At 67.3% G+C, this 57,671-nt stretch carries 51 protein-coding genes (2 of these 51 only partly in view); 32 read left to right on the top strand and 19 right to left on the bottom strand.

Features of this window, described 5'->3' with window-relative positions; genetic code table 11:
• The 3 genes from hrcA to ACZYZ3_RS01005 all read left to right on the top strand — a co-directional run.
• Positions 1-632: the 3' portion of a heat-inducible transcriptional repressor HrcA gene (gene hrcA, locus ACZYZ3_RS01015; protein ID WP_463962005.1), read on the top strand. It extends 382 nt beyond the left edge of the window; the window shows 632 of its 1,014 coding nt (coding positions 383-1,014); the start codon falls outside the window, past its left edge; the stop codon is at positions 630-632.
• A 102-nt stretch (positions 633-734) separates the two neighbouring features.
• The gene (dnaJ, locus tag ACZYZ3_RS01010; protein WP_463962004.1) at positions 735-1,862 is read left to right on the top strand and encodes a molecular chaperone DnaJ; all 1,128 of its coding nucleotides are present in this window, start codon (positions 735-737) and stop codon (positions 1,860-1,862) included.
• A gap of 2 nt (positions 1,863-1,864) precedes the next feature.
• Positions 1,865-2,800, top strand: coding sequence for a 16S rRNA (uracil(1498)-N(3))-methyltransferase (locus ACZYZ3_RS01005; RefSeq protein WP_463962003.1), 936 nt, complete (start codon positions 1,865-1,867; stop codon positions 2,798-2,800).
• 94 nt (positions 2,801-2,894) lie between these two features.
• Here ACZYZ3_RS01005 and ACZYZ3_RS01000 read toward each other — a convergent pair whose 3' ends face one another.
• Positions 2,895-3,794, bottom strand: coding sequence for a GerMN domain-containing protein (locus ACZYZ3_RS01000; RefSeq protein ID WP_463962002.1), 900 nt, complete (start codon positions 3,792-3,794; stop codon positions 2,895-2,897).
• Between the two features lie 431 nt (positions 3,795-4,225).
• On the opposite strand from ACZYZ3_RS01000, the gene ACZYZ3_RS00995 reads away from it, so the two are divergent.
• The 5 genes from ACZYZ3_RS00995 to ACZYZ3_RS00975 all read left to right on the top strand — a co-directional run bounded on the left by ACZYZ3_RS00995 (position 4,226) and on the right by ACZYZ3_RS00975 (position 9,744).
• A complete protein-coding gene (locus ACZYZ3_RS00995; protein WP_463962001.1) occupies positions 4,226-5,314 on the top strand; it encodes a PhoH family protein in 1,089 nt (362 codons plus the stop codon).
• The gene (gene ybeY, locus ACZYZ3_RS00990) at positions 5,311-5,784 is read left to right on the top strand and encodes an rRNA maturation RNase YbeY (protein ID WP_463962000.1); all 474 of its coding nucleotides are present in this window, start codon (positions 5,311-5,313) and stop codon (positions 5,782-5,784) included. Before ACZYZ3_RS00995 ends, ybeY begins: the two co-directional genes overlap by 4 nt.
• Positions 5,781-7,112, top strand: coding sequence for a hemolysin family protein (locus ACZYZ3_RS00985; protein WP_463961999.1), 1,332 nt, complete (start codon positions 5,781-5,783; stop codon positions 7,110-7,112). The genes ybeY and ACZYZ3_RS00985 overlap by 4 nt, the downstream gene beginning before the upstream one ends.
• Positions 7,096-8,055, top strand: a complete 960-nt coding sequence (gene era / locus ACZYZ3_RS00980) for a GTPase Era (RefSeq protein WP_463961998.1) — start codon at positions 7,096-7,098, stop codon at positions 8,053-8,055. The genes ACZYZ3_RS00985 and era overlap by 17 nt, the downstream gene beginning before the upstream one ends.
• A 114-nt stretch (positions 8,056-8,169) precedes the next feature.
• The gene (locus ACZYZ3_RS00975; protein WP_463961997.1) at positions 8,170-9,744 is read left to right on the top strand and encodes an LCP family protein; all 1,575 of its coding nucleotides are present in this window, start codon (positions 8,170-8,172) and stop codon (positions 9,742-9,744) included.
• Between the two features lie 93 nt (positions 9,745-9,837).
• Here the strand turns inward: ACZYZ3_RS00975 and ACZYZ3_RS00970 are convergent, their stop codons facing one another.
• On the bottom strand, positions 9,838-11,790 hold the full coding sequence (locus ACZYZ3_RS00970; RefSeq protein WP_463961996.1) for a M13 family metallopeptidase: 1,953 nt from the start codon (positions 11,788-11,790) through the stop codon (positions 9,838-9,840).
• 252 nt (positions 11,791-12,042) lie between these two features.
• Between ACZYZ3_RS00970 and leuA the strand changes: the two genes are divergently transcribed.
• The 3 genes from leuA (at position 12,043) to ACZYZ3_RS00955 (ending at position 15,473) form a co-directional block, all read left to right on the top strand.
• On the top strand, positions 12,043-13,782 hold the full coding sequence (gene leuA, locus ACZYZ3_RS00965; RefSeq protein WP_463961995.1) for a 2-isopropylmalate synthase: 1,740 nt from the start codon (positions 12,043-12,045) through the stop codon (positions 13,780-13,782).
• A 105-nt stretch (positions 13,783-13,887) separates the two neighbouring features.
• On the top strand, positions 13,888-14,643 hold the full coding sequence (gene recO / locus ACZYZ3_RS00960; protein ID WP_463961994.1) for a DNA repair protein RecO: 756 nt from the start codon (positions 13,888-13,890) through the stop codon (positions 14,641-14,643).
• A gap of 2 nt (positions 14,644-14,645) precedes the next feature.
• The gene (locus tag ACZYZ3_RS00955; protein WP_463961993.1) at positions 14,646-15,473 is read left to right on the top strand and encodes an isoprenyl transferase; all 828 of its coding nucleotides are present in this window, start codon (positions 14,646-14,648) and stop codon (positions 15,471-15,473) included.
• A gap of 29 nt (positions 15,474-15,502) precedes the next feature.
• Here the strand turns inward: ACZYZ3_RS00955 and ACZYZ3_RS00950 are convergent, their stop codons facing one another.
• Positions 15,503-16,552: an alpha/beta hydrolase gene (locus ACZYZ3_RS00950; RefSeq protein WP_463961992.1), complete on the bottom strand. Its 1,050-nt coding sequence runs from the start codon at positions 16,550-16,552 to the stop codon at positions 15,503-15,505.
• The gene (locus ACZYZ3_RS00945) at positions 16,549-17,571 is read right to left on the bottom strand and encodes an alpha/beta fold hydrolase (RefSeq protein WP_463961991.1); all 1,023 of its coding nucleotides are present in this window, start codon (positions 17,569-17,571) and stop codon (positions 16,549-16,551) included. The genes ACZYZ3_RS00950 and ACZYZ3_RS00945 overlap by 4 nt, the downstream gene beginning before the upstream one ends.
• A 67-nt stretch (positions 17,572-17,638) precedes the next feature.
• On the opposite strand from ACZYZ3_RS00945, the gene ACZYZ3_RS00940 reads away from it, so the two are divergent.
• Positions 17,639-18,712 (top strand): quinone-dependent dihydroorotate dehydrogenase, encoded by a 1,074-nt coding sequence (locus ACZYZ3_RS00940; protein WP_463961990.1) that lies wholly within the window; start codon positions 17,639-17,641, stop codon positions 18,710-18,712.
• Positions 18,713-18,808: 96 nt separating this feature from the next.
• Here ACZYZ3_RS00940 and ACZYZ3_RS00935 read toward each other — a convergent pair whose 3' ends face one another.
• Entirely contained in the window at positions 18,809-19,408 is a 600-nt protein-coding gene (locus ACZYZ3_RS00935; protein ID WP_463961989.1) for a DUF3043 domain-containing protein, read from the bottom strand.
• A gap of 113 nt (positions 19,409-19,521) precedes the next feature.
• Between ACZYZ3_RS00935 and ACZYZ3_RS00930 the strand changes: the two genes are divergently transcribed.
• From ACZYZ3_RS00930 to ACZYZ3_RS00910, 5 genes are all read left to right on the top strand, one after another.
• Positions 19,522-20,952, top strand: a complete 1,431-nt coding sequence (locus ACZYZ3_RS00930; RefSeq protein WP_463961988.1) for a dipeptidase — start codon at positions 19,522-19,524, stop codon at positions 20,950-20,952.
• Positions 20,953-21,124: 172 nt separating this feature from the next.
• Complete coding sequence (locus ACZYZ3_RS00925) at positions 21,125-21,514, top strand: HesB/IscA family protein (RefSeq protein ID WP_463961987.1); 390 nt, start codon at positions 21,125-21,127, stop codon at positions 21,512-21,514.
• A gap of 199 nt (positions 21,515-21,713) precedes the next feature.
• Positions 21,714-22,586: an aa3-type cytochrome oxidase subunit II gene (ctaC, locus tag ACZYZ3_RS00920; protein ID WP_307464788.1), complete on the top strand. Its 873-nt coding sequence runs from the start codon at positions 21,714-21,716 to the stop codon at positions 22,584-22,586.
• Between the two features lie 10 nt (positions 22,587-22,596).
• Positions 22,597-24,321 carry an aa3-type cytochrome oxidase subunit I gene (ctaD, locus tag ACZYZ3_RS00915; RefSeq protein WP_463961986.1) on the top strand — a complete coding sequence of 575 codons (1,725 nt, stop codon included), beginning with the start codon at positions 22,597-22,599 and terminating at the stop codon, positions 24,319-24,321.
• Positions 24,318-24,719, top strand: a complete 402-nt coding sequence (locus ACZYZ3_RS00910) for a cytochrome c oxidase subunit 4 (RefSeq protein ID WP_463961985.1) — start codon at positions 24,318-24,320, stop codon at positions 24,717-24,719. The genes ctaD and ACZYZ3_RS00910 overlap by 4 nt, the downstream gene beginning before the upstream one ends.
• Before the next feature lie 690 nt (positions 24,720-25,409).
• Here ACZYZ3_RS00910 and ACZYZ3_RS00905 read toward each other — a convergent pair.
• Positions 25,410-25,703 (bottom strand): HPr family phosphocarrier protein, encoded by a 294-nt coding sequence (locus tag ACZYZ3_RS00905; RefSeq protein ID WP_463961984.1) that lies wholly within the window; start codon positions 25,701-25,703, stop codon positions 25,410-25,412.
• A 189-nt stretch (positions 25,704-25,892) separates the two neighbouring features.
• Between ACZYZ3_RS00905 and ACZYZ3_RS00900 the strand changes: the two genes are divergently transcribed.
• Positions 25,893-26,660, top strand: coding sequence for a GntR family transcriptional regulator (locus tag ACZYZ3_RS00900; protein ID WP_463962172.1), 768 nt, complete (start codon positions 25,893-25,895; stop codon positions 26,658-26,660).
• Between the two features lie 153 nt (positions 26,661-26,813).
• On the opposite strand, the gene qcrB is transcribed toward ACZYZ3_RS00900, so the two are convergent.
• The 4 genes from qcrB to ctaE all read right to left on the bottom strand — a co-directional run bounded on the left by qcrB (position 26,814) and on the right by ctaE (position 31,191).
• Positions 26,814-28,493: a cytochrome bc1 complex cytochrome b subunit gene (qcrB, locus tag ACZYZ3_RS00895; protein ID WP_463961983.1), complete on the bottom strand. Its 1,680-nt coding sequence runs from the start codon at positions 28,491-28,493 to the stop codon at positions 26,814-26,816.
• Positions 28,471-29,541, bottom strand: coding sequence for a cytochrome bc1 complex Rieske iron-sulfur subunit (gene qcrA / locus ACZYZ3_RS00890; RefSeq protein WP_463961982.1), 1,071 nt, complete (start codon positions 29,539-29,541; stop codon positions 28,471-28,473). Before qcrA ends, qcrB begins: the two co-directional genes overlap by 23 nt.
• Positions 29,542-29,644: 103 nt before the next feature.
• On the bottom strand, positions 29,645-30,430 hold the full coding sequence (gene qcrC / locus ACZYZ3_RS00885; RefSeq protein WP_463961981.1) for a cytochrome bc1 complex diheme cytochrome c subunit: 786 nt from the start codon (positions 30,428-30,430) through the stop codon (positions 29,645-29,647).
• An 86-nt stretch (positions 30,431-30,516) separates the two neighbouring features.
• Positions 30,517-31,191, bottom strand: a complete 675-nt coding sequence (gene ctaE, locus ACZYZ3_RS00880; RefSeq protein ID WP_463961980.1) for an aa3-type cytochrome oxidase subunit III — start codon at positions 31,189-31,191, stop codon at positions 30,517-30,519.
• A gap of 112 nt (positions 31,192-31,303) precedes the next feature.
• On the opposite strand from ctaE, the gene trpD reads away from it, so the two are divergent.
• A complete protein-coding gene (gene trpD / locus ACZYZ3_RS00875; RefSeq protein ID WP_463961979.1) occupies positions 31,304-32,362 on the top strand; it encodes an anthranilate phosphoribosyltransferase in 1,059 nt (352 codons plus the stop codon).
• Between the two features lie 61 nt (positions 32,363-32,423).
• Here trpD and ACZYZ3_RS00870 read toward each other — a convergent pair whose 3' ends face one another.
• Together ACZYZ3_RS00870 and ACZYZ3_RS00865 are read right to left on the bottom strand one after the other, a co-directional pair.
• Positions 32,424-32,705: an Lrp/AsnC family transcriptional regulator gene (locus tag ACZYZ3_RS00870; protein WP_282379365.1), complete on the bottom strand. Its 282-nt coding sequence runs from the start codon at positions 32,703-32,705 to the stop codon at positions 32,424-32,426.
• A gap of 100 nt (positions 32,706-32,805) precedes the next feature.
• Positions 32,806-33,246: a DUF3054 domain-containing protein gene (locus tag ACZYZ3_RS00865; protein ID WP_463961978.1), complete on the bottom strand. Its 441-nt coding sequence runs from the start codon at positions 33,244-33,246 to the stop codon at positions 32,806-32,808.
• 190 nt (positions 33,247-33,436) lie between these two features.
• Between ACZYZ3_RS00865 and ACZYZ3_RS00860 the strand changes: the two genes are divergently transcribed.
• From ACZYZ3_RS00860 to arfB, 3 genes are all read left to right on the top strand, one after another.
• On the top strand, positions 33,437-33,913 hold the full coding sequence (locus ACZYZ3_RS00860) for a VOC family protein (protein WP_463961977.1): 477 nt from the start codon (positions 33,437-33,439) through the stop codon (positions 33,911-33,913).
• Between the two features lie 158 nt (positions 33,914-34,071).
• A complete protein-coding gene (locus ACZYZ3_RS00855; RefSeq protein ID WP_463961976.1) occupies positions 34,072-36,228 on the top strand; it encodes an elongation factor G-like protein EF-G2 in 2,157 nt (718 codons plus the stop codon).
• Between the two features lie 419 nt (positions 36,229-36,647).
• Positions 36,648-37,070 carry an alternative ribosome rescue aminoacyl-tRNA hydrolase ArfB gene (gene arfB / locus ACZYZ3_RS00850; protein ID WP_463961975.1) on the top strand — a complete coding sequence of 141 codons (423 nt, stop codon included), beginning with the start codon at positions 36,648-36,650 and terminating at the stop codon, positions 37,068-37,070.
• A gap of 526 nt (positions 37,071-37,596) precedes the next feature.
• Here the strand turns inward: arfB and ACZYZ3_RS00845 are convergent.
• Entirely contained in the window at positions 37,597-39,018 is a 1,422-nt protein-coding gene (locus tag ACZYZ3_RS00845; protein WP_463961974.1) for an FAD-binding oxidoreductase, read from the bottom strand.
• 308 nt (positions 39,019-39,326) lie between these two features.
• On the opposite strand from ACZYZ3_RS00845, the gene ACZYZ3_RS00840 reads away from it, so the two are divergent.
• Positions 39,327-40,163: an alpha/beta fold hydrolase gene (locus ACZYZ3_RS00840; protein WP_463961973.1), complete on the top strand. Its 837-nt coding sequence runs from the start codon at positions 39,327-39,329 to the stop codon at positions 40,161-40,163.
• On the opposite strand, the gene ACZYZ3_RS00835 is transcribed toward ACZYZ3_RS00840, so the two are convergent.
• A complete protein-coding gene (locus ACZYZ3_RS00835) occupies positions 40,148-42,538 on the bottom strand; it encodes an ATP-binding cassette domain-containing protein (protein WP_463961972.1) in 2,391 nt (796 codons plus the stop codon). The genes ACZYZ3_RS00840 and ACZYZ3_RS00835 overlap by 16 nt on opposite strands.
• Before the next feature lie 134 nt (positions 42,539-42,672).
• On the opposite strand from ACZYZ3_RS00835, the gene ACZYZ3_RS00830 reads away from it, so the two are divergent.
• The 3 genes from ACZYZ3_RS00830 to ACZYZ3_RS00820 are packed head-to-tail and all read left to right on the top strand — an operon-like array spanning position 42,673 to position 45,760.
• The gene (locus tag ACZYZ3_RS00830) at positions 42,673-43,893 is read left to right on the top strand and encodes a type III polyketide synthase (RefSeq protein WP_463961971.1); all 1,221 of its coding nucleotides are present in this window, start codon (positions 42,673-42,675) and stop codon (positions 43,891-43,893) included.
• A gap of 48 nt (positions 43,894-43,941) precedes the next feature.
• Entirely contained in the window at positions 43,942-44,598 is a 657-nt protein-coding gene (locus ACZYZ3_RS00825; protein WP_463962171.1) for a class I SAM-dependent methyltransferase, read from the top strand.
• Positions 44,591-45,760: an FAD-dependent oxidoreductase gene (locus ACZYZ3_RS00820; RefSeq protein WP_463961970.1), complete on the top strand. Its 1,170-nt coding sequence runs from the start codon at positions 44,591-44,593 to the stop codon at positions 45,758-45,760. Before ACZYZ3_RS00825 ends, ACZYZ3_RS00820 begins: the two co-directional genes overlap by 8 nt.
• Before the next feature lie 46 nt (positions 45,761-45,806).
• Here ACZYZ3_RS00820 and ACZYZ3_RS00815 read toward each other — a convergent pair whose 3' ends face one another.
• A complete protein-coding gene (locus ACZYZ3_RS00815) occupies positions 45,807-46,217 on the bottom strand; it encodes a nuclear transport factor 2 family protein (RefSeq protein WP_463961969.1) in 411 nt (136 codons plus the stop codon).
• 72 nt (positions 46,218-46,289) lie between these two features.
• Here ACZYZ3_RS00815 and ACZYZ3_RS00810 point away from each other — a divergent pair, with 72 nt between their 5' ends.
• Both ACZYZ3_RS00810 and ACZYZ3_RS00805 read left to right on the top strand, forming a co-directional pair.
• A complete protein-coding gene (locus tag ACZYZ3_RS00810) occupies positions 46,290-47,321 on the top strand; it encodes a hypothetical protein (protein WP_463961968.1) in 1,032 nt (343 codons plus the stop codon).
• A gap of 9 nt (positions 47,322-47,330) precedes the next feature.
• Positions 47,331-47,993 (top strand): peptide deformylase, encoded by a 663-nt coding sequence (locus tag ACZYZ3_RS00805; protein ID WP_463961967.1) that lies wholly within the window; start codon positions 47,331-47,333, stop codon positions 47,991-47,993.
• An 18-nt stretch (positions 47,994-48,011) separates the two neighbouring features.
• On the opposite strand, the gene ACZYZ3_RS00800 is transcribed toward ACZYZ3_RS00805, so the two are convergent.
• On the bottom strand, positions 48,012-50,099 hold the full coding sequence (locus ACZYZ3_RS00800; protein ID WP_463961966.1) for a S9 family peptidase: 2,088 nt from the start codon (positions 50,097-50,099) through the stop codon (positions 48,012-48,014).
• 119 nt (positions 50,100-50,218) lie between these two features.
• Between ACZYZ3_RS00800 and ACZYZ3_RS00795 the strand changes: the two genes are divergently transcribed.
• The 4 genes from ACZYZ3_RS00795 to ACZYZ3_RS00780 all read left to right on the top strand — a co-directional run bounded on the left by ACZYZ3_RS00795 (position 50,219) and on the right by ACZYZ3_RS00780 (position 53,465).
• Positions 50,219-51,094: a methyltransferase domain-containing protein gene (locus ACZYZ3_RS00795; RefSeq protein WP_463961965.1), complete on the top strand. Its 876-nt coding sequence runs from the start codon at positions 50,219-50,221 to the stop codon at positions 51,092-51,094.
• Between the two features lie 158 nt (positions 51,095-51,252).
• A complete protein-coding gene (locus tag ACZYZ3_RS00790; protein ID WP_463961964.1) occupies positions 51,253-51,714 on the top strand; it encodes an NfeD family protein in 462 nt (153 codons plus the stop codon).
• A gap of 96 nt (positions 51,715-51,810) precedes the next feature.
• The gene (locus tag ACZYZ3_RS00785; RefSeq protein ID WP_463961963.1) at positions 51,811-52,821 is read left to right on the top strand and encodes an SPFH domain-containing protein; all 1,011 of its coding nucleotides are present in this window, start codon (positions 51,811-51,813) and stop codon (positions 52,819-52,821) included.
• A 296-nt stretch (positions 52,822-53,117) separates the two neighbouring features.
• Positions 53,118-53,465: an RNA polymerase-binding protein RbpA gene (locus ACZYZ3_RS00780; protein ID WP_463875253.1), complete on the top strand. Its 348-nt coding sequence runs from the start codon at positions 53,118-53,120 to the stop codon at positions 53,463-53,465.
• A gap of 179 nt (positions 53,466-53,644) precedes the next feature.
• Here ACZYZ3_RS00780 and ACZYZ3_RS00775 read toward each other — a convergent pair whose 3' ends face one another.
• The 3 genes from ACZYZ3_RS00775 to ACZYZ3_RS00765 form a co-directional block, all read right to left on the bottom strand.
• Complete coding sequence (locus ACZYZ3_RS00775) at positions 53,645-54,394, bottom strand: polyprenol monophosphomannose synthase (RefSeq protein ID WP_463961962.1); 750 nt, start codon at positions 54,392-54,394, stop codon at positions 53,645-53,647.
• Between the two features lie 451 nt (positions 54,395-54,845).
• Positions 54,846-56,519 (bottom strand): amidohydrolase, encoded by a 1,674-nt coding sequence (locus ACZYZ3_RS00770; RefSeq protein ID WP_463961961.1) that lies wholly within the window; start codon positions 56,517-56,519, stop codon positions 54,846-54,848.
• 88 nt (positions 56,520-56,607) lie between these two features.
• Positions 56,608-57,671 carry the end of a DEAD/DEAH box helicase gene (locus ACZYZ3_RS00765; RefSeq protein WP_463961960.1) on the bottom strand. Its footprint extends 1,825 nt past the window's final position, so only the last 1,064 of its 2,889 coding nucleotides appear in the window; the start codon falls outside the window, past its right edge; its stop codon occupies positions 56,608-56,610.

The raw sequence follows: 57,671 nt of genomic DNA, 5'->3' as shown, positions 1-57,671 counted from the left end.
TCAGCCGCGCCAAGGTGCGGCACATCGAATTCGTCCTGCTGGCGCCCCGCAAGGTGCTCGCAGTGCTGATCGCAGACACCGGCAAGGTGGAACAGCGGGTTATCGACACGGGGCAGGAGCTGTCCGATGAGGTCCTGTCCGAACTGCGCACACGGTTCCTCGGGAGCCTCTCGGGCACCCCGCTGAACCTGCTGCCGCAGACGCTGCAGTCGATCATTGCCGGCTGCCCGCCGCCACGTCGCAGCGCCGCGCAGGCACTGGCGCGCGGCCTGGAGGCGCTGGCCACCAGCAGCCGCGAGGAGCGGATGGTCATGGCCGGGACCGCCAACCTGGCCCGCTCCAACGTCGACTTCCCGCTCAGCATCGGCCCGGTGCTGGAAGCCCTCGAGGAGCAGGTGGTCATGCTCCGCCTGCTGAGCGACATGGCAGAGGACCCGCGGGGCGTGACAGTCAGCATCGGCCGGGAAAACCCGTATGACGGACTCGCCGAGGCCTCGGTAGTGGCTACCGGCTACGGCCCGGACGCGACGGCGAAGGTCGGCGTGCTGGGCCCCACCCGGATGGACTATCCGACCACCATGGCCGCCGTCCGGGCCGTGGCCCGCTACCTTTCGCGGATTCTCGGCCCCTGACGAACCGCGTCCACCCGGCCGGCCAGACGGGCCGAGACCAGACTTCTTGCCCCTAACAGGCAGTGCCCCACCGGCAGTACAAAAAAGGAAGAGATACACATTTTGAGCAGCCATTACGACGTTCTGGGAGTCTCCCGCGAAGCTACCGGAGAAGAAATCAAGAAGGCCTACCGCAAACTCGCGCGGACCCTCCACCCGGACGTGAACCCGGGGGACGACGCCTCGGACCGCTTCAAGGCCGTCACCCACGCCTATGAGGTGCTGTCCGATCCGCAGAAACGCCGGATCTACGACACCACGGGCAACGAGAACGGCACCGACAACGGTTTCGGCGGCGGCAGCTACGCCGGCCAGGGCTTCGCGTTCCAGGACATTTTTGAGACCTTCTTTGGCGCCGGCGGCCAGGCCGGACCGGCCTCCAGGGTACGCCGCGGCCAGGACGCCCTGATCAGCGTCCGGATCGACCTCCGCGACGCCGTCTTCGGCGTCAATAAAAAAATCGAAGTGGACACGGCCGTCACCTGCCCCACCTGCGATGGCTCGTGCTGCCGTGCAGGCAGCCACCCGGAACGCTGCGACATCTGCGGCGGCAGCGGCCAGGTCCAGCGCGCCGTGCGTTCCATCCTCGGCCAGGTCATGACCACGGCCCCCTGCGGGTCCTGTGAGGGCTTCGGCACCGTTATCAAGGACCCCTGCAACGAGTGCGCCGGCCAGGGCCGCATCCGCAGCCGGCGATCCCTGACGGTCAAGGTTCCTGCCGGTGTCGCCACCGGCACCCGCATCCAGCTCTCCGGGCAGGGCGAGGCCGGACCTGCCGGCGGCCCCGCGGGCGACCTGTACGTCGAGATCCGGGTCAACAACGACGCCACGTACGTGCGCGACGGCGACGACCTGCACGCGAGCCTCAACATCCCCATGACCGCCGCCGCGCTGGGCACCGAGCTGACCCTCGACACCTTCGACGGCCGGCAGGAGATCGATGTCAAGGCCGGCACCCAGTCCGGTGAGGTCATTACGCTCCGCGGGCTCGGCGTCACCCACCTGCGCGGCTACGGCCGCGGCGACCTCAAGGTCCATCTCCAGGTGGACACCCCCACCAAGCTCGACGCCGCCCAGGAGGATCTGCTCCGCCAGCTCGCCAAGCTGCGCGGGGAACAGTTCAGCGAAGGAAAGCTCGCCGCGGGCGGCGGGGTCTTCGCGAAGCTTCGGGACCGGCTCGGTAACCTGTAGCGGTGAGCAACCCGGTCTTCTTCACTGCCCCCGGCAGCCTGGACGGGCTGGCCCCCGGTTCCGTCTTCGTCCTTGACGGTCCCGAGGCCCGCCATGCGGTCACGGTGAAGCGGCTTGGTGTGGGGGAGACCGTGGACATCGCCGACGGCGCCGGAAAACGCCTCACCGGCACCGTGGCCGCCGTCGCTCCCGGCGAACTGTCCGTGGAGTGCTCCGGACTCGCCGAGGAGCCCCGGCCAGCGGTGCGGCTCGTCCTGGTCCAGGCCCTCGCCAAGGGGGACCGGGACGAACTCGCCGCCGAAACCGCCACCGAGCTCGGGATCGACGCCGTCGTCCCCTGGCAGGCGGAACGTTCGATTGTCCGCTGGAAGGCCGAACGCGCGGCGAAAGCCCACGCCAAGTGGCAGTCCGTCGTAACGGCGGCGGCCAAGCAGGCACGCCGCGCCTGGATTCCCCAGGTCCGCCCCGCCGTCGACGGCGCCGGGCTGCAGGCCGCGGTGGCGGCTGCCGACCTGGCCATCATTTTGCACGAGGACGCCGTGCGTCCGCTGCGACAGGTGCTGGAGGCCTGGCAGAACGCCGGCTCAGGCGCCGCCGGTTCAGCGGCCGACGGCGCTGCGGGCGCTGCGGTCGGCGGCACTGTGGTTGGCGGCCCTGCGGACGCCGGCTCAGGCGCCGCCGGCACTGCGGACGACGGCACTGCGGACGACGGCACTGCGGACGGCCGGGCAGACGGCGGCCGCGAGGTGCTGCTGATCGTCGGACCCGAGGGCGGCATCAGCCCGCGGGAAGTGACCCGGCTCTGCGATGCCGGCGCGGTGACGGCCCTGCTGGGGCACCATGTGCTGCGCTCGTCCACGGCCGGTCCCGCCGCCACGGTCCTGGCCAGCGACATCCTCGGCCGCTGGGAGCGTCCGGCGGTCCGTCCGCGTATGTAATTTGCGCATAGCGGTCGACTGCTCCGTAAGGGCCGTTTTGAGGGATCAAAAGGGCCGTTACGGAGCAGTCGACGCTGAAATCCGGCGGGGTCCGCTATTTGACCGTGAACCCTCGGGTGTCGACGTTCAGATCCTCGGCCGGGTTGCCCTCTTCGAGCTGCGACACCCGGACCTCGTAGTTGCCCGGCCCCAGGCTGACTGACAGGCCGAAAGCTCCCGACTGGCCGGCCTCAGCCGAGGCCGTGACCGTCCCGTCCAGGTACCTGGTCTCGACGCTGCCCTCGATGCGCAGGATCTCCCACTTAAGTTTGCCGCCCGGTGCGGTGCTGCGGCCGGAGATCTTGACGGCACCGTCCTCCACGGAGGTCCGTTCCTGGGGATCAATGATCCACACCGGGGCGACCATGCCGGCGCTGCGGGCCGTCGGGGACCCAAGCCGGACGTGGTTGAAGGCCACGTAGTCGGTATGCCCGTCCACGAGCACCACCACCTGGATCTGCTGGCCGGCGTCGATCAGCCCCGCGCTGGCCGCGGCTGCCGTCGCGGTATAAACGAGCTGCTGGACCGCACGCCCGGCCATGGCCGGGTCCACATTGGAGTTGAAGGCATCCGCGGACATGTCCACCGTGATGACGTTCTTGCCCGAAATGGAGCTTGCCAGTTTCTTGGGGTTCTGCCACGGGGTGAAGAAGTCCGGATCGAGCGGCTTCTCGGACATCATGACCCGGAGCGCGCGTGTGACCGGGTTGTCCTGTTCCGGAACCTCACGGAACTCCCGGTAGAGGAACATGCTGTCGTTGCTCCGGCCGATCCAGTACACCGGCGCCTTGTTGGACGCCTGCGTGGTTTCCAGCGGCGCGCTCGTGGCCGGTGCCGACGCCTGGGCAGACAGCACCGGCGACGGGGCACCGGAATCCGTGATGCCGGTCTGGGGGGTGGCCACGCAGCCGGTGAGGGCCAGGGCCAGCGCCGCGGGCAGCGCCAGCAGCGGCATGCCCGGACGTCTCCGCCTGCCTGCCGCTGTCTGCCCAGTCCCGCGATCCCTGATGGCCGCTGCCTTCCGCTGCTCGGATTCCTAGAGTTCAACCACCCCCAGCCCGGCTCAAAAGCCGTGCCGGGGGACGGTTTCCAGCATGGCATACGGGTCCGGCGCGAACGCCAGGATCCGGCCGGCCGGCGGGAACTGCAACGGGAACGATATGAGGCCGATACGAAGTTGATACCTAAAACCGGGAACGGCGGCGGATGACGCCGGGCGGCGGACCGACAGGCCGTCGCGCCCAGCGCGGTGCGACGCGCCGCGCTGGCGTAAGATAGAAGGACCCGCTGACCCCGGAACCAGAAGGCGAGCACCGTCGTGGGGCCGGATCAGTGGACAGACTATTTCCTTTACTGGAGGGGACCAGAGGCCCGCGGGCCAACACCATGACTGAAGCAGCGAACGGCAAGGCCCGGATCAGCGCCGGAGAGCGCGCCGCAGGTGAATTTCCCCACTCCCTACCAGGGTTGCGGACGGAGGTGGTCCTGTTCGACGACTCCGATCAGATGGTCCAGTCCCTTGGCAGTCATGACGAGGCCCTGCGCTTCATTGAGGCCCAGTTCCCGGCCGTCGACTTCCATGTTCGCGGCAACGAACTCGCCATCAGCGGGCCGGCCGCCGACGTGCCGCGGATCATGCGCCTGCTCAACGAGGTCCGGGGACTCGTCGCCCGGGGCACGGTCGTCACCCCCTCGGTACTGCAGCAGCTCGTGTCGATGCTCCGGAGCCAGTCACTGCAGAACCCGGTCGAGGTGCTCACCCACAACATCCTCTCGAGCCGCGGCAAGACGATCCGGCCGAAAACGCTGAACCAGAAGAACTACGTGGACGCGATTGACGACAACACGGTGATCTTCGGAATCGGCCCGGCCGGTACCGGCAAGACGTACCTGGCGATGGCCAAGGCCGTGCAGGCACTGCAGCAAAAGGAAGTCACCCGGATCATCCTGACCCGTCCCGCCGTCGAGGCAGGGGAGCGGCTGGGATTCCTTCCCGGCACGCTCAGCGACAAGATCGACCCCTACCTGCGCCCGCTGTACGACGCCCTGCACGAAATGATGGACCCCGAATCCATCCCGCGGCTGATCGCAGCCGGGACCATCGAGGTCGCTCCGCTGGCCTACATGCGCGGGCGCACGCTCAACGACGCCTTCATCATCCTGGACGAGGCACAGAACACCACCCCGGAGCAGATGAAGATGTTCCTCACCCGGCTGGGCTTCGGCTCAAAAATGGTCATCACCGGCGACGTCACGCAGGTTGACCTTCCCTTCGGGACCCGCTCCGGGCTCCGCATCGTGGAGGACATCCTGCAGGGCATCGACGACGTCAATTTCACCGTTCTCGACGCCTCCGACGTCGTCCGGCACCGCCTGGTGGGCGACATCGTCAACGCCTACAGCGTCTGGGACGAGATCCAGCGGAACCGGGTCAAGCACTCCGTGGCCCGCGACAAGCGGGGGGAACACGCGTGAGCATCGAGATCAACAACGAATCCGGTGTCACCGTCGATGAGGCCGAACTGGTCCAGCTGTCCCGGTTTATTTTCGAACGACTCTTCATCCACCCGCAGGCCGAATTGTCGATCCTCCTCGTGGATGAGCCGGCTATGGAGAAGCTCCATATCGAGCTGATGGACGAGCCGGGCTCCACCGATGTGCTCTCGGTGCCCATGGACGAGCTGACGCCCGGCACCCCGGACAAGCCCACGCCCCAGGGCATGCTCGGCGACATCGCCATCTGCCCGCAGGTCGCGGAGGTCCAGGCGACGAACGCCGGCCACTCCACCCAGGACGAGATGCTGCTCCTCACCACCCACGGCATCCTGCACCTGCTCGGCTTCGACCACGCGGAGCCCGAGGAGAAGGAGGAGATGTTCGGCCTCCAGCGCGAACTGCTCGCTGCCTTCACAGGTAAAGACGCCCCCTCCGAGACGATTCAGTGACGCCACTGATCGTTGCCGGCATGGCGCTGGTGTTCCTCAGTTTTGCCGCGTTCCTGACCGCGGCCGAATCTGCCTTCAATTACCTTTCCCGGCACGACGCCGAGGCCGCGATCCTGCACAGCCGCGGTACCGCCCTCAAACGCATCATGGCGCAGCCCGTGGCGCACATGCGGGCCCTGCGGTTCTGGCGCATCTGGTTCGATATGGCCTCCGCCGTCGCCGTGACGGTGCTGCTGAACAGCCTGCTCGGCAACGTCTGGCTCTCCGGGCTGATCGCCACCGGCGTGATGGCCCTGCTGGGCTTCGTGATCGTCGGGGTGTCCCCGCGGCAGCTCGGCCGGGTGCATTCGGCCGGCCTGGTCCGCTTCAGCGCCCCGCTGATCCGCTGGCTCTGCTGGGTCCTGGGCCCGATTCCGGGCTGGCTCGTCACCCTGGGCAGCGCGGTGGCCCCCGGGGCGCCCGCGGACAACGAGGCGTTCTTCAGCGAAGAGGAATTCCGCGAGCTTGTGGACCGGGCCACGGAGTCCGACGTGATCGAGGACAACGAGGCGGAGATGATCCAGTCGGTGTTCGATTTCGGGGACACTCTGGTCCGCTCCGTCATGGTGCCCCGCACCGACATCCTCTGCATCGACTCCGGGTCCAGCCTGCACCGGGCCATGTCGCTGTTCCTGCGCTCGGGCTATTCCCGGATCCCCGTCATCGGCGAGAACACCGACCATGTCCTGGGCATCGTGTACCTCAAGGATGTGGCCGCCGTCATCCATAACCTCGGCCCCGGTGAGGAGCCGCCGGTTGTTGATGAGCTCGCCCGCGAGGTGCGCTACGTGCCGGACTCCAAGCCGGTGAGTGAGCTGCTGCGCGAACTGCAGAAGGAATCGACCCACGTCGCGATCGTGATCGACGAGTACGGCGGCACGGCCGGGCTGGTCACCCTCGAGGACCTCATCGAGGAAATTGTCGGCGAGATTGTCGACGAATACGACACCGAGAGCGCGGAGGCGGTGGAACTCGGCGACGGAAGCTACCGGGTCAGCGCCCGGATGAGCATCGAAGACCTGGGTGAGCTTTTCGACCTCGAGCTCGACGACGACGAAGTGGACACCGTGGGCGGCCTGCTCGCCAAGGCCCTCGGCCGGGTGCCGATTGTCGGCAGCACCGTCGAGGTCCACGGCCTGTCCCTCCGAGCCGATCGGCTCGAGGGCAGGCGGAACCGCGTCAGCCACATCATTGCGGCGGCCGTACCAACAGTAGAAACTGACCTTGAAGACCTTCTCGACGAGGCCGCACCAATCCAACAGGGAGTCTCACGTGAGCAAGCAGAATAAGTCCGACGGCGAGGCTGCCCACGGCGGCTACCGCGCCGGTTTCGCGGTGCTGGTCGGGCGGCCCAACGCGGGCAAGTCGACCCTCACCAATGCCTTGGTCGGCCAGAAGGTCGCGATCACGTCGGCCAAGCCGCAGACCACGCGCCACACCATCCGGGGCATCGTGCACCGGGACGACGCGCAGCTGATCCTGGTCGACACCCCGGGCCTGCACCGCCCGCGCACGCTGCTGGGAAAGCGGCTCAACCAACTCGTCGCCGACACCCTCGCCGAGGTTGACGCCATTGGGTTCTGTCTTCCGGCCAACGAGAAGATCGGCCCGGGCGACAAGTTCATCGCCGCCCAGCTCGCCGCCATCGGCAACAAACCGGTCATCGCCATCGTGACGAAGGCCGATACGGTGGACCGCCAGGCCCTCACCGAGCAACTGCTCGCCGTGGCAGCCCTGGGCCGCGACGTCATCGGCGAGGGCGGCTGGAAGGACATCGTCCCGGTCTCCGCCACCGACGGCTTCCAGGTCGAAACCCTCGCCGATGTGCTGATCACCCACATGCCGCCGTCGCCGCCGCTCTACCCGGACGGCCACCTGACGGACGAGCCGGAAGCGGTGATGATCGCCGAACTCATCCGGGAAGCCGCCCTCGAGGGCGTCCGCGACGAACTGCCGCACTCCCTTGCCGTCGTCGTCGACGAGATCGTACCGCGGGAGGGCAGGCCCGAAGATAAGCCCTTCCTCGACGTTCGGGTCAACCTCTACGTGGAACGACCCTCGCAGAAGGCCATCATCATCGGCAAGGGCGGCGCCCGGCTCCGTGAGGTCGGCACCAACGCCCGCAAGGCGATCGAGGCGCTGCTCGGCGCGCGCATCTACCTGGACCTGCACGTGAAGGTCGCCAAGGACTGGCAGCGGGATCCGAAGCAGCTCGTCAAGCTCGGCTTCTAGGCGCCACCCCGGCGCCGGCGAGGCCTGCGCCGCTCCCATGGAGCCCGGCATCGGGGAATTCCCAGATTCGGACTCTAAAATGGGCTGACTCCTTTCGTGAAAGAAGGCTCAACTGTGTCTCGACCCCGTGAAGACCGCGCAGACGGAACCGGATCCCCGGTTCGGTCAGTGTCTGCTGCCCGGCACACGGATGACCCCGCCGTCGGCCCGGCACGGCACCTGGGACGCATCCACCGCACGCCCGGCTGGCTGAAGCTCGGCAGCGCCGTTGTCTCCATCCTGCTGGTTGGTCTCCTCGTGTTCGGCGCCTACTGGGTCCTCCGGCTGCAGGGCAACATCAGCAAGGCATCACTCGGGGCCGGCAGCGACAAGACCGAGGGCGCCCTGGACAACTCGCGGGACCGGATGCAGATCCTCATTCTGGGCTCGGACACCCGTGACGGGAAGAACTCGAGCTACGGCACGTCCGACGACGCCACCGGATTCGGGCACTCCGACGTCATGATGCTGATGGACATCTCGGCGGACAACAAGCGTGTCAGCGTGGTCAGTTTCCCCCGCGACCTGCTGGTGGACACGCCCAAATGCACCGACCAGGAATCCAAGCAGGAATTTCCGGCGCGGGCGAACGTGATGATCAACCAGGCCATGTCGGAGGCCGGCATCGGCTGCGCCGTGGACACGGTCAACAAACTGACCGGCCTGGAGATCGACCACTTTATGATGGCGGACTTCAACGCCGTCAAGGAGCTCTCGAACACGGTGGGCGGTGTGGAGGTCTGCATCAGCGACGCCGTGTACGACCCGGATTCGAAGCTGCGGCTCCCCAAGGGAACCTCCACGGTCCAGGGCGAACAGGCGCTGGCGTTCCTGCGCACCCGGCACGCCTTCGCCGACGGCGGCGACCTCGGCAGGATCAGGGCGCAGCAGGGCTTCCTGTCCTCCCTGACGCGGAAGATGAAGGATGACGGCACGTTGTCCAACCCCGCCAAGATGCTGGAGATCGCCGACGTCGTCACCAGGAACCTGACCATCGACGAGGGGCTCGCCTCCATCCCGACGCTGCTGACGGTCGGGAACCGGCTGAAGAACATCGACGTCGGAAAGGTTGCCTTCGTGGCCGTCCCGACGGTCCCCGCGGTGAGCGACCCGAACCGCCTGCAGGTCGCGGAGCCCGCTGCTTCCCAGCTCTTCGCGGCGATGCGCAAGGACATCGACCTCACGGACCCGACGGCGCCGCCGAGCCCGTCCGCGTCCCCGGATCCCAATGCCAGCGCCGAGCCGACACCCAGCGGGACGGCCACCGCCTACGACAAGGCGGCGCAGCCCGTCACGGTCGCGAACGGGTCCGGCGTTCCGGCGCGGACCCAGGAAATCATCCAGGCCCTCACCGCCGGCGGCTTCACCCAGCTCGGCGAGCTGGCCGCCCGGCCGGTCGCTGCGACCGCCGTCTACTACGGTGCCGGCTCCGAGGTTGTGGCCGCCGATGTTGCCACCCTGCTGGGCATTCCGGTGACGCAGGTGCTTCCGGCCGCCGGTGTCGCCGGCGTCCAGGTCTACCTGGGCAGCGATCTGGTGGGCGGCACCCCCGGGGCGGACGCCGCGGTGCAGCTGCCCTCGGACATCGTCAACCAGACCGCCGGTGATGTCGTCTGCCAGCAGGCCAACCCGGCGCTGATCACCCGGTAGCGGCGCCAATAAGCCAGCGAGGGCCGGCCGCGGGAACTGAACTGTTCCCGCTGCCGGCCCTCAGTGCGTGCCCGGCCAGCCCGCGCCGGCGGCCTACCAGATGCTGACGCGCTCGTCCGAAGGCATCCACATGCCGTCCTGCTCCGCCGTGCCGAAGGCCTCGTGGAAGGCGTTGAGGTTCCTGGCGATCTGGTTGGTGCGGAACTCGTTGGGGGAGTGCGGGTCCGTAGCGATCCTGCGGATCGCTTCCTCGGTCCGGATGACCTGCCGCCAGCTGGCAGCCCAGGACGCAAAGAAGCGCTGCACTCCGGTCAGCCCGTCCAGCACCGGCGGCTCCTGGCCACCGAGGCTGATCAGGTAGGCCTTGTACGCAATCGTCAGGCCGCCGAGGTCGCCGATGTTCTCGCCCAGGGTCAGTTTGCCGTTGACGGTGTGCCCGGGTGCTGCGGCGGGGGAGAGGGCATCGAACTGGGCCACCAGCCTGGCGGCCAGCGATTCGAAGGCGGTGCGGTCGTCCTCCGTCCACCAGTTGCGGAGCAGCCCGCTGCCATCGTACTGGGAGCCCTGGTCGTCAAAACCGTGGCCGATTTCGTGGCCGATGACGGCGCCGATGCCACCGTAGTTGACGGCATCGTCGGCGTCGGCGGTGAAGAAGGGCGGCTGCAGGATCGCCGCGGGGAAAACGATCTCGTTGAGCAGCGGGTGGTAGTAGGCATTCACCGTCTGCGGCGTCATCAGCCACTTCTCCCGGTCCACGGGCTTGCCCACCTCATCAAGGTGCCGGTCGACGTCGGCGTTATGCGCGCGTTCGACGTTGCCGAGCAGATCGGACGCGTCGATCTCCACCGCGGAGTAGTCGATCCACTTGTCCGGGTAGCCGATCTTGGCCCGGAAGGAATCGAGCTTCTTCAGCGCCTCATGTTTCGTGTCCTCGCCCATCCACGCCAGGCCGGTGATGGATGCGCGGTACGCCTCGATCAGATTCGAGACCAGCGACTCCATCCGGGCCTTGTGCGTCTCCGGGAAGTGCCGGGCCACGTAGATCTGGCCCACGGCCTCGCCAAGGGCAGCCTCGACGACGGCGACCCCGCGCTTCCACCGGTCCTTGTTCCGCGGTGTCCCGCTGAGCGTGGTGCCGTAAAAAGCGAAGTTAGCGTCCACCAACGCGGCCGAGAGGTATGGTGCGGCCGCGCTGACAACGCGCAGGGCAAGCCATTCCTGCCAGACGGACAGGGGCTCGGAGTCCAGCAGGGCGGCCGCTCCGGCGAAGAAGTCCGGAGTGCTGACGACCAGTTCGGCGCGCTTCTCGGGTGTGATGGCGGCGGCGTCGAACCAGGTCGTAAGGAGCGGAAAGAGTTCCGTGGCCTCATCGGCGGATTTCAGGTTGTACGTCTTCTGCGGATCCCGCAGGGTGACCTTGTCCCAGTGGTGCGCGGACAGCGCCGTCTCCAGCGCCACGACCCGGCCGGCCGCTGCCTCCGCGTCGGAGATGCCGGCCAGGATAAAAACGGTAGCCACATGGTCCTGGTAGGCCTGGACCACCGCGGCGAACTTCGCGTCCCGGTAATAGGATTCATCCGGCAGGCCCAGTCCGCCCTGGCCGGTGTACAGCAGGATCCGGTCCGGGTTGCCGGCGTCTGGGGCGGGATAGATGTAGAAGAGCCCGCCCACGTCCGCGCGGAACAGGCGCCCGGAGAGCGCCACGAGGTCGGCGACCGTCTGCGTGGCGAACACCTCGGCGAGCCGCTCCCGGATCGGGTCCAGTGCCTTGGACTCCACCGCGGCCTCGTCCATGAAGCTGTTGTAGAGGTCCCCGATCTTCTGCTCGATCCCGGTGGACTCCGCGCCGCGGGCGGCCGCGTCTTCGATGATTTCCCTCACCGCAAGTTCCGAGCCGTCCCGCAGCGCCGTGAACGTCCCCTCCAGGGCCCGGTCGTCCGGGATCCCGGTGCTCTTGAGCCAGGTGCCGTTGACATGCTGATACAGATCATCCTGCGGCCGGACACTGGCGTCGATGTTGGACAGGGCAATCCCCGAAAGTGGCACGGATGCTCCTTTGAGAGGCAGCCCGGGACCGCCTTGATTCGGGTCGCCGGTCTGCATGGTGGACGTTACGGAGGTGTGGCTCCTTCATCTTACGCACCCGTGTTACTGTGAAAAGGTGCGCGCAGAACTGCTTCTTCTTAGCTGCCGCGGCGAGGCCTCAGACGCGATCTAGCGCAAGGCCCACCCTCGCTGCGGAGTTTGTGTTGCCCGGCCACCCTTTCATCAGGAATTACAGAAAAGGCCCCGATTGTAATGCGAAACGCACAGATGCCCTCAGGAATGCCCGTCCACCGCTACGTCCCCTTCCAGGACCTGATCACGGTTGAACTGCCGGACCGCACCTGGCCGGACAAGGTCATCACCCAGGCCCCGCGCTGGTGCGCCGTGGACCTGCGCGACGGCAACCAGGCCCTGATCGACCCGATGAGCCCCGCCCGCAAACTGAAGATGTTCCAGCTGCTGGTCCGGATGGGCTACAAGGAAATCGAAGTCGGGTTCCCCTCCGCCTCGCAGACGGACTTCGACTTCGTCCGCCAGCTGATCGAGGGCAACCACATCCCGGACGACGTCACCATCCAGGTCCTGACCCAGGCCCGCGAGCACCTGATCGAGCGGACCTACGAGTCCCTGGTCGGCGCCCGGCAGGCCATCGTGCACCTGTACAACTCGACATCGGTCCTGCAGCGCCGGGTCGTCTTCAACCAGGACGAGGACGGCATCCTGGACATCGCCCTGCAGGGCGCACGGCTGTGCAAGAAGTACGAAGAGACCCTGCAGGACACCCACATCACCTACGAGTACTCGCCCGAATCCTTCACCGGGACCGAGCTGGAGTACGCCGTGCGGGTCTGCAACGCCATCGCCGACGTCTTCGAGGCCTCTGCCGACAGCCAGGTCATCATCAACCTGCCGGCCACGGTGGAAATGGCCACCCCCAACGTCTACGCCGACTCCATTGAGTGGATGAGCCGGAACCTGCACCCGCGGGAGGGCATCATCCTGTCCCTGCACCCGCACAATGACCGCGGCACCGGCGTCGCGGCCGCCGAGCTGGGCTACCTGGCCGGCGCGGACCGGATCGAAGGCTGCCTGTTCGGCAACGGCGAGCGGACCGGCAACGTGGACCTGGTGACGCTGGGCCTGAACATGTTCGTCCAGGGCATTGATCCGATGATCGACTTCTCCGACATCGACGAAGTCCGCCGCACCGTGGAGTACTGCAACCAGCTGCCCGTGGCCGAGCGCAGTCCGTATGGCGGGGACCTCGTCTTCACCGCGTTCTCCGGTTCGCACCAGGACGCCATCAAGAAGGGCCTGGAAGCCCTGGAGAAGGACGCCGCCGCCGCCGGCAAGGACGTGGCGGACTACCCCTGGCAGGTCCCGTACCTGCCGGTCGACCCGAAGGACCTCGGCCGCAGCTACGAGGCCGTCATCCGCGTCAACTCCCAGTCGGGCAAGGGCGGCGTCGCCTACCTGCTGAAGAACGAGCACAACCTGGACCTGCCGCGGCGCGCCCAGATCGAATTCTCCGGTGTCATCCAGAAGCAGACCGACACCGTGGGCGGCGAAGTCAGCGGCGCCCAGCTCTGGCAGGTGTTCCAGGATGAATACCTGCCCGCCGGCTCGGCCGACGCGCAGTGGGGCCGTTACGCCCTCGGCTCGTTCAGCACCGAGACGGACGAGGACGGTTTCATGACGCTGCACGCCGCGCTCAAGGTCGACGGCACCCCGGTCCACCGCACCGGGACCGGCAACGGACCGATCGCCGCGCTGCTGAGCATCCTTCGCGAAGACGGTGTCGACGTCCGGGTGCTCGACTACAGCGAACATGCCCTGTCCGAAGGTGGCAGTGCCCTCGCCGCGGCCTATGTCGAATGCGCCGTGGGGGAGCGTGTGCTGTGGGGCGTCGGGATCGACGCCAATACGTCCACGTCCTCGCTCAAGGCCGTCATCTCGGCCGTGAACCGCGCCATCCGGGACGCCCGCGCCTGAGCCGGCCGTCACTGCGCCGCCGGGTCCTCCGGCGGCGCAGTCTGCCTGAACTGCGGCGTTTCCCGATAGGCAGCGTTTCCTTCAAAGACAGTGCGAAGATTAACCGTGGCCCATACCTCCTCCTTTGCCTCCCGCGCCTACCGTGATGACGGGGTCATCCTGCGCACCCACAAGCTGGGTGAAGCGGACCGCATCATCACCATCCTCACCAAGCACCACGGCCAGGTCCGCGCGGTGGCCAAGGGCGTCCGGCGCACCAGCAGCCGCTTCGGCGCCCGGCTGGAACCCTTTATGGTCGCGGACCTGCAACTGATCTCCGGCCGCACCCTGGACATTGTCACGCAGGCCGTCGCCAAAGGGGCCTACGGCAGCAACATCGCCGCGGACTACGGCCGCTACACCGTCGCTGCGGCCATGACGGAGACGGCCGAGAAGCTTACCGACGTCGACGGTGAAGCGGGCACGGCCCAGTACAACCTCCTCGTCGGGGCCCTGGCATCGCTGAGCCGCGGGGACCACAGCCCGGAACTCATCCTCGATTCGTACCTGCTGCGCGCCCTCGCCACCGGCGGCTGGGCACCGAGCTTCACCAACTGTGCACGCTGCGGGGCCCGCGGGCCGCACACTGCGTTCTCGGCTCCGCTCGGCGGCATGGTGTGCGCCGACTGCCGGCCGCCGGGATCGCCCGCGCCGGCCAAGGAAACCGTCGTGCTGCTCGGCGCGCTGCTCACTGGTGACTGGACGACGGCGGACGCGTCCGTCCGCATGCACCGCCGGGAGGCCGCAGGCCTCGTGGCCAGCTACCTGCAGTGGCATCTGGAACGTGTCCTCAAATCCCTCAAACATGTGGAGCGAACGTAACTGTGGCGTTGGGTAAAAAGAAGAATCCGGTCCGGCAGCGGAGCACCCCCGTGGTGCGCCCGTACCCGCATCCCTCCGGAGCCGTGCCCCCGGCGATCCCGGCGGAGTTCATTCCCCGCCACGTCGCGATCGTGATGGACGGCAACGGACGCTGGGCCAACCAGCGCGGCCTGCCCCGGATCGAAGGCCACAAGGCGGGGGAGCCGGCCCTGCTGGACGTGGTGGCCGGGGCGATTGAGCTCGGCATCGAGTACGTGAGCGTCTACGCCTTCTCCACCGAAAACTGGCGCCGCTCGCCCGAGGAAGTGCGCTTCCTGATGGGATTTAACAAGGATGTGCTACGTCGCCAGCGCAACCAGCTTGATGAGTGGGGCGTCCGGATCCGCTGGTCCGGCCGGCGCCCCCGGCTCTGGGGCTCGGTGATCCGGGAACTGGAGGAGGCCGAGGATTTCACCCGCGGCAACAGCACGTGCACGTTGAACATGTGTGTTAACTACGGGGGGCGCGCCGAAATCGCGGACGCGGTGTCCGCGATTGCGGAGGAAGTCGCCGCCGGCCGGCTCAAGCCGGGTGCCATCACCGAAAAGACGATCCAGAAATACCTGGATGAGCCGGACCTGCCGGACGTCGACCTGTTCCTGCGCAGCTCCGGGGAGCAGCGGCTCTCGAACTTCATGCTGTGGCAGTCGGCGTATGCGGAGTTCGTCTTTATGGACACGCTCTGGCCCGACGTGGACCGCCGCACGCTGTGGGACGCCGTCGAGGTCTACGCCCAGCGGGACCGCCGCTACGGCGGTGCGGTGGACGCGGCCCCCGCCGGCCCGGCCTGACGCCAAGGGCGCCCGGTCAGTCAGCACAGTCAGCCCGGGTACAGGCTGAGCCAGAGGACGAGGTCGTCGTAGGCTTCCTGCCGCACTGCGCGGCGGGACAGGAAGATGTCGTGGATCGCCCCCGGGTACCGGAAGACGGCCGTCCGGCGGCCCAGCCTGAGCGCACTGCGTGCCGTTTCCTCGACATCGATCACGGCGTCGAGTCCCATGAGTTCCTCGGACCATTCGGCCTGGATCCGGGTGCGTCCGGACAGCATCACCAGCACCGGAGAGCTGATGTCGAGCCGCTGCGCCACGGCCGCGTGGCCGGCCAGGACGGCCTTCATCCAGCCGGGCCGGACGGGGAACGATTCCCGCGGACGCCACGCGGGATCCAGGGCCCATTCGCCGTGGGCTGTGTCGCCCACGCTGTCCCAGTAGCCGGGCATGCTGGGCAGCAGGAGGGCCCGGCGCGGGTCGGCGCGCGCCAGTGGTTCCACCAGATGCACCGCGATGTTCCGGATCAGGCTGCTGCCCTGGAGTTCCAGCCAGGGGGCATTGAGGACCAGGGTGCCGACCTTCCTCGGATTCCGGTCTGCCCACAGCGCTGCCACGAGGCCGCCGAGGGAATGCGCGAGCACGTGCACCGTCGGCGCCGCGGAGCTGCCGGTGCGGCCGGCGATGTCGGAGCCGATCGCTGCCAGCGCTGCAGCGATGTCCTCGTCATAAACGGCCAGGTCCGTGGTGTAGCCGGGGGTCTGCCAGTCCCGGAGGCTGCGCCCGAACTTCCGCAGGTCCAGGGCATAGAAGTGGAAGCCGCTGGCGACGAGGTGGTCGGCGAGTTCGGCCTGCAGGAAATAGTCCGCCCAGCCGTGCAGGTAGAGGACCACCTTCGCCGGTGCCCGCGGGTCCGGAGCTGCCGGGTCCGGAGCGGCCCGGCCCGGGGCCCGGACCGCCGCAACTCCGTCCGGGCCTGCGTGCCGCACCAGGGTCGCGACAACGGGCCCCTCGTCGTCCGGCGCCAGGGGCAGTTCCAGGCGCGCGAAGCGGCTGCCGAGCACGTCTTGACGCCACAGCGGCCGCACCCCGGCGAGCGTCACGCCGCACCGCCGTCGTCGAGCACGTACGCACGGAGCCAGCGGGCCAGCCGGGCGTAGGCGTCGGCGCGGACGCGCGGGGCGGACAGGAACACATCATGCAGTGCACCGTCGATCCGTTCGAGCGTAACGGTCCGTCCCAGGCTGAGGGCCCGCAGGGCAATGGTGTTGACGTCCAGGACCGCGTCGGTGCGCCGCATGGACTCCTTCCAGAACATCCCGGTGGCGCTGGCTCCGGAGATCAGCACCAAAATCGGCACGTCGATGTTCAGCCCGCGCGCCACCCTCGACTGCCCGCTGAGGACCGCGCTTAGCCACCCGGCCCGGACGGGGAACGCCCGGGGCGGGCGGTAGTTGTCATCCAGGGTCCATTCGCCCTCTGCGGCGCTGCTGATGCTGCGCCAGTAAAAGCCGCGTTCGGGGAGCCGAATGACGGCTTCGGGCCGGAACCGCGCGAGCGGTTCCACCATGGTCCGGGCCGCGCGGCGGACGGCCGGGCTGCCGTGCATTTCCAGCCACGGGCTGTCGAGGATCAACTGCGAGACCATCCCCGGATGCCGGCTGGCCCACAGCGCGGCGATCAGCCCGCCGGTGGAATGCCCCATCAGTGCCACCGTCGGCCGCGCTTCAGCGTCGGGGTGCAGGGAGGCGATGATGCCGACCGCCGCGGTGATCTCGGCGTCGTAGTCGTCCAGGTCGGCCACATAGCCGCCGTGCGCGCCGGCGTGGAGGCTCCTGCCGTGGTTGTGCATGTCAAGGGCGAAGAACGCGAAGCCCTGGCCGGTCCAGAATTCGGCGAGTTCCTCGTTGAAGAAGTAGTCACTCCAGCCGTGCAGGAACAGCACCGCGCGGGCCCGGCCCCCGGCGGCTGCAGCGATCCCGGGGGCAGCTCCGCCGGAGGCACTTCCTGCGCCGGGGACGTGCCGCACCAGCGTGGCGGTCCGCTCGACGCCATCTGGTCCGGCCGCCGCGACGGTGCAGGCTTCGAAGTCGTCGCCGAGGATGTCGGGTACCCAGTTCATTGCTTCATGCTAGCGCCCGGTGGCCTGCGGGTTTGGTCTGGGCCGCCGGAACCGCAAAACTAGAGCCATGCGCGTATATCCGACTTTCTTCCGGCTGGCCTTCTCATGGATGGACGCCGAACGCGCCCACAAGATCGGCTTCAAGGCCATCCGGCTCGTCCACTCCTGCGGCGCCGGCCGGGTGCTGCAGAAGTTCACCGCACCGGCAGTTTCACTCCAGACCCAGGCGTTCGGCCTGACGTTCCCCTCCCCGTTTGGTCTGGCGGCCGGATTCGACAAGGAGGGCCACGGCATTGAGGCCCTCACCGAGCTGGGTTTCGGCCATGTCGAGGTCGGCACCATCACCGGGCAGGCCCAGCCGGGGAACCCCGCGCCGCGGCTCTTCCGCCTCGTTGAGGACCGGGCCGTGATCAACCGAATGGGTTTCAACAATGACGGGGCCGCCGCCGTGGCCCCCCGCCTGAAGTCCGCCCGCGCCGCCCTGCAGCGACGCCGCCCCGGTGTCCGCCCGGTGATCGGCGTCAACATCGGCAAGAGCAAGGTCGTGGAACTTGAGGACGCGGTGGCGGACTACCTGGTCAGCGCCCGCAGCCTGGCGCCCGCCGCCGACTACCTCGTGGTCAACGTCAGCTCCCCGAACACACCGGGACTGCGGCTGCTGCAGGATGTCGAAACTCTGCGCCCGCTGCTGACGGCCGTGGGGGAGGCAGCGGACCAGGCGTCCGGACGCCACGTTCCGCTGCTGGTCAAGATCGCCCCGGACCTCAGCGATGAAGACATCGACGACGTCGCGCGGCTGGCACTGGACCTGAATCTGGACGGAATCATCGCCACCAACACCACCATCGCCCGCACCGGGCTCTCCTCCAGCGTCGAAAAGGTGGCGGCGTGCGGCGCCGGAGGACTGTCCGGCGCACCGCTGAAGCAGCGGTCGCTGGAGGTGCTCGCACGGCTGAAGGCGGCCACCGGCGGCAGGCTGACCCTGGTCTCCGTGGGCGGCGTCGAAACCGTGCAGGACGTCCAGCAACGGCTCGACGCCGGCGCCACCCTCGTGCAGGGATACACGGCATTCCTCTATGAAGGACCGTTCTGGGCCGCCCGCATCAACCGGCTGCTCGCGAAGCACCCGTCCCGGCGCTGAGCCACCCGGCACCGGACGGACCGTCGCCCGAATGCCTGGGGACGACAGAGCCCCCGGCAGTCAGACTGCCGGGGGCTCGGGGTTGATGGCATGGAATCAGGCGGGGTATTCGCCGCGCTTGACGAGGGGCTTGGGAAGGCGCAGGCGGCGGAACTGCAGCGAACGCATGGAGCCGTACCAGACGGTGCCGCGCTCCACGTCCCCGAACTTCGCCTCCAGACGCTTCTTGAGCTTTCGGGACAGGATAAAGACGTCAACGAAGACCGCGAGGAACATCACCCAGAACCCGCCCAGGACGTAGATCATCTGTTCGCTGGAGGACGGGACGAGGAGTGAGACAATCACGAAGATGAGCGCGCCGAACATCAAATATTCGCCGAGGCTGAAGCGGGCATCCACATAGTCCCGGGCGAAGCGCTTCTGCGGGCCCTTGTCGCGCAGCGGCAGGAACCTCTCGTCGCCGGTGTCCATGGCCTTCCGCATCTTGATCCGCTGCTCCTGGACCGCTGCACGCTCGGCGGCTTTGGAGGCCTTGCGGTCCTCGGGCACGAGCGGCCGCTTGCGGGCCGCCACCTGCGCGCTGCGCTTGGGCGTGGGCGCGCCCTTGCCGAGGGCGATGTCCCGGGCTGCTGCCCCGGCCGCCTGCTGGTCAACTATGTCCTGCGCCGATGGCGCTTCTTTTTTACGTCCAAACACCCCTACAGAATACCCCGGTGCGGCACGCACGAGACCCGGCCCACACGGCCAAGGACGCGCTGCGTCCATATTGAAGGTTTGGAGTGATCCATCGCACCGGTAGTGTTCTGGCCATGACTTCATCACCCGCGGGGAACCCGCAAACCGTCACCGCCCGGGCCGGAAACGTTGACACCGAGGCCCTCCGCCAGGCCGTTACCGAATCGTTCGACACCACGATCGCCCAGCTGGCCGAGCTCGTCGCCATCCCGGGCATCGCGTGGCCCAGCTTCGACCCCGCCCCGCTGAACGCCAGTGCCGACGCCGTCGCCGAACTGGTCCGGGCCAGCGGCTTCGACGAGGTGCTGATCCTGCGCTGCGACAAGGAAGACGGGGCGCCCGGCGGCCCCGCCGTCGTCGCCCGCCGTCCGGCCGCCCCGGGCAAACCGACGATCCTGCTGTACGCGCACCACGATGTGCAGCCCACCGGTGACCTGGCGCTGTGGGAGACGGAGCCGTTCACCGCCGTCGAGCGCGACGGGCGGCTGTACGGGCGCGGCGCGGCCGATGACAAAGCCGGGATCCTCGCGCACATCGCGGCCTACTCGGCGGTGACCCGCGTGCTGGGCGACGACCTGGGCCTCGGCGTGACCTTCTTCTTCGAGGGGGAGGAGGAAGCCGGCTCGCCGACCTTCCGGACCTTCCTCGAAACCCACCGGGAACTGCTGCGCGCCGATGTGATCGTCGTGGCGGACTCCAGCAACTGGAAAGTCGGCATCCCCGCGCTGACCACGAGCCTCCGCGGCCTGGTCGACGGCACCATCGAGGTCAAGGTCCTGGATCACGCCGTCCACTCCGGCATGTTTGGCGGTCCCGTGCTGGACGCCCTGACCCTGCTCTCCCGTCTGATCGCCACCCTGCACGACGATGCGGGCAACGTGGCGATCGCCGGCCTGGCCAGCCGGGACGACGCCACCGTTGACCTCTCCGAAGAGCAATACCGCGCCGATGCCTCGGTGCTCGACGGCGTCCGGCTCGCCGGCACCGGGACGATCGCCTCGCGGCTGTGGACCAAACCGGCACTGTCGATCATCGGCTTCGACGCCCCCGCCGTGGACGTCGCCTCCAACACCCTCCTGCCCCGGGCGCGCGCGAAGTTCAGCCTGCGGCTCGCGCCCGGACAGGATCCGGCCGAGGCAATGGACGCCGTCCGCCGGCATGTGGAAGCCAACGCGCCCTTCGGCGCCCACGTCGTCTTCACGCCGGGGGAGAGCGGCAACGCCTTCCTCACGGACACCTCCTCCCAGGCTGCCAGCATCGCGATGTGGGCGCTCGGGGAGGCGTGGGGCGTCCCGGCCGTGGAGACCGGCATCGGCGGCTCGATTCCGTTCATCGCCGACCTCACCGAGCTGTACCCTGATGTGCAAATCCTGGTCACCGGCGTCGAGGATCCCGATTCCCGGGCGCACAGCGCGAACGAATCCCTCCACCTCGCGGACTTCCGGAACGCCATCGTGGCCGAAGCCCTGATGCTGGCCCGACTGAATGAGGAAGGACTGGCCTGAGCGGACCCGCCGGCAGTGGTTCCCACGGAACATCCGGCCGGCTGGGACGGTTACGTCAGGAGTTAGAGCTACAGGGCTGATCGACGTAGCATGTAGCTATAGCCCGTACCGTTGAAGTAGGGGCGGGTGCCGCGGGAGCGGCGCCGCCACCACCGTCGTTAGAAGGTAGGCCATGAGCACTACAACGAATGAAAACAGCGCCGACACCACCGCCACGGCGGACGGGGAACTGGCAACGCACGAGGTCAAACTGACCGACGTCGCGGCCGGCAAGGTCCGCAGCCTGCTTGAACAGGAAGGCCGCACCGATCTGCGCCTCCGCGTGGCCGTGCAGCCCGGCGGCTGCTCTGGCCTCATTTACCAGCTCTACTTCGACGAACGGCTCCTCGACGGCGACGCCGTCCGCGACTATGACGGCGTCGAAGTTGTTGTCGACAAGATGAGCGTCCCGTACCTCAGCGGTGCCAGCATCGATTTCGAGGACACCATCTCCAAGCAGGGCTTCACCATCGACAATCCCAATGCCGGCGGCTCCTGCGCCTGCGGTGATTCCTTCCACTAAGGCCGGGCAATCTGCCCGGCCTTAGTGCCGCAGGATTCACAACGAGCGGACCCGGCATAAAGGTCCCGACGCACGGCGCGGACATGTGGGCGAAAACTCGCGGGGAGCGGTAAGCTCTACACCGAGTAGTAAAACTTTTCGTGTGCCCTGACCGCCATTTTGCGGCCCGGGCGACAGCAACAAGTAGGAAGGGCCGTCTGTGAGTTCGCAGAACCGAACCGGCAGCCGACGCAAACAGATCACTACGATCACTGGCTTGGCACTCGCCGGCGCGTTGGCTTTGACTGGATGTTCACCAGAGGTACAGAAAGGGTGGCTGCCCACTGAGCGTGGCACCACCAACCACACTGACCGCATCATGGACCTCTGGGTCAACTCATGGATTGCCGCCCTGATCGTGGGCGTCATTACCTGGGGCCTGATGATCTGGTGCATCGTCGCCTACCGGCGCCGCAAGGGCACCGTCGGGTTCCCGCGGCAGAACAGCTTTAACCTGCCCCTGGAGGTCTTCTACCTCACGATCCCGCTGTTCATGGTGCTGGTGTTCTTCTACTTCACCGACCGCGACCAGCAGGCGATCGACAACCGCGCCGAGCCGGCCGACGTCGTCGTAGACGTCCGCGGCAAGCAGTGGGCGTGGGACTTCAACTACAAAAAGGGCGACGTCATCCGCGAGGATGTCCACGAAGCCGGCGTCCAGGCGCACCTCACCGGCGAGGAAGTGGACAAGGAAAAGCTGCCCACCCTGTACCTCCCGGTCGACAAGTCGGTTGACCTCGAGCTGAACGCCCGCGACGTCATCCACTCCTTCTGGGTCCCCGCCTTCCTGCAGAAGCGCGACATGATCCCCGGAAAGACGAACTACATCAGGTTCACCCCCACCAAGGAGGGAACCTACGACGGCAAGTGCGCCGAACTCTGTGGCGAATACCACTCCGAAATGCTGTTCCGCGTAAAGGTCGTTTCCGACGCCGAGTTCCAGGCACACCTGGAGAAGCTGCGCCAGGACGGCAACACGGGCCTCCTCGGCGAAGAGTACGACCGCAACCCGGCCCCGACCGAAACCAAGTAAGGGGAGCGACGTGGCAACTACCTATTCACAGCCCACCGGGATCCTTGAGGCTCCCGTAGTACCGAAGTCCAAGGGACGCATCGTCGTCAACTGGGTCACCACGACCGACCACAAGACCATCGGGTACATGTACCTGATCGCGTCCTTCATTTTCTTCTGCTTCGGCGGAGTCATGGCGCTGCTGATCCGCGCTGAACTGTTCGAGCCCGGCATGCAGATCCTGCAGACCAAAGAGCAGTACAACCAGCTGTTCACCATGCACGGCACCGTGATGCTGCTGATGTTCGCGACGCCGCTGTTCGCCGGCTTCGCCAACGTCATGATGCCGCTGCAGATCGGTGCCCCCGACGTCGCCTTCCCGCGGCTGAACGCACTGGCCTTCTGGTTCTTCCTCTTCGGTTCCACCATTGCCGTGTCCGGCTTCATCACCCCGCAGGGTGCGGCATCGTTTGGCTGGTTCGCGTACGCGCCGCTGTCCAACACGACGTTCAGCCCGGGCGTGGGCGGTGACCTCTGGGTCTTCGGCCTGGCGCTGACCGGCTTCGGTACCATCCTCGGCGCGGTCAACTTCATCACCACGATCATCTGCATGCGCGCCCCGGGCATGACGATGTGGCGGATGCCGATCTTCACCTGGAACATCCTCGTCACGTCGATCCTGGTCCTGATGGCCTTCCCGCCGCTGGCCGCAGCCCTCTTCGCCCTCGGCGCGGACCGCCGCTTTGGAGCCCATATCTTCGACCCGGAGAACGGCGGCGCCGTCCTCTGGCAGCACCTGTTCTGGTTCTTCGGACACCCGGAGGTCTACATCATCGCCCTGCCGTTCTTCGGCATCGTCTCGGAGATCTTCCCGGTCTTCAGCCGCAAGCCGATCTTCGGCTACAAGGGCCTGGTCTACGCGACCATCTCCATCGCCGCGCTGTCCGTGACCGTGTGGGCGCACCACATGTACGTCACCGGCTCGGTCCTGCTGCCGTTCTTCTCCTTCATGACGATGCTGATCGCGGTGCCAACCGGTGTGAAGTTCTTCAACTGGATCGGCACCATGTGGCGGGGATCGATCACCTTCGAAACCCCCATGCTGTGGAGCATCGGCTTCCTGGCGACGTTCCTCTTCGGCGGATTGACCGGTATCATCCTGGCCTCCCCGCCGCTGGACTTCCACGTCTCCGACTCCTACTTCGTGGTGGCCCACTTCCACTACGTCGTCTTCGGAACCGTTGTCTTCGCAATGTTCGCAGGCTTCTACTTCTGGTGGCCGAAATGGACCGGCAAGATGCTCAACGAGCGCCTTGGCAAGATCCACTTCTGGATGCTGTTCCTCGGTTTCCACGGCACCTTCCTCATCCAGCACTGGCTGGGCGTCGAGGGCATGCCCCGCCGCTACGCGGACTACATGCCGCAGGACAACTTCACCTGGATGAACCAGTTCTCCACCTACGCATCCTTCCTGCTGGGCGCCTCGCTGATCCCGTTCTTCTGGAACGTCTACATCACCTGGCGCAGCAACGAACGGGTCGAAGTGGATGACCCGTGGGGCTTCGGCGCCTCGCTCGAGTGGGCGACATCGTGCCCGCCGCCGCGACACAACTTCACCTCGCTGCCGCGGATCCGTTCGGAGCGTCCCGCCCTGGACCTGCACCACCCCGAACTCTCCCAGTCATACACCGTCGAATCTCCTGCCCCGGCAGCGGCAGCGCTCGGTAACGCCGACCAGAAGGATCAAGCCCAGTGAAAATCGAATCAAGGCTTTTTGGATTCGGAGTCTTCTTCTTCGTCCCGGTCTCGATCGTCTACGGATTCCTGACCGAGTGGACAGAATGGGTCGGCATCCTCGGTGTCCTCCTGCTCGGCGGACTCTCGCTCATGGTCGGCGCCTACCTCGCCTTCACCGCAAAGCGGGTCGGGATGCGTCCCGAGGACCGCAGCGATGCGGAGATCCACGAGGGCGCCGGTGAACAGGGTCACTTCAGCCCCTGGAGCTGGTGGCCGCTGGTGCTCGGCCTGGCCTCGGCCGGAGGGTTCCTTGGCCTGGCCGTTGGATTCTGGATCGTCTACATCGCGGCCGGTCTGGCTCTGGTCGGTCTGGTCGGCTGGGTCTACGAATACAGCCGCGGAGACCACGCGCACTAACGTCCGCGAGGACAGATAACTGATCAACTACGACGGCGGGCCCCATCAATTGGTGGGGCCCGCCGTCGTTGTCGTCCGGCGCGGTGCCGCCACCCCCCCGGTTGCTGCGGTGTCGGTCGTCGCGCCGAAGGCCTATGACGCGCACAGGGCACGCCAGAAGTACCGAGCAAGCAGCCATTGGCGCGACTGCTAATAGTGTCGCTGAAGTGGCACGGATGTGAATCCGCAGCGCATGGGCCGCTACTGCCTGGCTCCACGGAGGACTCTGGTCTTGGCGCCGAGGAGGACTCTGCCCTGGCGCCGCGCAGGACTCTGCCCTGGCTCCGAAGAGGACCCTTCGCGAGCAGAAACCGACGCCATAGCTGGTGCCGGCGTTGCTTCCCTGCCAGTTGCACGCGGTCCTGACCGGTTCGGCCCCAACAACAGGCCGTCCGGCTTGAGGCGCGGAAGCCATTTTGAGCGCCACTGGCCCCGCGGAATCCCCCATAACTTAACCCGGTGCGACCATCGACGGTGGAAACGGACTCCTCTGCACAAGAGGCCCAAACGCACTCGTGATGCCCGCCGTCGTAATTGAGATACAGGTACGGACGGAAATGCCCGGCGGGAAGTCGGCGGCCGGCCGCTGGCCGTCGGCGGAGCCCAAGCTGACGGGGACTCTCAGGGTGTCAGGGAGGTCCCGTATAGCCCTCACTGGGCCCGGGCGCACTCCAGCAGCGCCCGGAGGTTATCCAGGGCCTTCTCAACGTCGACAGGGCTGTAGCGTACCGGGACAGCGTCGGGGTCAACGGCCAACTTCACCAAGCAGCCGCAGTGGAAATCCTCGGTCATGACTTCCAGCAGCGAGCGGGCATCCACGCCGGGCCGGCCATCCTTGCTGATGGTCACGGGCAACCCGGTTTCATGGACAGCGCGGACGAACAGCGCCGCGGGCCTTGCATGCAGTCCGATGGTGGCCTGGACGACTGCGTTCCGTACCGGCAACGTGACTCCCTTGTCTCAGATTGTGCTGGTGGTGCCGGCGGGGAACCGGCGCATTCAAGCCTAGCCGCGACCGGCTTACCGGGCGAACCACGACAACCCGCTGGTCTAGACCTGTGCGGGGTGTGGCTTAACCTTGAGGTATGACTCACTCCGGAAGGCTGCGCAGTGGCGCCCTCTGACGCGGCACGCATGGTCGGCGAGATCGACCGGAATAACGGTACGCCCATCTACGTCCAGCTGCGGGAAATCCTCAGGTCCCACATCGTGAGCGCCTGTCCGCCCGGGTCGGCGCTGCCGTCCGAGCGGGACCTTGCCGAGCGCTTTGGCCTGGCCCGGATGACGGTGCGTCAGGCCATTGATGCCCTCGTTGGTGAGGAAGTCATCGAGCGGGTGGTGGGCCTGGGCACCTTTGTCCGGAAACCGAAGCTGGACCTGCAGGTGAAGCTAACTTCCTACAGCGAGGAGATGCAGCGGCGCGGCATGGTCCCGGCGGCCAAGGTTCTCAGCTTCGAACAGATCGGCGCCAGTGCCTTCCTGGCCCGGGAACTCCAGCTTGAGGAGGGGACGCCCCTGGTGCGGTTCCGCCGCCTGCTACTGGCGGACAACGAACCCATGAGCGTGGACGAGAACTTCATCCCTGCCCACCGCGTGCCCGGACTTCTCGACGGCGAACCGCCCACATCGCTCTACAACGTCCTGAGCGAACGCTTCGGGCTGGTGATGGAGTGGGGAGAGGACATGATCGAGGCCACGGCCGCTTCACCGTCCACGGCCCGCCTGCTCAACGTTGAGGTCGGATCGCCGCTGCTGAAAATCCAGCGCCACGCCTTCGTGGCCCGGGCCATGGTGGACTACTCGGTGTCCTACTACCGCGCAGACCGCTACAAGCTCTGGGTGCCGCTGCAGCGTCCCGGCGTCCGCCCGACCCGCAACTACGCCTCCGGCTACCGCCCTTAACCCAGGACGCGGGGTCACTTCGCGCCCATCCCGAAGGGCTTAATGGGCGCGAAGTGACCCCGCGTTGTGGGTTGGTTTCCTGGAGATGCAGAAACATGCAGAAAAGGCCCGGTCCTGGTGGACCGGGCCTTTTCTGGTGATCACTGCAGCTGGTTAGCGGCTGAGCGTCTTCTGGGTGTCGCCTGACTCGATCGTCTCGTGGGCGCCGTGGTGGCCATGGGCCGCCTCGAGCTCAGTGGGCGTGGCCGGGGCAACCCGGTCCTCGAAGAACCACTGCGACAGCTTCGCGCGGCGCTTCTCTTTCTTGTCAACGACTCCGTTGGCGTTCGGCTCCGCGGGAAGCGGGGACGGCGACTCGAATCCGACGAGCTTGTAGCGCTTGTACTCGTCCAGCGGGGCGTGGACCTCGATGAACTCGCCGTGCGGCAGGCGCACGATGCGGCCGGTTTCCCGGCCGTGCAGGGCGATCTCCCGGTCCTTGCGCTGCAGGGCCAGGGCAATGCGCTTCGTAACAACGAACGCAATGATCGGGCCGATGAAGAACAGGGTCCGCAGCCAGTAGGTCACATCGTTCAGCGACACGTGGAAGTGCGTGGCGATGAGGTCCGAGCCTGCAGCTGCCCACATGACGCAGTACCAGACGAAGCCGGCCATGCCGATGGCGGTACGCGTCGGGGCGTTGCGCGGACGGTCCAGGACGTGGTGCTCGCGGTCGTCCTTGGTGATCCATCGTTCGATCCACGGGTACATGAACATCACGGTGAAGAGGATTCCCGCCGGCACCAGGGCCGGGAGAAGCACGTTGAAGCTGAAGACCTGGCCGAACCAGACCTGCTCGATGCTCCAGTCACCGATGGTGCCGGGCATGAGGCGCAGTGCACCGTCGACGAACCCGATGTACCAGTCAGGCTGGGTACCGGCCGAGACGGGGGACGGGTCGTAGGGGCCGTAGTTCCAGATCGGGTTGATGGTGAAGAACCCTGCCATGAGGGCAACGACACCGAACACGATGAAGAAGAATCCGCCGGCCTTGGCCGCGTATACCGGACCGAGCGGGTAGCCGACGACGTTGCCGTCGTTGCGTCCCGGGCCGGGGTATTGGGTGTGCTTGTGCACGACCACCATAAAGAGGTGCAGCACGATCATCAGGAGGATGAGCGCGGGTACCAGCAGGATGTGCAGCATGTACAGGCGGCCGATAACCATCGTGCCGGGGAATTCTCCGCCGAAGAGGAAGAACGAGATATACGTTCCGATCACCGGGATGGACTTGATCACTCCGTCGATGATGCGCAGGCCGTTGCCGGAAAGCAGGTCATCGGGGAGGGAGTAGCCGGTGAAGCCGGCAGCCATCGAGAGGATGAGCAGCACGCTGCCCACCACCCAGTTCATTTCACGGGGCTTGCGGAACGCGCCGGTGAAGAAGACACGGAGCATGTGAACGGACACCGAGGCGACAAACAGCAGCGCCGACCAGTGGTGGACCTGGCGCATGAACAGGCCGCCGCGGACATCGAAGGAGATATCCAGCGACGAGCTGTAGGCCACCGACATTTCGACGTTCTTCAGCGGCGTATAAGAGCCCTGGTAGTGCGTCTCCGCCATCGAGGGATCGAAGAAGAACGTCAGGAACGTGCCAGAGAGCAACAGAATGACGAAGGAGTACAGTGCCACCTCGCCGAACATGAAGGACCAGTGGTCAGGGAATACCTTGCGGCCGAATTCACGGAGCATTCCGGAACCGCCGACCCGCTCGTCAACGAAATTGGTGATGCGGCCGCCCTTGGTCTTGGCGACGAAGGCGGGGGCACTAGGCGTTGATGCTGCGCTCATGCTCATCACGCTCCCAATAGCTAGGTCCTACAGGTTCTTTGAAGTCGCTCGTAGCGACCAGATAGCCCTCGGAGTCAACCGCGATTGGCAACTGGGGGAGGGGCCGGCTGGCCGGGCCAAAGATAACCTTGCATTCCTGGGTCAGGTCGAAGGTTGACTGGTGGCACGGGCAGAGCAGGTGGTGCGTCTGCTGCTCGTACAGGGCAACAGGGCAACCAACGTGGGTGCAGATCTTGGAGTAGGCGACAATTCCGTTGTAGCCCCAGTCCTCGCGGCCGGGGGAGGGATTCAGCGATTCCGGGTTCAGGCGCATCAGCAGAACAACGGCCTTGGCCTTTTCGTTCAGCTTGCCTTCGTGCAGTTCGTTCAGGCCTTCCGGAATGACGTGGAACGCTGAACCGATGGTCACATCGGCTGCCCGGATGGGGGTGCCGTCAGGGTCACGGGTGAGCCGCTTGAGCTTGCCCTCCTGGGGTGCCCACATCGTGTGCGACAGAACTTTGTCAGGACGCGGACCCAGGTCACCGAAGACGGCGAGGGCCGGCAGGGGAGCCAGCGCCACGGCGCCCAGAAGGGTATTGCGGATCAGCGGGCGGCGCTTGATGCCGGTTTCCTCGACGATGTCGTCGACGATCCGGACAGCGGCCTGGCGGTCTTCCTCGGTACGGATGGCATGGCGCTCTTCCGAGACTTCATGGTCCGGCATGAGGGCCTTGGCCCAGTGCACGATTCCTGTGCCGATGCCAAGCATGGCAAAGGCGGTGCCGAGACCCAGCAGCATGTTCTGCAGCCGGATCGTCGCGATCCCGGTGTCATCCCCCAGATCGATGGCGAAGTACGCCACCAGGAATATCAGGGTGCCAACGACCGAAGTCCCGAACAGAAGGGCTACCTGCCGTTCTGCTCGCTTGGCGGCCTTCGGGTCCGTGTCAGCCAGGCGCAAACGATGCGGAGGAAGTCCAGGATCCTGGAACTTCTCCACCTCATTCTGACCAGCCCTAGCTACGGTGCCCGAGTGGTTCGGACTGCCGTCACTATGGTTGCCCATAATTCGCCTCATCCCTCTCTCGTCTCGGCAAGTGCCGAGTTAGCTTTCAATTCAAACTGCTGACGGGTCAGCAGAAAACTCTTACAGGTGTAACAGGTGGGCTTTAGGACGTCCGGGACGTTAGCCAGATAGTGAAGGCAATGATGACGCCCAAGCCAGCGATCCAGACAAACAGGCCTTCGGATACCGGACCCAAAGCACCGAGATCGGCGCCGCCGGGAGAACCGTTGGCTTCGATCTGCTTCAGGAAGGTGATGATGTCGCGCTTGCCTTCGGGTCCGACGTTGGCGTCGCTGAAGACCGGCATGTTCTGCGGGCCGGTGACCATCGCTTCGTAGATGTGCTTGCCGGACACGTCAGCCAAGGCCGGAGCGAACTTGCCCCGGGTCAGCGCGCCGCCGGCAGCCGCAGCGTTGTGGCACATGGCGCAGTTCACGCGGAACAGCTCGCCGCCCTTGGCGGCGTCGCCCTGCTCGTCGAGGACACTTGCCTCCGGGATGGACGGGCCGGGGCCGAGCGACGCAACGTAAGCGGACAGCTGGTGCGTCTGCTCCTCGTTGAACTGGGCAGGCTTCTTATAGGCCTGGGGGCCATTCATCTGCATGGGCATGCGGCCGGTGCCGACCTGGAAGTCAACGGCGGCAGCGCCGACGCCAACCAGGGAGGGGCCGTCTTTGGACCCGCTGGCGCCCATGCCATGGCAGGTGGCGCAGTTGGCGGCAAAGAGCTTGCCGCCTTCCTCTGCGTCATTTGCGCTGAAGCTGGTGGTGGCCTTGGCCTGGTTGACGGTGGTGGCTACGGCGTACAGCCCACCAGTGACCAGGAGGCCCATCAGCAGCAGTGCAATTGCTGCTAGCGGGTGACGTCGCTTCTGCGAGAGTGCCTTCACGTGGTGGTTCCTTTTTTCGATCCTGCGTTGGCTCCGGGAGCCACTTCTTAAAATTCTACCTCTTGTAGAACAAGAGCCAGGTGTTGCTACTTGAGCACGTAGATGACCAGGAAAAGGCCGATCCAGACGACGTCGACGAAGTGCCAGTAGTACGAGGTGACAATCGCGGAGGTTGCCTCGAAGTGGCCGAACTTCTTCGCTGCGAAGGAGCGGCCCATGATAAGGAGGAAGGCAACCAGGCCACCGATAACGTGTAGACCGTGGAAGCCTGTGGTGATGTAAAACGCCGAACCGTAGGCGTTGGAGGAGAGTGAGACATGTTCGGAAACGAGCATGGCGTACTCAGCCGCCTGGCCGGCCACGAAGAAGGCACCCATGACAAATGTCACGGTGAACCATTCGTTCATTCCCCAGCGGGTGAAGCTGAGGGGTCCGCCGCTTCGACGCGGCTGAAGCCGCTCCGCGGCGAAGACGCCCATCTGGCAAGTAAAGGAACTTGCCACGAGGACGATCGTGTTGATGAGCGCAAAGGGGAAGTTGAGCTTGGCTGTCTCGTCGGCCCACATCTGTCCGGAAGTCGAACGGAGTGTGAAGTACATGGCGAAGAGACCGGCGAAGAACATCAACTCACTGGACAGCCAGACTACGGTTCCAACAGAAACCATGTTCGGGCGATTCAGCGTCGGGTGCGCCGGGGTACTGGGGGCATGGGTCGCAGATGTCACATAGACATTATGTCTATAAAACTCCCTCCTGCCCAACGCAAACCGCGTTTTGGGGGGACTTTTTCTACAAAGACGCGAATTCGCGCGGAAAAGTTCCCGGACCGGTTCACATTGGTCTTTGCAGTACGCACCTCGATAGCATCAGAACGTGACTTCTCAGGCATCTGCACAGGCGGCAGTCAACACGTGGCCGCGGCTCATCAACGCACTCATTGACGGGACGGATCTCACCACCGGCAACACGGAGTGGGCGATGAACGCCATCATGTCGGGGGAGGCCACCCCGGCCCAGGTTGCGGGTTTCCTCGTGGCCCTCCGGTCCAAGGGCGAGACCGTGGATGAACTGGTCGGCCTGGTCGAGGCGATGATCGCGAACGCTAGCCCCATTGAGATAGCAGGGCAGAAGCTGGACATCGTCGGAACCGGCGGAGACCAGCAGAACACGGTGAACATCTCCACCATGGCCGCGCTGATCGCGGCCGGCGCCGGCGCCAGGGTGGTTAAGCACGGCAACCGTGCGGCGTCCTCGACCTCCGGGTCCGCGGACGTCCTTGAAGCCCTGGGGGTCCGGCTGGACCTGCCGATCCCGCGGGTGGCTCTCAACGCGGAAGAGGCGGGCATTACGTTCTGCTTCGCCCAGGTTTTCCACCCTTCGATGCGCCATGCCGCCGTCGCCCGCCGTGAACTTGGCGTGCCGACGGCCTTTAACTTCCTTGGCCCCATGACCAATCCGGCCCACGTGCAAGCCTCGGCGGTGGGTGTGGCCAACGAGCGCATGGCTCCGCTGGTGGCCGGCGTCCTTGCCAAACGAGGCAGCCGCGGGCTGGTGTTCCGCGGAAGTGACGGACTCGACGAGCTCACCACCACCGGGCCGTCCCGGGTGTGGGAAATCCGGCACGGGGCCGTGAGCGAACAAATGTTCGATCCGCGCGATCTCGGCATCCGCCAGGCAACCCTTGAGGAACTGCGCGGCGGGGACGCGGCGGCCAATGCCGCCGTCGTCCGGTCCGTGCTTGCCGGCGGCCCCGGTTCGGCACGCGATGCCGCCTTGCTGAACGCCGCTGCCGGACTCGTGGCCTTTGATCTGGATGACGTCGGACCGTTCAGTAAGCGGATGGCCGCCGCCTTGAAGCGCGCAGAAGAATCCATCGAGTCGGGTGCGGCGGCAGCCGTGCTGGACCGGTGGGTAGCCCTCTCGCGCAGCTGAACAGTCCAGGGATCGCCAGCCGGCGGGGCGGCCCGGCTGCTGGGCCTCGACCCGCTGAATCCTACTGTTCGAACCCTAGAGCGAAGGCCGCGTCGAGGTCATGCTGGGAATAGGCCCGGAACGCGATCTGCGTGGTGGTGTGGACAACACCGGCCACCTTGGAGAGTTTGTCCGCGATGACGTCGGCGAGATCGTCGTGCTTCGGGACCCGGGCGATTGCGATGAGGTCCCATTCACCGGTCACGGAGTAGACCTCGCTGATTCCCTGGATGGCGGAGATCTCTTCCGCGGTCTCCGGGATGCGGGAAGCGTCTGTCTTAATCAGGACGAAAGCGGTGACCACGTGTGAGCCTTTCCGGATCTGTTGCGCCGTTGCCGGCCGAGTACAGGCGCCCGGGCGGTACTCCTCCGAACCTCGGCCATGTCCCTGCAAGCCTAGTCCATCACGCCCCGCGGCGGCGGGTGCTGAACCGCCGGACCGCGGCGGCCAGGAGTCGGTATCCGAGCAGCAGAACGCCCAGGCTGAGCAGCGCCACGATGACGAACGGCAGGACCACGGTCTGCCCGGTGACGGCCCGCAGGAGCATGCCGACGGTGACCGTGCCAAGCCAGATGCCGACGCCGGCCGGCCAGACGGCCAGGGGCGAGCGCCACACGCGCAAAGCCAGCCAGGCGGTCGCCGCGCCGACGAGGAAGGGCCAGGCCGTGGAAAACACGCCGATAACGATGTCCCCGCGCTGATGGGCGTCCCGGCCGACGGCTGCGAAAACGAGAATCAATGCCGCATCAGCGCAGGCTGCCAGCATGGCCGTCCGACGTACCGCCGTTCCTGACACGGAGGGGGTGGCGGCGGGGCGGGGAAGCGGAGGCGTTGCGGAAGGCATGGTCCAAGCGTAGCCCGGCTGCCCGGAGGGCCGAAGATCTTGCTTTCGTCACTACGGTGCTGCCGGCGGGGCGGGACAGGTCGACGCGGTCCATTGTGCCGGTTGTCCTGCGGGACTAGGCTCGGGCCACCCCCGCACTGCCGCCGGACTCCGCCTTGCGGCACGGGCCGAACGGAAAGAGGACAAGACCGTGGCCGAGAAGATCACCACCTGCCTGTGGTTCGACAACCAGGCGGAAGAAGCCGCCGGGTTCTACACATCCGTCTTCGACGGCGGGAAGTTGCTGGAAGTCTCCCGGTACGGCGAGGACGGTCCCGGCCCGGCAGGGCAGGCGATCACCGTGCGGTTCCAAATGGAGGGCCGGACTTTCACGGCCTTGAACGGCGGGCCGGCCCACGCCTTCAACGAGTCAATCTCCTTGGTCATCGATTGCTCCACCCAGGAGGAAGTCGACCGCTACTGGGAGGCCCTGGGCGCGGGCGGCACCGACAGCCAGTGCGGCTGGCTCAAGGACCGGTACGGGGTCTCGTGGCAGGTCGTGCCCTCCCTACTGGGCGGGCTGATCGGCGGCCCGGACCCGGAGGGGTCCCAACGCGCCATGCAGGCCATGCTGGGAATGCAGAAGCTTGATATCGCGGCGCTGCAGAAGGCCTACGACGGCAGCTAGCCACGGACAGCGGACCGCACACCAGAAGCGTTGCGGCGGAGTTGTCCGTTGCGTCTTGCCGTCGGTTCCTCCCAGGGTGTCCAATCCATATAGACAGCCGCACGCTGCGCGGAGGCCGGCGGTCCGGCCCCCCGACGGATGCAACCGAGGAGGCTCCCATGGCCACGAAAGACGCCAAAGTTCCGGTGAAGGCCGGCGGCCGGGGCACGTCCGAACTCCGGCGGGCCGACGCCTCCGATGTCCGGCCGCCCGAACAGCCGGAATTGATCCGGAATGTCGCGCTGGTCGGCCACTCGGGCGCCGGCAAGACGACGCTGGCCGAGGCGCTACTGGCTGAAACAGGTGTGATTTCGCGAAAGGGCACTATCACCGAAGGCACCACCGTGAGTGACTCGGAGCCTGCCGCAGTCCACCAGCAGCGCTCCGTCGCCCTCTCCGTGGTGCCCGTGCTGGTTGGCGATGTCAAGGTGAACCTGCTCGATACGCCGGGCTACCCGGACTTCGTCGGTGAACTGCGCGCCGGACTGCGCGCGGCGGACGCGGCGCTGTTCGTCGTCTCGGCGGTTGACGATATCGATGCTGCCACCACGGCCTTGTGGGGAGAATGCCAGCGCGTCGGGGTACCGCGGGCAGTGGTGATCAGCCGCCTGGACCATCCACGGGCGGACTTCGACGCGGCGCTTGAGAAATGCCAGCGGGCCTTCGGCGACACGGTGCTGCCGCTCTACCTGCCGGTGCGCAACGGGGCAGAGGTCACCGGATTGCTGGGCTTGCTCTCGGGAACTGTGTTGGAACGGCCGGCGGACGGCGCGCTTCCGGTGTCCCGGAGGGCCGACGACGGCGAACGCGCCGCCTCTGCGGCGGCGCGGGGCGCGCTCATCGAAGGGATCATCGCTGAAAGCGAGGACGAGTCGTTGATGGACCGGTACCTCGACGGCGAAGACATCCCTGCTGACGTCCTTATCGGCGACCTGGAGACGGCCGTCGCCCAGGGGTCCTTCCACCCGGTGATCGCCACGTCCGCCGAGACCGGCGTCGGCCTCGCGGAACTGCTGGACGTCGTGGCACGGGCCTTTCCCCCGCCAACCGAGCATGGTGGTCCGGTAGTGTCCCACCTGGATGGCACTCCGGCCGCCACACCGGACTGCGACCCCGCGGGGCCGCTGCTCGGTGAAGTCGTGCGCACCAGCATCGACCCGTTCCTGGGCCGCGTCTGCCTGGTCCGCCTCTTTTCCGGCACGCTGCTCGAGGACACGGCCGTCCATGTGGCCGGGCACGGGCTGGCGGACCGGGGCCACGCCGACCACGACAGTGACGAGCGTGTCACCCACGTGTATTCCCCGCTGGGATCCAGCCTGCGGCCGGTGCCCTACAACGTGGCGGGGGACATCTGCGCCCTCACGAAACTGGGGCCGGCCGAGACAGGCGATACGGTATCGGCCAAAGACTGGCCGCTGCTGATCCAGCCGTGGGAGATGCCGGACCCGCTGCTGCCTGTTGCAGTCGAGGCGGCCTCCCACGGGGATGAGGATGCCCTCGCCCGCAGCCTGGGAAAGGTCGCGGCCGGGGACCCGGCGCTCCGCGTGGAACGGAACGCCGAGACGCACCAGCTCATTCTCTGGTGCATGGGCGAGGCGCACGCGGACGTCGTCCTGGGCAGGCTGCGCGAGCAGGGCGTGAACCTGCAGACGGTTGACGTGGTCACCCCGCTGCGGGAGACGTTCGCCGGGCGCGCGGCGGGCCACGGGCGGCACGTCAAGCAGTCGGGTGGCCATGGCCAGTACGCCGTTTGTGACATCGAGGTGGAGCCGTTGGAGCGCGGCGCCGGCTTTGAATTCATCGACAAAACCGTGGGCGGGGTCATCCCGGGACCCTTCATCGCCTCGGTGGAGAAGGGCGTGCGGTCGCAGATGCAGAAGGGCGTCTCGGCCGGCTTTCCGGTGGTGGATATCAGGGTGACCCTGCTCGGCGGCAAGGCCCACAGCGTGGATTCTTCGGACGCAGCCTTTCAGGCCGCGGGGGCATTGGCCTTGCGGGAGGCAGCGGCCGCCGGCAGCATCCAACTGCTGGAACCCGTCTCGGCCGTCACCATCAGCGTGTCGGATGAGCATGTGGGCGCGGTGATGAGCGACCTGTCATCGCGCCGGGCCCGGTTGACCGGAACTACGTCGACCGGGGGAGGCCTGGCGGAGATCACAGCCGAAGTGCCGGACCAGGAGCTCTTGCGCTACACGATCGAGCTGCGCGCCCTGACGTCGGGAAGCGGCCGTTTCGGGCGGAGCTACCTGCGGCACGAACCGGCGCCCACTGCCTGACGTGCCGCCATCCTGGTGGGATTCGCCGTGCACCACCAGCAGCCCTTGCCCGAACCGCGGCCTGACATTTGTCGGTGGTCACGTCCAGACCGCCGGCCCCGGTGACTGCGTCGACCGTCCCGTTGCCTGCGACCTTGCAATTCTTGAGGAACGGGCTGTCGCCGGGCCAGCCGTAGATGGCGATGGTGGAGGTGCCCTGGCTGGATACGAAAGGTAGCCCGCGCCGTCGTCCCGAAGGCGATGTAGTGGTGACCCCGAAGACGGGAAGCCGGCCCTTAGGCCAACGTTGCCGATCATTCCGTCCGGCCGGAAATGGATCAACTGACCGTTCATATCGAAAACCACCGGACGTCGACTTGTTGTCGGCAACGAGGGCGTTGGGGGCGTTGATCGCGCCCGAGTTGTGCAACGCTGGTGGTATGGATCTGGAGGTGTCGCCCGCGCTCACGATTCCTTCGTCGGAACTTGGCTGGCGGTTCTCGCGTTCGTCCGGGCCGGGCGGTCAACACGTCAACACGTCGGATAGCCGCGTTGAACTCTCGTGGAACATCAACGACTCTGCGGTGCTTTCGGATGACCAACGGCTCTTGCTGCTGACGCGCCTCGGACGACGCCTCGCCGCCGGGGTGGTCACTGTGGCCGCGTCAGAGCGGCGGTCCCAGCTGCGCAACCGTGAGCTCGCCCTTGCCAAGCTCGCCGGCCTTGTGGCAGAGGCCCTGGCTCCGGAACCTGCCCGACGCCGAGCGACCAAACCCACCCGGGGATCGAACCGTCGGCGCCTCGCCGCAAAGGAACAGAGGTCGGCGACGAAACGGCAACGACAGCGGCCGTCCGCCGAGTAGCGCCATCCTTCGACTGCAGGAGAGTAATAGCGGGGTGGTGTCATGAGCTGGTGTCCGGCAAAAACTCCGGAGAGCGCTGTCCAGTAGCCATCGGGACGCCGGCGCCGGCGTCGGCGGTGTGTGTGCGACCGATGAGTTGAGCGTCTCGCGGGCGTAGGGACCGGGCTGCCCACAGTACGATCCTGGGCGTTTGTGAGGGTCGGCGAAGCGCTTCAGGCTTCGCCGACCGGTGCGCTGATATCCCGACGCGTTGACCAAGTTTCACTGCGTCCTTTCAGCAGGTCCTGCAACTCGATCACTTCTACTTTACATAATGTAGATTATCGGCGTTAAAAGTATGGCAGTAGTAGTGGCTGCAAACAGGCTGATCGCGGGCGTGAGCTACAGATGCCTGGATAACACGAGTACCTCGCCCTCGCCCTCGTCTTGACCGAGCTTGTACTCGGACCCAGCACGTAGTCACAGATCCGGGGCCGCCTGCAACACAGTGTTCAACCGGTCCCGCTATGCGCCTGCGTTCGCTGTCTCAGGCGGAGGTCGGCACGATGTTGTGGTTGAGGCGGAAAAGGTTGTGCGGGTCGAAACGGTTCTTCAGAGCCACCAGTCGGTCATAAGTATTGGGCCCGTAGACCTCCCGTGCGGCCTCGATGATGTCTTGTCCGGTTTCGGCGCCGAGGAAGTTAACGTACTGGCCGTGCTCGCCGAACGGCTGCATAAGAGTGTAGGCGTTCCGGGCGAACGCGCTCAGCCGCTCGTCCTCCGCCGTGTCGTTCCAGAAGCCGTAGATGTTCAGCCAGTACTTCGCCGAACGGTTGGGAAACGCTGTGGACTCCTCCTGCACACGCCCGAAGGCCCCTTCCATATGGTGGATATCAATCCCGGTCCCGACCCAGGCCACTTCAGAGGCGAAACCGACCAGAACGTCGACGGCATCATCGTCCATCCGGGAGAACGACAAGTTTTTCCAGTACCCCCGGGAGCCCTTGGGAAAGAGGCTGTCCATGGCGCACTGCCACTCCGGCCAGGCAGTTGGGGAGACTTCTTCCTCGTCCGGGGGCGCAGCGGTGCGCAGTTGCTCGATCAGCTCGAGCCCGGGCTGGTGGTTCTCCGAAGCCCAGGCAAAGCCGATGATCATCCACGGCTCCTCCCCCATCTCGAAGTCAGGCGGGAGCACTAGGAAGGAGACGATCGGGTTCATCTCCTCGGGCAAATCCTTCGTCCACAAGTCGAACGCGTTCAGTGCGCTCTTCCAGTGGGTCGGGCGGTAGAAGAAGTTTCCACCCAGGACGGCGGCCGGCAGCGGCCGGGCGCGGAAGGTGAAGGAGGAGACCACCCCGAAGTTCCCGCCCCCGCCGCGCAGCCCCCAGAACAGCTCGGGGTTATCTTGTTCGCTGGCGTGCAGGTGCTCTCCGGCGGCGGTGATGACGTCGGCGGAGACCAGGTTGTCCAGGCTCAGTCCGTTGGACCGGGTCAGCCAGCCCACCCCTCCGCCGAGGGTCAGTCCGGCGACGCCTGTGGCGCTGATCACCCCAAGCGGCACGGCCAGTCCATGTGTGGCGGTGGCCCGGTCCACGTCTGCCAGGGTCGCCCCGGGTTCGACGGTCACGAGCCGTTTTTTCACATCGACCTCCACACCGCGCAACTGGCCTAGATCCAGCACGAGGCCGCCTTCGACAGTACCGTGGCCGGCAATGTTGTGCCCGCCCCCGCGGACGGCAAGCGGCAGGCCGGTGCGCCGGGCCGTGTGCAGGACGGGATCAATGTCTCCGACGGCTCCCGCCCGGATGACAGCCCGCGGACGCACGTCGATCATGCCGTTCCATACCGCCCGGGCCTCGTCGTACAACGGATCCTGCGGTTCGATCACCAACCCCGCTAGGTGCCCGCGCAACTCCTGCAGGGCGCGGTCCTCTTCGCCGGCCTGCTCTTCCAGATGCATTGTGCTCATCGGTCTGCTGCCTCCGTGCCATGGGGGTTGGTGCCCCCGGTCCAATAGTGGAATTGATCTCGCCGGGGTCGGCGCTGCAAGGCGACAATTCCAGCCGCCAAGGCCCTGGAACAGCTCGCGGTGTCCACAGTATAAATTCGTCTGCGGCGCCGGACAACGGACAACGGACAATCGGATAGCCGCGTCTAGGCACCCCACGGACAGAAGAGTAGATTACGACTCGACTGCCCGGCGGGTTGCCGAGTGCGGGCTGGCGCCGGCACCGGCAGAACCGTTCAGCGGCGGCTGGACGAGACAGGAGGGTCGGAATGGGCGGGTATGTGAAATCCGGGGAACTGGAAATCTGGACGGAGCAGGTCGGCGAGGGACCCGATGTACTGCTGATCGGCGGGCTCGGGGATACTGTCGAGTCCTGGCAGTTCCAGCTGGACGGGCTGGCGGACCGCTACCGGTTGACGGCGTTCGATAACCGGGGTGCGGGCCGCACGGCCATGCCGGAGGGGCAACCGAACGTCGAGGCGATGGCGGACGACGCGGCTGCAGTGCTACGGGGTCACAACATCTCCTCAGTGCATGTCGCAGGGTTCTCCGGCGGCAGCGTCGTCGCCCAGGAACTTACTCTCCGGCACCCGAGGCTGGTGCGAAGCTCGGTGCTGCAGAGGACTTGGCCCGCAATGGACGAGTACATGAAAACGCTCGTCCGGTCCATCCACTGGCAGGCCGAGCTGGCTCCGGACGAACGCGCATTCCTGGAGTTCTTCTTCCTGCTTGTTTATACCCCCCGGGCACACAACAGCGGAATGGTCAGCCAGATTATCGAGGGCGCCCTCGCATTCCCACATCAGCAGTCCACCGAGAATTTCCTGAAGTTCCTGGACGCGTTCGCGGTCCACGAGACGGCAAGCCGGTTGGACCAGATCAATGCGCCCACCCTTGTCCTGGCCGGCGGAGTGGACCCGATTACCAGGCCGGAACTCGGTGAGGCCGTGGCCCGCCGCATACCGGGCGCACATTTCGAGGTGATGCCGCAGGAATCCCACCAGCCCTTCCAGGAGATCCCGGACGTTTGGAACGCGCGCGTGGACGACTTCTGGCAGGAGACGGCGAGGCCGGGCTCACACAGCCTAAATCACCGGGCGACGTAGGCAGCCAGGTGCTCTCCGGTGAGGGTGCTGCGGGCCGCGATCAGCTCAGCCGGTGTCCCCTCGAAGACGATCCGGCCGCCGTCATGGCCGGCGCCCGGGCCGAGGTCGATGATCCAGTCGGCGTGCGCCATAACGGCCTGATGGTGTTCGATGACGATGACCGACTTGCCGGAGTCGACCAGGCGGTCAAGAAGGCCCAGCAAATTCTGGACATCGGCGAGGTGCAGGCCCGTGGTGGGCTCGTCGAGGACGTAAACGTCACCCTTCTCGGCCATCTGGGTGGCCAGCTTGACCCGCTGCCGCTCGCCGCCGGACAGGGTGGTGAGCGGCTGTCCAAGGGTCAGGTAGCCCAGCCCGACGTCCACAAGCCGGTCGAGGATCTTGTGCGCCGCCGGCGTCTTCGCCTCGCCGGTACCAAAGAATGCCGCAGCCTCGGTCATCGACATGGCCAACACTTCGGCGATGTTGCGGCCGCCCAGCTTGTATTCCAGCACTGACGCCTGGAACCTCCGGCCCTCGCAGTCCTCGCAGGTCGACTCGACGGTGGCCATCACGCCCAGTTCGGTGAAGATGACGCCCGCGCCGTTGCAGGTGGGACAGGCGCCTTCCGAGTTGGAGCTGAAAAGGGCCGGCTTCACGCCGTTGGCCTTCGCGAACGCCTTGCGGATCGGCTCGAGAAGGCCCGTGTACGTCGCCGGGTTGCTGCGCCGGGACCCTTTGATTGCCCCCTGGTCGATCACCACCACGCCGTCCCTGCCGGCGACCGACCCCTGAACCAGGGAGCTCTTCCCCGACCCGGCCACGCCCGTGAGCACGCACAGCATCCCGAGCGGGATATCGACGTCGACGTCCTTGAGGTTGTGTGTCGAGGCGCCGCGCACCGCGAGCGTCCCGGACGGCATGCGCACCGATTCCTTAACCCTCGCCCGGTCATCGAGGTGGCGCCCGGTGATCGTCTCACTCCCCCGCAGGCCCTCCACGCTTCCCTCAAAGCAGACGCGGCCGCCCTCGGTGCCGGCGCCGGGGCCAAGGTCCACGACGTGGTCGGCGATCGCGATGGTCTCCGGCTTGTGCTCGACGACGAGCACGGTATTGCCCTTGTCCCGCAGCTGCAGCAGGAGCCTGTTCATCCGCTCGATGTCATGCGGGTGCAGGCCGATCGTCGGCTCGTCGAAGACGTAAGTGATGTCCGTGAGAGACGAGCCGAGGTGCCGGATCATCTTGGTGCGCTGGGCCTCTCCCCCGGACAGCGTGCCCGCCGGCCGGTCCAGCGAGAGGTAGCCCAGTCCGATTTCGGCGAACGAGTCGAGCAGGTGCTGCAGGCCTTTGAGGAGCGGCGCGACCGAAGGCTCGTCGAGACCGCGGACCCACCCGGCCAGGTCGCTGATTTGCATCCCGCACAGCTCGGCGATGTTCTTGCCCTGGATCTTGGAGGACCGGGCCTCCGGGCTGAGCCGCGTGCCGTCGCACTCCGGGCAGGCCTGGAACGTGATGGCTCGCTCCACGAAGGCGCGGATGTGCGGCTGCATCGCCTCGACGTCCTTGGAGAGCATCGATTTCTGGATCTTCGGGATCAAGCCCTCGTACGTCAGATTGATGCCCTCGACCTTGATCTTGGTTGGCCCCTTGTAGAGGAGATCGTGCATTTCCTTCTTGGTGAACTTCTGGATCGGCTTGTCCATGTTGAAGCCGGCGCCGCTGAAGATGCGGCCGTACCAGCCGTCCATGCTGTAGCCGGGGATCGTCAGCGCACCGTCGGCGAGCGACTTGCTGTCGTCGTACAGCGCGGTGAGGTCGAAGTCGGAGACCGAGCCCATGCCCTCGCAACGCGGACACATCCCGCCCAGGTAGACCGCATCGTGGACCACGTTCTTCTCGACTCTGCCGCCCTTCTCGGTGCTCATCACCCCGCTGGCCTTCCTCGTCGGGACGTTGAAGGAGAACGCCGTGGGGGGCCCCACATGCGGGGACCCCAGCCGGCTGAAGAGGATCCGGAGCATGGCGTTCGCGTCAGTGGCAGTGCCCACCGTGGAGCGGGGGTTCGCGCCCATCCGCTCCTGGTCGACGATGATCGCCGTCGTCAGCCCCTCGAGGTGGTCCACGTCCGGACGCGCCAGGTTGGGCATGAACCCCTGCACGAAGGCGCTGTACGTCTCGTTGATCATCCGCTGCGACTCAGCGGCGATGGTGGCGAAGACCAGCGAGCTCTTGCCGGAGCCGGAAACGCCGGTGAACACCGTCAGACGGCGTTTGGGGATCTCGATGCTGATGTCTTTGAGGTTGTTTTCGCGGGCTCCGACCACGCGGATCAGATCGTGGCTGTCGGCAACATGCAGCGAACGCGGCTGCGTTTCCGGCGTCGTAGCCATGCTCATCGTGTCTCCATCCCTTGGGCGGGGCCGCGTTTCGAGGTCTCCGCCGGCGTCCTCTGGCTCTATCTAACCAGCTTCGAGCCAGCATCCGCGGGCGAATCCATTGTCTTCTGGGCCGACCTCGCTGAGAATGAACCATGACGGTCTACCTGAGGTCCCTGGAAACTGCGGTCCCGCCCACTGTCCTGATCCAAACGGAGGCCCGGGACGTTTTCGCGGCCCAGCCGGGGCTCACCAGGCTGGGCACCCGTTTGGTCAGCACCTGCTTTGATTCCGCAGCCATCGACACCCGCCATACGGCAGTCGAGGAACTGACGAAGGATCATCAGGCGGAGAACCCGCGGTTTTTCAACGCCGGCACGGGGCTGCTGCTGAGCCCCAGCACCAAGGTCCGCAACGAGATCTTCGCCACCGAAGCCACCAAACTCTTCATTGAGGCAGCACATAAAGCCCTGGACGCCTGTCCCGGGATTACGTCCCCGGACATAACCCACCTCGTCACGGTGTCCTGTACCGGGTTCTTCAACCCCGGCCCGGACTACAAAATCGTCAGGGCCCTCGGCCTGGATCCCGCCGTGCAGCGCTACCACCTCGGATTCATGGGCTGTTACGCGGCGTTCCCCGCCCTGCGGGCGGCCAAGTCCTTCTGCGAGGCCGATCCCGACGCCGTCGTCCTGGTCGTCTGCGCCGAGCTTTGCTCCCTGCACGTCCGGACCTCGAACGACCCGGACACCATCATGGGCTCGGCGTTGTTTGCCGACGGCGCGGCCGCTGCCGTCGTCACCGCCCAGGAGCGCCCCGACGAACCGGCCCTCCTGCAGCTGGACCACTTCGAGACCGTCCTGACCCCGGTCGGCGAGGAGTCCATGGCGTGGAATATCGGTGACGAAGGCTTTGAGATGGTCCTGGGGAACTACGTCCCGCACATCATCGATGACCACATCATCGGCGCCCTGGAACCGCTCCTTTCCCGGGAGGGTGCCCTGCGGGGACTCCCCTACCGCGACATCCGGCACTGGGCCATCCACCCCGGCGGCCGCAGCATCCTGGACAAGGTCCAGTCGCGGCTGGACCTGAGCGACGAGCAGCTGGTCCCGGCCCGTGAAACCCTGCGCAACTACGGGAACATGAGCAGCGCCACCGTGCTTTTCGTGCTCCGGCACATCCTTGACCTGCCGCCTGCCGAGGGTGCCGACGACGGCGCGGAGCGGATCTGCTCCATGGCGTTTGGGCCGGGGCTGACGGTGGAAACGGCGCTGTTCACCAAGCTCAGCAGCCCGCGCCGTGAAGACCCGCCAAAGCTGAGCGGGGACGCGGCCCGGCCAGGGACCGCCCAGCCGGAATCGGCCTTGGCCTGAAAACCAGTGCACCTGCTGCGGGAACGTGCGGCGCACGCCGTTGAGGAGATGGACCTGCCCGGCTGTGATCCGGTCCGGCTGGACCGTACCTATGCCCAGTTCGCGCTCGTGAACCGGGCCGTCTCCGGGTGGCGGGGCATCTATCGGAGCCAGCTCAGGCCGCGCCTGCGGAGGGGTCCCGCCACCTTGCTGGACATCGGCTGCGGCGGCGGCGACGTGCCGGTGATGCTCTCCCGCTGGGCCGCCCGGGAAGGGCTCCGGCTGGAGATCACGGCGATCGATCCGGATCCGCGCGCCAGCCGCTTCGCTGCCGCACGGCACCGGGCCGCGGGCGTGACGTTCCTTCAGTCCACGGCCGCCCAGCTCGCCGTCGAGGGTCGCAGCTTCGATCTGGTGGTGTCCAACCACGTGCTGCACCATCTGCCCGAGGACGAACTCCCGGGCTTCCTGGCCGAGTCCGCCGGGCTCTGCCACGGCCGGGTGATCCACAACGACCTCCGGCGCAGCCCGGCCGCCTACGCCCTCTTCTTCGCTGGCTCCTGGCCCTTTACGGGCTCCTACATCAGACAGGATGGCCTCACCTCGATCCGCCGCAGCTACACCGCCGCCGAACTCCAGGCCACCGCACCCCCGGGCTGGACCGTCATCCGACGCACCCCCTTCCGCAACCTGCTGGTCCTGGACAAGGACGGGGTTCATGGTTGACGTCCTGGTGATCGGCGGCGGCCCGGTGGGGCTGTTTATGGCCGCGTTGCTGCTCCAGCATGGTGTGAGCGTGCGCGTCCTGGAACAGCGGACCGGCACCGAACCGCACTCCCGGGCCATCGGCATCCATCCCCCGTCGCTGGACGCACTGCAGGGCGTCGGCGTGGCGCCGGCGATGGTGGCCGAAGGGATCCCGATCCGGCGCGGCATCGCGGTCGGCGGCGGCAGGACGCTCGCCCGGATGTCCTTTGCCGGGGTCTCAGAGGGCTTCCCGTTCGTCCTTGCCCTGCCGCAGTCCCGCACCGAAGCGGTCCTGGAGCAGCGCGTCCGGCAACTCGACCCCGACGCCGTGCACCGCGGCGTCCGGGTCACGGGGCTGCACGACGACGGCGGCCAGGTCACCGCGGACGCCACGGCTGGAGGCTCGGCAGGTCACTACACGGCGGCCCTTGCCATTGCCGCCGACGGTGTCCGGTCCACGGTTCGGCCGCTGCTCGGCACGGCCGTCATGGCGAAGGATTACCGGGACAGCTACCTGATGGGCGACTTCGCGGACGCGACCGGGTTCGGTCCCGACGCGGCCCTGTTCCTGGAATCTGCGGGGATCGTGGAGTCCTTCCCGCTGCCGGGGGCGTTGCGGCGCTGGGTGGTGCGCCTCGCGGACCGCGGGGACGGCGGGGACGGCGGGGACGGCGGGGACGGCGGGGACGGCAGGGACGCCGGCTGGCTCGCTCAAACGGTCAGGGAACGCACCGGGATCGACGTCGATCCCGCGAGCAACAGCATGCTGAGCCGGTTTGGCGTCCGGACCCGGCTGGTCCGCAGGATGGTGACGGGCCGGACCGTGCTGATCGGCGACGCAGCCCACGAGATCAGCCCGATCGGCGGGCAGGGCATGAACCTGGGCTGGCTGGACGCCGCCGCCCTGGCTCCCCTGGTGCTCGCGTCGCTGCATGGCGCGGACGTGGGGGCGGCACTACTGAACTTCGAGACCCGCCGCGCGGCCGCGGCCGCCCGGGCGGCACGCCAGTCAGAAATCAACATGGCGCTGGGCCGGCCCCTGAGCGCCGGGCCGTGGGCCGCGCGGAACCGTGCCGTCGCGGCGGCCGCCTCCGTGCCCGCCGTCAACGGGTTCGTGGCCCGCCGGTTCACCATGCAGTAACCGACGGCGACGGACCGCCGTGGTGTCGTTCGAACGACAGCGCGGCTCAGGCGGGCGGGGGCGTGAAGTAGCAGTCGTAGCTGTCCTGGCTGACGACCTGCCCGTCCAGGACCTCAAAAACGGACGCGACCCTGGCCCAGATGACGTCACCGGTGTCCCAGTGCGGCAGGTCCATTAGCAGGGTCGCGCTCCACTCGGCCTCCACCACCACACGGTTGCCCTCGCACGTCGTGCGACGCACGACGAACCGCTGCCCGGAGACGACGTCGTGGGCTGCCTCCGCCCCGGCCAGGGCCTCGTCCCGGTTCCGGGTAGCACCGGCCGGAGCCAGCAGATGCGGCGCCTCGCGAAGGGTGTAGTCCTGGGCCAGGAACGGGGCGACCTCCGCCGCCCCGCCGCCGACCTCGATAGCGCGCAGCAGCGCGAGCACGCATTCCAGAGGGGCCTGTGAAGTCATGGAACGAGACTATCGGACCGCACCGGCCTGGCCCCGGGTCACACGGGCCTGCGCCCGGAATACACTGGCCCCATGGGCCGCTTTCCCCCGCTCCTGCATCGCCCGGCCGGCGGAAACCGGTACCGTCCGGTCCCCGGACTGGCCGGCAGGCTGGCCGCCGCCGGCGCTGCCCTCGCCCTGACCGCCTCCTGCGGCGCCGGCGCATCAGGTACCGGCAGTACATCGGGCACCGGCAGTACGTCAGGCACGCCGACGACCACCTCAGGGGCCCCGGTCACCGCGGTGATCAACCAGCTCCGCGACAACTACAGCCGGCAGATCATTGCCGTGCAGTTGACGAACAACACCGCGGCGCCGCTGACCGTGCTCAGCGCCGGAGTCGCGAGTCCGCTCTTTTCCGGCACCATGGAGTGGCAGCCGGCGCCCGCCGGGATCGAACTGCCGCCGGGCCAGACCAAGATCCTGCCGGCACAACTGCGCGCCCCCGCGTGCGGAGTCCGGACGGCGCCGGCGAACGCCGGCGTCAGGGTGGAGCTCCGCCTTGCCCCGTCCAGCGACGCCAGCCCCGCCACAGCCGGCCCCGCCACAGCCGGCCCCGCCACTACAGTGCCCGCCACTACAGTGCCCGCCACTGATCCGTACGGGGTGCTGGAGCGCAATAACAAGGAGATGTGCCTGGCCCAGGCGGCCGCCGCCGTCGCCGGACTGCGGCTGGAACCGGAACTCGAGGTGTCCGCCGACGCGCAGAGCGCCGTGCTGACACTTGCCATCACGCCGCGGAGCACCCCCGGCGCCGTGAATCCAAGTTCAACAAGGACCCTGACGATCAACTGGATCGACGGGACCTCCTTGCTCGAGGAGGACCAAAGCGCTCCCTGGCCGCGCTCCGTCTCGGTCCACGCCGGGGGCGCCAGCCGGCAGCTCCGGCTGGGGATCCGGCCGGCACGCTGCGATCCGCACGCCATCGCGGACGACAAAGTGGGGACCCTGCTCCCCTTGAGGGTCTCCGCGGGCGGGCGGGAGGGCGTCCTGAAAGTCGGCGCCGGAGCCCTGCTGCGGGGACGCATTCACGAATTTATTACGACGGCTTGCGGACGCCAGTAGTCTGGTGCCATGTCCCCTGACGCCAAGCCCACTGACTTCAGCGCCGCCCGCATCCATGAAGCCGTCCAGCAGGTGCTCACTGCCGGCGTGCTCCCCGCCATTGTCCAGGCCGGACATCCGGGACTGCGGCAGGTCGCCGCGCCCTTCGACGGGCAGTTGAGCGGCGCAGAACTGGGCCAGCTGATTGACCTGATGCGCGGTGTCATGCACAAGGCACCCGGCGTGGGCCTGGCGGCGCCCCAGCTCGGCATACCGCTGCAGCTTGCCGTGCTCGAGGACCAGTTCGACGTCGATCCTGCGGTCGCCGCCGCCCGCGGACGGGATCCACTGCCGTTCTTCGCCATGCTCAACCCCTCCTACCAGCCGATGAACGGCTCCACCGTGGCGTTCTACGAGGGGTGCCTCTCTGTGAACGGACTCCAGGCAGCCGTGAATCGGCCCGAGTCGGTGCGGCTGGATTTCACGGCACCGGACGGAACCAGGCAGCAGCGCGAATTCACGGGCTGGCAGGCGCGGATCGTCCAGCACGAAACCGACCACCTGTCCGGCATCCTGTACCTGGACCGGGCCGAGCTGCGCTCTCTCAGTAGCAACACAGAGTACTCCGCACGCTGGGCGCAGCCGGACATCAGCCTCGCCCGGAAGGAACTCGGGTTCCTCCCGGGCCCGTAACGCCCGGGCGGCGCCCCCTCAGTCCCGGGTCCCAGGGGCGGGATTTGCCGCCGTCGGAAGGTAGCGGGACCACCACTGGAGGATCTGGTCGAAGCGCTGCCTGCGGTGGTGCGGGGTCCCGGCACGTGACAGTTCATGGTTCTCGCCGGGAAAGACCAGGAACGCGGCCTCCACGCCGAGCTGTTTCAGTGCGGTGAAATACCGCTGGCCCTGCTCCACCGGGCACCGGAGGTCCTCCTCGCTGTGGATGACCAGGGACGGTGTGCGCACCTGCTCCACCCGGGCCATCGGGCTTTGCGCCGCCATCTGCTCGGCCGTCCGGCCGGTGTATTCACCGCCGAAGAACCAGCCGATGTCGGACGAGCCGGTGAAACTCACGGGATCGAGGAATCCGCGTTCCACGATGGCGGCCTTGAAGCGGTGGTCGTGGCTGATGGTCCAGGCGGTGAGGTAGCCGCCGTAGGAACCTCCCATGATGCCGAGCGCCCCCGCGTCGAGTTCCTCAAACTTGCCGAGCGCGCCGTCGAGGAAGGCCAGAACGTCCTGCATGTCCAGGGTGCCCATCTTCTCCTTGATGGCCCGCCCGTGCTGCTGGCCGTAGCCGGCGGACCCGCGGGGGTTGCACATCAGGACGGCGTACCCCGCCGCGGCGTAGACCTGCGCCTCGTCAAAAAGGGCTCCGGTGAACTGCGCAAACGGGCCGCCGTGGATGTTCAACAGGACCGGGTGGGGACCCTGGCCCGTCGGTTTCACGAGCCAGCCGTGGACGGGGTAGCCGTCGCCGGACGGGACCGTGAGTTCGAGTGGTTCGATGATTCCGGCGCCGGCGCGCAGCGGCGCGGAGAAATCGGTCAGGACACGCAGCTGCCCGCCGTCGACGACGGCGACATCGCCCGCGGTCAGGGCGTCGGCGAAACTGACCACCAGCGAACCGCCGTTGGCGGCGCCGCCCGTGACCACACGCTCGCCGCGGACCAGCACGTCGTGGGTCCCGGAGGCCTGGAACTGAAGCAGTTCGACCGTTCCCCGGGCGTTGTTCAGCGGTAGCACCGAGTCGGGACCGCCCAGTTCGAGCCTGCCGTTGCAGCCGAGGTCCATCGTTTCGACGTCGCTCAGGCGGGTGGCGTCGCCGCCGCCTGCCGGCATCACGTAGAGCGCGGTGTTGCGCGCCACGAAGTCCTGGCCCGACGGACCGAGATCCTGGGCGAGGAAGAACAGCCACTGCCCGTCCCGTGACTCGCGGACGGCGTGGACGCTCTGCCGGCCCGTGTTGGCCGGGGCGACCGGTTCCGGTTCCCCTCCCCCGGTGCCTTCCCCGGTGCCTTCCCCCACCGCAATGCGGTAGATGCCGCTGGCAAGATCGCTGTCGCTGCCGTCATGCAGGGCGGCGGTGAAGTAGATGGTGCGCCCGTCGGTGCTGAAGCTCGCGCCGGTGTGGTCGGTGGATGCGGTGGTGAGCTGCCGCGCGGCCGGCAGCAGCCCGGCCGGCGTGCGCCCGGCGCCGGGTGCGGGCTGACCGGCAGCTGCGGCGGCGCGGGCCTTCAGCGCCCTGCCCTGGGGCGCAACCTTGGGCTCCGCTCCAGGGTCCGGAACCTCGACGAGGAAGAGCTGGACCGGCTTGTCCGCGGTGTACCCGACGCCGTTCATCCGGTACTGGTAGTCGGTGATCAGCCGGGCGTCCTCGCCGCCGGCGGAGACCCCCTCGGTACTGCCGTAGCGGCCGTCCTCCGGAGTCCGGGCGCTGTAGACAAGGTGCCGGGAATCGGGCGACCAGGCGAACGCCGACACCCCTAGCGGCGCGTCGGTGACGGGCTGCGGCTCCCCGCCGGCGGCCTCCACGATATGGAGCTGGGGTTTGCCGCCGGCTGCGGCGCGCAGGAAACCCAGCACCTGTCCGTCCGGAGAGAAGTCCGGCGCCGTGTCGCGGAATCCGCGGGTCAGGCGGCGCGCGGGCCGCTCCGGGTCCAGCGGCACCGTCCACAGCTGGCCGACGTACGCGTCGGCGTCGAAGTCGGGCCGGATCACGGACACCACGGCACGTGTGCCGTCCGGATGCAAGGCAGGGGCGGAGACGGAATTCAGCAGCGGCAGATGTTCGGATTTCACGTGTGAGAGCCTAGCCCCAGTTTCCCCGGCTGTGAAATGGCTCACTCCTGCGGGCATGAATGCCGGGCGGCGCCGCCCGGCCGGGCCCGGCCGGACCCGCCACCCCTAGGATGGACACTATGCCGCCCGCCTCCGCCGCCTCCCTGCTGTGCCCGGTCTGCCGGAACCGCCTCGGATTCAACGGCGACGGCGGCCGCACCCTTGGGTGCCCGGCCGGCCACCGCTTTGACGCGGCGAAACAGGGGTACTTCAACTTCCTCGTCGGTAAAGGCACCGTTTTCGAGGCGGACACGGCCGAGATGGTCGCGGCACGGTTCGACTTCCTCTCCGCCGGCCACTACCGTCCGCTCGCCGCGGCCGTGGCGGACCTGGCGGTCCCGGCCCTCGCCGGCGGAACCCCTGAAACGCCGGGGACGGTGCTGGACGCCGGAACCGGGACCGGCCACTACCTCCGGGCCCTGCTGGACCGGGCGGCACTGGACCGGACACCCGCCGGGGCGATCGGCCTGGACATCTCGAAGTTCGCGCTCCGCCGGGCCGCGAAGCTGAACCCGGAGGCCATCAACCTTGTCGGGGACGTGTGGCAGCCACTGCCGGTCGCCGATGACGCCGTCGACGTCGTCACCGTGGTCTTCGCGCCGCGCAACGCGGCAGAGTTCGCCCGGGTGCTCCGCCCGGGCGGGCGGCTGGTAGTGGTCACTCCCCGGCCGGGCCACCTCGAGGAAGTGGCAGCCCAGGCAGGCATGCTCGGGATCGAACCGGCGAAAGACGAGAGGCTCGCGGCCTCGCTCGCGGGACACTTTTCGGCGCTCTCCGCCGAGAACCTGGACGTGCCGCTCCTGCTGTCCCCCGGGGACGTCGCCCGGCTGGCGCTCATGGGTCCCGCCGGACACCATCTGGACCGCGGAGCGCTGGCGTCCCTCGCAGCCGGGCTCCCGCCGCGGACCGCCGTGTCGGCACGGTTCCGGCTGAGCGTTTTCGAGCCGCTCCGCTAGTGGCGCCAGCAGTGCCCACGGCGTGCCCGCAGGTAACGACTTGGCCACTTTCGCCACCTGCCTTCACCGGCCCTCCGCAGGCCTTGCCGTTCGGCTTAGGATGGAATCACAGTGACTGAGGGTCTGCAGCTGCAGCCCGAGGGGCGAAGGGGGAAAAGATGCTCGAATGGCTAGCCGAAAACTGGTGGGCGCTGTGGCTCACGGTGTTCCTGGTGTTTGCCGTGGTGGAGATGATCACCCTCGACCTGTTCTTCATCATGCTCGGAGGCGGTGCTCTCGCCGGACTGGTAGCGGCCCTCGCCGGCGCGGACCTTGGTCTGCAGGTCGTGGCCTTCTGCGTCGTTTCCCTCCTGATGATCGGCTTCGTCCGGCCCGTCGCGCTCAAGCACCTGCACAAAGGCCCGGCCGACCGCCGAAGCAATGTCGAGCGGCTGATCGGCGAATCCGCCCTGGTCATGGAGCCGGTGACAGCAACCGGCGGCCTGGTCAAAATTGGCGGCGACGTCTGGAGCGCCCGCTCCGAAACCGGCGTCCTGGCACCCGGGCAGCACGCGATTGTCAGCGCGATCGACGGCGCCACGGCCGTCGTCGCCCCGCAGCCGGAAACCGCCATCCAGTAGCACCCGCACGACTTCCGGCGGCCGCCACCGGCACCGGGCACGCGGCGGGAAACCGCCGCACACCATGGCAAGACCAAACTGGGGAATAGGTGATGTATGGATATCGCAGTCGCAATCGTGCTGCTGGTTCTCGTTGCGTTCGTAATAATCGTGCTCGTCCGGGCGGTGCGGATTGTCCCGCAGGCCCGCGCCGGCGTCGTCGAACGGCTGGGCAAGTACCAGCGAACGCTGAACCCCGGCCTCACGATCCTGATCCCGTTCGTGGACCGGCTGCTGCCGCTGCTTGACCTGCGTGAACAGGTAGTCTCCTTCCCGCCGCAGCCGGTGATCACCGAGGACAACCTCGTGGTCTCAATCGACACGGTGGTCTACTTCCAGGTCACCGATGCGCGGGCGGCCACGTACGAGATCGCCAACTACATCCAGGCGGTCGAACAGCTCACCACCACGACGCTCCGCAACGTCGTCGGCGGACTGAACCTCGAAGAGGCGCTGACCTCGCGTGACCAGATCAACGGGCAGCTCCGCGGCGTCCTGGACGAAGCGACCGGCCGTTGGGGCATCCGGGTCTCCCGGGTGGAGCTCAAGGCGATCGATCCGCCCCACTCCATTCAGGACTCGATGGAGAAGCAGATGCGCGCCGAGCGTGACCGCCGCGCCGCGATCCTGACCGCGGAAGGCACCAAGCAGTCCGCCATCCTCACCGCCGAGGGCCAGCGGCAGTCCTCGATCCTGAAGGCCGAAGGCGACGCGAAGGCCGCGATCCTCCGGGCCGACGGCGAGGCCCAGGCCATCCAGAAGGTCTTCGACGCGATCCACAAGGGCAACCCTGACCAGAAGCTCCTCGCCTACCAGTACCTGCAGACGCTTCCGAAGATCGCCGAAGGTTCCGCCAACAAGCTGTGGATCATCCCGAGCGAAGTCGGCGAAGCCCTCAAGGGCATCGGCAACGCGCTCGGCGGCAGCAAGGACGGGCAGTTCAATGACGGGCTGTTCGGCCCCGATTCCGACGCCGCGAAGGAACCGGCTGCTACCCGCCCGGCTGCGCCCGCCGCCGGTCCGGCGGCAGGGCCGGCCGCCGGTGTCCCGGGCCACCCGGAGGCCTAGGCGCTTCAACTGACGGGGAGGCATCCGCGCGGCGGGTGCCTCCCCGTTGCGTTGCGCGGAGCCCCGCCCCAGCCCTGCAGGCTTTACCCGGGGTGCCCTGTTCCCGTATACTTGAATATTTGTCCGGCCGGTTCAGTCCGTCGGAACAATTAAGCTTCGCTAAGCGTTTTATCCAGTGACGATTCAGCCGGTTTGGATCCTGTGGGACGGCGCAATGCAAACAGTAGTCCGGCGCGGCCTCACAGCCCCCGGCTAACGCAGGGCATGACCCTGCGAACCGAATAGAGGGAGAAAAGATGAGCGATCGCAGCCTGCGGGGTATGCGCCTTGGCGCACAGAGCATGGAGACTGAATCCGGTGTCGAACCGGCTCCGCGCCAGCGGGTCGAGTACCGCTGCGCGGACGGCGAGCAGGTATTCGTGACCTTCTCCTCCGAAGCGGAGATCCCCCCGTTGTGGGTATCCAAGACCGGCAAGGAAGCCCTGCTCGTCGACGGCGAACGTCCGGTGAACCCCAACGAGAAGGCAGTCCGCACGCACTGGGACATGCTCCTGGAACGCCGGTCGCTGCCCGAACTCGAGCAGATCCTCGAAGACCGTCTCACGATCCTGCGTGAACGCCGCGGCGAACGGCGCTCTGCCTAAACAGCCCCGGTACCCGCCGTATCAAGCCCCGCGGGGTCACGTACGGCCCATCCTGAGGCATCGGATGGGCTGGAAGTGACTCCGCGTTGATTTGGAAAGGGCCGGCCACGCAGCGTCATTGACGATGTGTGACCGGCCCTTTGCTTTGCCCTGCGGGGGCAAGGCTGTCTCTGGAGACCCTACTTGGCGGTTTTTTTGCCGGGGAGCTTTCCGGCGAGCGTGTTCCAGCGGGCGGTGAGGCCCCATTTGGTGACATTGACCATGGCTTCGACTACGATGTTGCCGCTCATCTTTGAGTCGCCCAGCTCGCGCTCCACGAATGTGATGGGGCGTTCGACGATCGTCAGCCCCAGCTTGGCGACGCGCCAGGCCAGGTCCACCTGGAAGCCGTAGCCGACTGAGTCGACGGTGTTCAGGTCCAGTTTCTCCAGGGTGCTCCGGCGGAACGCCCGGAAACCGCCGGTGACGTCCTTGATCTTCATGCCCAGCATGATCCGGGCATAGGTGCTGCCCACGCGGGAGATCGCCTGGCGGTACAGCGGCCAGTTGACGACGCTGCCGCCAGGCACCCAGCGCGAGCCCATGGCAAGGTCGGCACCCTGCTCCACGGCCTCGAGCAACTGGGGAAGCTGCTCCGGCTGGTGCGAGCCGTCGGCGTCCATCTCAACGAGGACGTCGTAACCGGCGTCGAGGCCCCACTTGAAACCGGCGATGTAGGCTGCGCCGAGGCCGGCCTTGCCGGCACGGTGCAGGACGTGGACCTGGCTGTCCTCAGCGGCGAAACGGTCCGCCAGCTGCCCGGTGCCGTCGGGGCTGTTGTCGTCGACAACCAGGACATCGGAGCCGGGCACAGCCGTGCGCAGCCGCCCGAGGGTCTTGGGCAACGATTCCAGCTCGTTGTAGGTCGGGATGATCGTGAGGACACGCACAGCGGGGCCTTTCCTTGGAGGGAGCGGTCGAGAGCCGGGCGGTCAGTGCTTAGCTGACACCAGGCGCAACTCTCCATTATAGGGAGTCGCCGGGGCCGCTGGGGCCGATGCCGGTCCCCGGGGATCTCCCCGGGCAGGTCCACCCGCCTCGGGCCAGTTGCGGCAGGGCGCGAAAAGCGCCGCCGGAACCGTTTTCTGCTGCGAGATGGACCCGCCCCTGGGGAGTACCCCTGGCCATGACCGAAGAAGCTGCCGTGCTGGCGGCAACCTGGAACTGACCGGGGACGTCCGGAGTCTGCGGCGTACACAACCCTCCGTTGCCCCTCAATGCTACGGGGCGGCCCTGATCTGTCAACCGCGCCGTGACCTGCCGTTTCGTCCGTCATCGCAGGTCAGGGCCGCCTTGTGGCCGGTGAAGTTTCGGGCCGGGCCGGGGGCAGCGAGCCGGCCGTCAGCCCCGGAGCGAGCCGCTGGCAAACAGCTCCCGACCGTCCCTGACGGTCTGGAGACACACCGGCTCGGCATCGGTGTCCAGTGCCGGCAGCAGCGGCGTCCGCGCCCGGGGGTCCGTGCTCCAGGACTGGACCCGGCCGTCGGCCACCTGGACCATCAGTTCCTCGACCCGCCACACCGCGAAGCTGGCGGGCGCGCCAGGTACCAGCTGGCCGGCCATCGGGTTCCGGTACCGGGCAGCACGCCAGCCGGCGCGTGTGTGGCCGAGGAACGCGGCGCGGGCGGAGATCCGTTCCGCGGGGGTGCTGTGCTGCAGGCAGGCCCGGACGCTGGCCCAGGGCCGCAACGGCGTAACCGGGCTGTCACTGCCGAAGCAGATCGGGACGCCGGCGGCGTAGAACGAGGCAAAGGGGTTCATGCCGCTGCGCCGGGATCCCAAGCGCTGCTGGTACAGTCCGTCCGCTGCGCCCCAGGCCGCATCGAAGCCGGGCTGGACGCTGACCGTCACGGAATAGTTGGCCAGCCTGCGGATGGACTCCGCATCCGCGAGCTCGACATGTTCCAAGCGGTGGCCCGCGGCGCGGACCTTCTGCTCCCCGACGTCAGCCGCCGCCTGGTCCAGCGCGTCCAGCGCGGCGTCGAGGCCGGCGTCACCGATGACGTGGAAGCCTGCCTGGATCCCCAGCAGCGAGCACGCCGCGAGGTGGGCCGCAGCCTCCGCGGACGAGAGGTACAGGCTGCCCCGCTCCCCCGCGGCGTCGCTGTAGTCTTCCCGCAGGGCCGCGGTCCGCGAACCGATCGAGCCGTCGATGTTCAGGTCCCCCGCCAGCCCAAGCACGGGCACGCCCAGTCGGTCCAGGATGGACTGGGCATGTTCCGTCGAGCTGGCCAGCTCACCCCAGTACGGCAGGACCTCCGGAACCGCGTCCGGGCCGGTGTTCCAGGCGGCGGCGAGCTGGAGGTCCTCGATGCTGCCGATGTGCGGGGCTGCCATTTCCGCCAGCGCCACGTAGCCGTTGGCTGCCGCCTCCGCGAGGGCCCGCTGCTGGTAGCCGCGGAGCGCCGCGGCGGGCAATTGGCGCGCCGCCAGCCGGGCTGAGGTGTGCGCGTCCCGCTTGACCTGGCTGCCCGCTCCGGAGCCGCCGGTGTCGTTGAGGCCGGTGTCGTTGAGGCCGGCGGCCGCCGCCAGCGAGGAGGAAACAAGCGCCGAGTGCACGTCAATGCGGGAGAGGTAGACCTTACGCCCGCCGGCGGCGCGTTCGAGCTCCTCGCGCGTGGGCAGCGCGGAGTCCGCCCACTGGGTCTCGTCCCAGCCATGGCCCAGCACGGTGCCGCCTGCGCTGGACGCGGAGACGCAGAAGCCGGCCACGGCGTCGAGCAGTTCCCGGGCAGAGCGGACCCCGCCGAGCTGCAGCGAGTCCAGGGCGATTCCTGTTTCGGTGAGATGGACATGGGAATCGACGAAGCCGGGGGCGAGGAGCGCGCCGTGCAGGTCGATGACCTCCATCGAGGCGTCGGCGATCGAGGTGGCCGCCTGCTCGGAGCCGACCCAGGCGACGGTGTCGCCGTCAACCAGGATCGCCGTCGCAAAGGGATCGGCGGCGGTGTAGACGGAGCCGTTCCGGTACAGCGTTACCTTGTGCGGTGCGGGCGTGGCCGGTGAATCGGTCATGGGTCGGGGACTCCTTGTTACTGGTGACCGGCGCGGGCCGGACGTGTTCGACGAGGGGAGGTACCGGCCGAAGGGCCGGCCGCGGCGGTCAGGCCACAGAGGAATACGCGACTACGCCGCGCTTGATGAGTTTGATCGCGTCCCCGCACAGCCGCGAGACCCTCGGGTCCAGCGACGGGATCTTTGCGAGCTGGTCGAGCAGGTCGATGACCTGTTTGACCCAGCGGACGAAGTCGCCGGCGGCCAGGTCCGTGCCGCTGAGGACGTCCTGCAGGTGCCGGCCCTTGGCCCACTTGAAAACCGGCCAGACCAGGCCGAGTTCCGGTTCACCGGTCAGGGGCAGCTTGCTGGCCTCCTCGACGTCCTCCAGGGCGGACCATTCGTGCACCACAACGTCGACGGCGGATTCCAATGACACGCTCGGCATCTTGGGCCGGAGCCCGCGGTCCTCACGTTTGGCCTGGTAGACCAGGACGCTGGCCAGGGCGGCGACCTCGGCGGCGTCAAGGTCGTTGAAGGCGCCCAGGCGCAGGGACTGGGAAATCAGCAGGTCCTTTTCGCCGTAGATCCGGCGCAGCCGCTGCCCGTCGGGGCTGATGGTGAGTGCCCCGGCGTCGGAGGTTTCCAGGTAGCCGTAGCTGGACAGGACACCGCAGACCCGGTCGAAGGTCCTGGCGATGGTGTTGGTGCGGCCCTGGATCTGGCGTACCAGCCCGTCGGTCTCCTGGCGGAGTTTCCAGTAGCGCTCGGACCAGCGCGCGTGGTCCTCGCGTTCGCTGCAGCCATGGCACGGGTGCGCGCGGAGTTCCCGGCGGAGCTCGGCGATCTTCTTCTCCTGGTCCGGCAGGGCGGCGGCGCGGCCAAAGTCATCGTTCCGGCTCGGCTGCGCGGGGGGCCGGTTTTCCCGGAGGGCGTTCCGGACCGAGGACGCCAGGTCGCGCCGGGACTTGGGCACCTTGGCGTTGAAGGATTTCGGGATCCGGACCCGGGTGATGGGAGCAAGCGGCCCTTCCACGTCCTGGGTCCCGATCCGCCGCAGCTGGTTGTCCAGGGTCATCACGGCGGGCCGCGGTTCGCGGGAGTGGTGGTCGGAGCTGAGGACGACGGCGAGTCCGGGCGCCCGGCCGGTGGGCACATCCACCACGTCTCCGG

Source organism: Pseudarthrobacter linnaei (genome assembly GCF_055412825.1).
This window is presented reverse-complemented; position numbering and strand designations above follow the sequence as displayed.

Bases quoted from the DNA above. Each gene is read 5' to 3' on its own strand.
- ACZYZ3_RS01000 (WP_463962002.1), bottom strand. From the start codon at position 3,794: ATGCCGCTGCTGGCGCTGCCCGCGGCGCTGGCCCTGGCCCTCACCGGC.
- ACZYZ3_RS00995 (WP_463962001.1), top strand. From the start codon at position 4,226: ATGACTGAAGCAGCGAACGGCAAGGCCCGGATCAGCGCCGGAGAGCGC.
- leuA (WP_463961995.1), top strand. From the start codon at position 12,043: ATGCGAAACGCACAGATGCCCTCAGGAATGCCCGTCCACCGCTACGTC.
- ACZYZ3_RS00945 (WP_463961991.1), bottom strand. From the start codon at position 17,571: ATGAACTGGGTACCCGACATCCTCGGCGACGACTTCGAAGCCTGCACC.
- ACZYZ3_RS00940 (WP_463961990.1), top strand. From the start codon at position 17,639: ATGCGCGTATATCCGACTTTCTTCCGGCTGGCCTTCTCATGGATGGAC.
- ACZYZ3_RS00930 (WP_463961988.1), top strand. From the start codon at position 19,522: ATGACTTCATCACCCGCGGGGAACCCGCAAACCGTCACCGCCCGGGCC.
- ACZYZ3_RS00925 (WP_463961987.1), top strand. From the start codon at position 21,125: ATGAGCACTACAACGAATGAAAACAGCGCCGACACCACCGCCACGGCG.
- ACZYZ3_RS00900 (WP_463962172.1), top strand. From the start codon at position 25,893: ATGGTCGGCGAGATCGACCGGAATAACGGTACGCCCATCTACGTCCAG.
- qcrB (WP_463961983.1), bottom strand. From the start codon at position 28,493: ATGAGCGCAGCATCAACGCCTAGTGCCCCCGCCTTCGTCGCCAAGACC.
- qcrA (WP_463961982.1), bottom strand. From the start codon at position 29,541: ATGGGCAACCATAGTGACGGCAGTCCGAACCACTCGGGCACCGTAGCT.
- ACZYZ3_RS00865 (WP_463961978.1), bottom strand. From the start codon at position 33,246: ATGCCTTCCGCAACGCCTCCGCTTCCCCGCCCCGCCGCCACCCCCTCC.
- ACZYZ3_RS00855 (WP_463961976.1), top strand. From the start codon at position 34,072: ATGGCCACGAAAGACGCCAAAGTTCCGGTGAAGGCCGGCGGCCGGGGC.
- arfB (WP_463961975.1), top strand. From the start codon at position 36,648: ATGGATCTGGAGGTGTCGCCCGCGCTCACGATTCCTTCGTCGGAACTT.
- ACZYZ3_RS00845 (WP_463961974.1), bottom strand. From the start codon at position 39,018: ATGAGCACAATGCATCTGGAAGAGCAGGCCGGCGAAGAGGACCGCGCC.
- ACZYZ3_RS00840 (WP_463961973.1), top strand. From the start codon at position 39,327: ATGGGCGGGTATGTGAAATCCGGGGAACTGGAAATCTGGACGGAGCAG.
- ACZYZ3_RS00835 (WP_463961972.1), bottom strand. From the start codon at position 42,538: ATGAGCATGGCTACGACGCCGGAAACGCAGCCGCGTTCGCTGCATGTT.
- ACZYZ3_RS00830 (WP_463961971.1), top strand. From the start codon at position 42,673: ATGACGGTCTACCTGAGGTCCCTGGAAACTGCGGTCCCGCCCACTGTC.
- ACZYZ3_RS00825 (WP_463962171.1), top strand. From the start codon at position 43,942: ATGGACCTGCCCGGCTGTGATCCGGTCCGGCTGGACCGTACCTATGCC.
- ACZYZ3_RS00820 (WP_463961970.1), top strand. From the start codon at position 44,591: ATGGTTGACGTCCTGGTGATCGGCGGCGGCCCGGTGGGGCTGTTTATG.
- ACZYZ3_RS00815 (WP_463961969.1), bottom strand. From the start codon at position 46,217: ATGACTTCACAGGCCCCTCTGGAATGCGTGCTCGCGCTGCTGCGCGCT.
- ACZYZ3_RS00810 (WP_463961968.1), top strand. From the start codon at position 46,290: ATGGGCCGCTTTCCCCCGCTCCTGCATCGCCCGGCCGGCGGAAACCGG.
- ACZYZ3_RS00805 (WP_463961967.1), top strand. From the start codon at position 47,331: ATGTCCCCTGACGCCAAGCCCACTGACTTCAGCGCCGCCCGCATCCAT.
- ACZYZ3_RS00795 (WP_463961965.1), top strand. From the start codon at position 50,219: ATGCCGCCCGCCTCCGCCGCCTCCCTGCTGTGCCCGGTCTGCCGGAAC.
- ACZYZ3_RS00790 (WP_463961964.1), top strand. From the start codon at position 51,253: ATGCTCGAATGGCTAGCCGAAAACTGGTGGGCGCTGTGGCTCACGGTG.
- ACZYZ3_RS00785 (WP_463961963.1), top strand. From the start codon at position 51,811: ATGGATATCGCAGTCGCAATCGTGCTGCTGGTTCTCGTTGCGTTCGTA.
- ACZYZ3_RS00780 (WP_463875253.1), top strand. From the start codon at position 53,118: ATGAGCGATCGCAGCCTGCGGGGTATGCGCCTTGGCGCACAGAGCATG.
- ACZYZ3_RS00770 (WP_463961961.1), bottom strand. From the start codon at position 56,519: ATGACCGATTCACCGGCCACGCCCGCACCGCACAAGGTAACGCTGTAC.